We start from the raw sequence: 56,412 nt of genomic DNA, 5'->3' as shown, positions 1-56,412 counted from the left end.
GCCAGACCTACCCCGACCAGAGCCTCTACCCGGCCAACTCGGTGCCCGCGGTGGTCCGCCGCATCAACAACGCGCTGCTGCGCGCCGACGAGATCAGCACCCTGGAGGGCCGCTCGGCCGCCGAGGGCGGCGACGACCCGCACTGGCTGGTCCCGATCGTCGCCGACGCCGAGGCCGGCTTCGGCGGCCCGCTCAACGCGTTCGAGCTGATGAAGGCCATGATCGCCGCGGGCGCGGCCGGTGTGCACTGGGAGGACCAGCTCGCCTCGGAGAAGAAGTGCGGCCACCTCGGCGGCAAGGTGCTGGTCCCGACCTCCCAGCACGTCCGCACCCTCAACGCGGCGCGGCTCGCGGCCGACATCTCCGGCGTCCCGTCGGTGATCGTCGCCCGGACCGACGCCCAGGCCGCGAACCTGATCACCTCCGACGTCGACGAGCGGGACCGCCCGTATCTCACCGGTGAGCGCACCGCGGAGGGCTTCCACCGGGTCACCGGCGGCATCGAGCCCTGCATCACCCGCGGGCTCGCCTACGCGCCGTACTCCGACCTGCTGTGGATGGAGACCTCGGTGCCGGACCTGGAGCTGGCCCGCAAGTACGCCGAGGCGATCAAGGGCGAGTTCCCCGACCAGATGCTGGCCTACAACTGCTCGCCGTCGTTCAACTGGCGCAAGCACCTCGACGACGACACGATCGCCCGCTTCCAGCGCGAGCTCGGTGCGATGGGCTACGCCTTCCAGTTCATCACCCTCGCCGGCTTCCACGCCCTGAACCACTCCATGTTCGACCTGGCCAAGGGCTACGCGGCGAACGGCATGACCGCCTACGTCGCCCTGCAGGAGCGCGAGTTCGCCGCCGAGGCCGACGGCTACACCGCCATCAAGCACCAGCGCGAGGTCGGCACCGGCTGGTTCGACGCCGTCTCCACCGCGGTCAACCCGGAGTCGTCCACCACCGCGCTCGCCGGGTCGACCGAGGCCGAGCAGTTCCACGGCTGAGCGAGTTCCCGCGGTGGGTGGCCGGGTGCGTCCGCGCATCCGGCCACCCCTGCCGCACCCCGTCGTAGGAGGAGAACAGGTGAGCGGGATCGAGCGGGTCGGCGTCGTCGGCGCCGGACAGATGGGCGCGGGCATCGCCGAGGTGTGTGCGCGGGCGGGGAACGACGTCCACGTCGTCGAACAGCACCACGGAGCGCTGGACCGGGGCCGGGAACGGATCCTGGCCTCGATGGACCGGGCGGTGGACCGCGGGCGGCTCTCCGTGCCCGACCGGGACGCGGCAGCGAGCCGGCTGACGTTCTCGACCGACCTCGGCGACCTCGCCGACCGCCAGCTCGTCATCGAGGCGGTCGTCGAGAACGAGATGGTCAAGTGCGACCTCGCCGCGAGCCTGGACAAGGTGCTCGCCGACCCGGACGCGGTCATCGCCTCCAACACCAGCTCGATCCCGATCATGAAGCTGGCGCACGGCACCGGGCGACCGGGACAGGTCGTGGGGCTGCACTTCTTCAACCCCGTGCCGGTGCTGCCCCTGGTCGAGGTCGTCGGTTCGCTCACGACCTCGGCGCAGACCCTCGCCCGGGTCGAGGAATGGGTGACCGGGGCGCTGGGCAAGCAGACGATCCGAGCCGCCGACCGGGCCGGGTTCGTCGTCAACGCGCTGCTGGTGCCCTACCTGCTCGGCGCCGTCCGCATGGTGGAGACCGGTCGGGCCACACCGGCCGACGTCGACGCCGGGATGAGGCTCGGGTGCGCCCACCCGATGGGGCCGCTGGAGCTCGCCGACCTGATCGGGCTCGACACCGTCGCCGCGATCGCCGAGACGATGTACGCCGAGGAGCACGAACCCCTCTACGCACCGCCGCCGCTGCTGCGGCGGATGGTCCAGGCGGGCCTGCTGGGACGCAAGACCGGCCGCGGTTTCCACTCCTACCCGGCCACGACGGCAGGGGCGCGCTGATGCTGCAGACCGACGTCCCACCCACCCGCCGACGCGTCGTGCTCCGGGCCGCGCTCGACCGGCCCCGTGCGGGACGCCGCCCGCTGCGCTTCCACACCGTCACCACCGCCGCGTCCGCGCGCCAGATCGCGGCCATGGGGCTCGACGGCGTGCACGTGGCGGCGGCCGACACGGGCGGGCAGGACGCCGCGGAGCTGGTCGCCCGGATCGTCCGGGCCACCCCGCTGCCGGTCCTGGTCGACCTCGGCCCGACCGGCGACGTCGACACGGTGGCGCACATCGCGGCGGCGGGCGCGTCCGGCGTGCTCCTCGACGACACCTCGCCCGACGAGGGGGCGGCCGGGGACGTCGAGACCCGTGTCCGCACCGCTGTCCGCGCCCGTCACGACCCCGCGCTGCTGATAGGGGTCCGCACGACCACCGACCGGGCCCGCGGCCTGGTCGACACCATCGACCGGGCCCGCGCCCGTCTCGCCGCGGTCGCGGATCTCGTCGTCGTCGAGGCGCCTGCGTCGCGGGCCACCTACCCGGTCCTGCGCGAGGCCCTCACCGCGCCGCTGTTCGTGACCGCCACCCCGGTCACCGGCGGCGACCCGACCTCCGTCCTGCTGCCCACCGTCACGCAGCTCGCCGCCTTCGGCATGGACGCCGTGATCCACCCCGTCACCGGGCCGCGGTCCCCGGCAGCCACCGACCGTGGCAGCCGGATCCCGTGCGACACAGGAACACCACGAGGTCTCGCCGACGCGCTCCTGGCCGGAGCACGTCGCGACGCCGTCCGGTAGCGGGCCACCGGCCCGCCGCAGAAGGAGACACCCATGACCGACGACCAACGCGACACCCCCGTCCGACGCGGCCTGGTGGGAGTCGTCGCCGACACGACGTCGATCTCCGACGTCGACCCCTGTCACAACGTCCTGCTCTACCGGGGCTACCCGGCGCCGGCACTCGCCGAGCGGCACGGCTTCCTCGACGTCGCGCACCTGCTCTGGACCGGGGAGCTCCCGGACCCGGCCGAGCTCGCGGCGCTGGAGCGGCGCGAGCGGTCCCTGCGCCGGCTGGACCCCGCGTGTGAGGCGATGCTGCTGTCCCTGCCGACCGACTGCCATCCGATGGACGTGCTCCGCACCGCGGTGAGCTGGATCGGCGCCCACGACCCGGCGACCACCGACCACTCGGCCGGGGCCAGCGCGGAGAAGGCGGTGCAGCTGCTCGCGGTGCTGCCCACGATCGTGGCGCTCGACCAGCGGCGTCGCCGCGGGCAGCGTCCGATCGCGCCGCGGGATGACCTCGGGCACGCCGAGAACGTGTTCCACATGACCTTCGGTGAGATCCCCGAACCCGAGGTCGTGCGGGCCTTCGAGGTCGCGATGATCCTCTACGCCGAGCACAGCTTCAGTGCGTCCACGTTCGCCGCGCGCACCGTCACCTCGACCCGCTCGGACCTCTACAGCGCCGTCGTCGCCGCCCTCGGGGCGCTGAAGGGCGAGCTGCACGGCGGTGCGAACGAGGCCGTGATGAACCAGTTCGACGAGATCGGCGACCCCGACCTGGTCGACGAGTGGCTGGAGGCCCGGTTCGCCGCCGGCAAGAAGGTCATGGGGTTCGGTCACCGGGTCTACAAGCGTGGCGACTCCCGGGTCCCCGCCCTGCACTCCCGGATGCGACAGGTCGCCGACCTGCGAGGCGGCCGTGCACTGATGGCGCACTACGAGGTGCTCGCCGGCGCGATGCTGCGGGAGAAGGGGTTGCGGCCCAACCTCGACTACGCCGCGGGCCCGCTGTTCCACCTCATGGGGTTCGACACCCCGATGTTCACCGCGCTCTTCGCGATGTCGCGGATCAGCGGCTGGACCGCGCACGTGATCGAACAGGCTTCCCACGACGTCCTGATCCGCCCCGTCGCGCGTTACGACGGAAAGGCGCGCCGGGAGGTGAGTGCCGTTCGATGACATCCTGAATCCGCGTCGGAGAACCGGACGGGTCCGATGACCCGTCCGGTTCTCGGCATGTCCGGAACCGGGGGACCTCCCTGCCCGCGGTCATCGACCGTCGGGTGTCCGGAAGATCGTCTGCAACGTCGTCAGCACGTGTCTGGCCGGCCCGTTCTGGTCGACGGAGTAGAAGCGGTGCCGGCCGGACCGCCGTTCGTGGACGAGTCCGGCCGTGCGCAGGATGCGCAGGTGGGTGGAGACCGTGTTGCGCGCGACGGTGGTGGTGCGCAGCGCGATCTCGCCGGCGGTGCACTCCTCGCCGTCGGCGATCAGGATCAGGATGCTGCGCCGGGTGGGGTCGGCGAGTGCCTCGAATGCGGACCCCACGAGCCCGTCCTCCCTGACCACGGTCATCTCCGCCTCCGTCAGAGTCCGGCGGGGAGCCGGCCACCTGCCGCGGCGGAGGCGACGTCGATCTGTCCGGTGCCGAGCGGGTCGGGGAGCGCGTCCCAGCCGTCGGGCCCGAGCCCGATCTCGGCGTCGGTGAGCAGGCACGCGTCCAGGTCGGCGAACAGGCGGTCGCGGTCGATTCCCTGCCCGATGAACACCAGCTCCTGCCTGCAGTCGCCGACGGCGTCGTCCCAGTTGTCGGTGATCGCGTCGCGTCGGTAGTCCTGCGGCCAGATCTCCTGCGGGAGGAAGCGCCACCAGTGCCCGATGTAGCCGTGCCGGATGAGGTGTCCGGCCTGGGAGATGCTGCCGATCTCGGTGATCCTGGCGGCGTTCCAGAAGTAGCCCTTCGCCCGCAGGAGCCGGCCGTTGGTCCAGTCACGGGTGAGGAAGTGGTGCAGGCGCTCCGGGTGGAACGGTGCCCGCGCCCGGTACAGGCACGAGGCGACGCCGTACTCCTCGGTCTCCGGGATGTGCTCGCCGTTGATCTCCTGGAGCCAGCCGGGTGCCGTGGCGGCGCGTGCGAGGGAGAACAGACCGGTGTCCAGGATGCGGTCGAGCGGTGCCCGTCCCTCGGACACGGGGAGGATCTCGGCGACGGCGTTGAGCCGGCGCAGGATCTCCGTGAGCTCGGCGACCTGGGTGTCGTGCATCAGGTCGGTCTTGCTGATGAGGATGACATCGGCGAACTCGACCTGGTCGACCAGCAGGTCGGAGAGGTCGCGGCGGTCGTCGGGAGCATCGGCGTCCACCGGGCGCCCTGCCCGGAAGTCCCGGAGGAAGTTCACGCCGTCGACGACGGTGACCATGGTGTCGAGCCGGGCGATGTCGTCGAGCGCCCCACCTGCGGGGTCGACGAAGGTGAAGGTCTCGGCCACCGGGAGGGGCTCGGAGATGCCGGAGGACTCGATGAGCAGGTAGTCGAACCGGTCCTCGCGGGCGAGGCGGGTGATCTCGCCGAGCAGGTCGTCGCGCAGGGTGCAGCAGATGCAGCCGTTGGTCATCTCGACCAGGCGTTCCTCGGAGCGGCTGAGCTCGACCTCGCGGGCGATCTCCGAGCCGTCGATGTTGATCTCGCTCATGTCGTTGACGATGACCGCGACCCGGCGGCCGTCGCGGTTGTTCAGCACGTGGTTGAGCAGCGTGGTCTTGCCTGCTCCGAGGAAGCCCGACAGGACGGTGACGGGGAGGCGGGTGTCGGTCATCGTCGTTCCTCTCGTCGCCGGCGGAGGCGACCGTGGTGGGAGGTCGGGCGGACCGGGCGGGCCCGTCGGAACGGGCCCGCCCGGACGGTGCGGTGGGTCAGGCGGCGCGCTCGAGGTAGCCCTCGAACAGGTCGACGACGACGGCACCGGCGTCGGTGTCGTCGCCGAACAGCTCGGCGGCGTCGAACTCGACGTGGTAGCTCGGCTCCGAGCCGCCGTCGCTGCGGCCGTGGCCCGCGGCGTCGGGGAAGGGCCAGGTCATCCCGGTGCGATGCTGCACCGTGCCGACCTTGCCCCGGCAGAACGCGGGGTAGCGGACGTGCCCGGCGAAGTGGTCGTCGGTGACCCGGACCTTGTCGCCGACCTCGAACGTCTCGCGGTTCTCCCGCGCGGGACGCCCGGGGGAGGTGGCGGGGAGGGCCAGCGGGAAGGGCCCGCCGGCCGCGGCCTCCAGCTCGTCGTGGGTGAGCACGCCCTTCTCGACCATGAGCGTCGCGGCGCCGATGATGTAGCGCTCGTAGTACGGGGTGCTCAGGTAGTGCACCGGCTCGAGCCGTTCGACCGCGTGGCGCACCTCGTCGAGGGTGAAGTTGCCGTTGGTCACGCCGAGGAACAGCAGGCTGTAGCCCAGGTGCTCCCAGTCGTACTTGAAGGTGTCACCGATCGGGCCGTTGGCGGTGTGCGGGACCGGGCCGAAGCCCTGCCGGCCCGCGAGGTCGTGAACGCCGTCCATGGGGTGTGCTCCGTTCGCTCAGGTGTTGGGGTGCTCGACGACGACGTCGGCCGAGGGCAGGGCGACGCCGATGAGACAGTCCTTGGTGACGATGGACGCGAGTCGTTCGGCGTCCCAGCCCTCGGTCCCCGCCGGGCGCATGGGGAGAACCATGTAGCGGGTCTCGGCGGTGGTGTCGTAGACCTTGATCTCGACGCCCTCGGGGATCGTGGTCCCCAGCTCCGCCAGGACCTTGCGGGGCTCACGCACCACGCGGGCGCGATACTCGAAGCCCTTGTACCAGGTGGGCGGCAGACCCAGGATCGGCCAGGCGGTGCAGGAGCACAGCGAACAGACGATGACGTTCTTGACCGTCGGGGTGTCGGCGAGCGCTCGGATGTACTCGCCCTGGGCGCCGAGGTAGCCGTACTGGGCGACGGCCGCGGTCCCGTCGGAGAGCAGCAGCTCGCGGAACTCCGGGTCGGTCCAGGCCCGTGCGACGAGCTCGGCCCCGCGCCGCGGGCTGTACTCCTCCTCGAAGGTCGTCTTCCATCCTTCGTTGAAGCCGGTGGGGATGAGTCCCTTGGCGTCCAGGGCGTTCTTCAGTGCCCAGGCGCGGTCCTCGACGGGGGCCTGCTCGGGCAGGCCGGTGCGGTTCTGGTGGGCGGCGAGCGTCACGTGTGCTCCTTCGGGATGGTGGTGGTGCGTTCGGTTCGTGTGTGGCAGGTGCTGCGAGACCTGCGCGCGAGTGGCGGGGGCGGCGTCACCCCCGGACGCCGGAGACGAGCGGCGACGCTGCTCCGACCGAGCCGGCGAGGGCCGGTGGGGCGGGGAAGCCGCCGACGGCCTGCTCGAAGGTGTGCGCGACCCGAAGGACGGTCGCGTCGTCGAAACGCCGGCCGACGATCATCAGACCGACCGGGAGCCCGTCGACCAGCCCGGCCGGCACCGAGACAGCGGGGTGACCGGACACGTCGAACGGGGCACAGTTGCCGACCATCCCCAACGCGGTCGGCAGATAGGTGTCCAACCCGGCATCGAGCCCGATCAGCTCCGGCGCGGTGTAGGGCAGGGTCGGCATGACCAGCACGTCATAACCACTCAACGCCTGGTCGTAGGCCGCACGCAGCTCGAACGCGAGGTTGCGGGCCATGCCGTAGTAGACGCCGCCCCCGTGGCCGAAGGTGTAGCCACCCGAGAGCCCGACCAGCTTGACCGTCTTGGACAACTCCGCCCCCCGGGCGAGGCGCTGACGGTGGTAGTGCGCGATCAGCTCCGGATCGTAGAGACCCGGATAGTTCATGCCGTAGGCGTTACCGTCGACCATCTGGTAGGCCGCACCCTCGGTCGCGATGACGTTCCACACCGCCATCCCGTCCAGATGCCACGGGATCGACACCTCCTCCGCCACCAACCCGGCCCCGGCCAGAGCACCGACCGCGGCACGCACGGCCTCGTCGACGGCCGGGTCGCTCTCCGGGCGGCCGAAACCCTCGACCACGATCCCCACCCGCAACCCCGCCGCCGAGGTCTCCAGTGCGGTGAGGTAGTCGACCGGGTCCAGCTCGGTGGGCTGACGGGCGTCGAGCCCGTCGACACCCGCCAGGACCGTCAGCATCCGTGCGGCGTCGGACACCGTGCGGGTGATCGGACCCAGGTGATCGATCGTGGCCTCGATCGGGAACGCCCCGGTGTAGGGGACCAGCCCGTGAGTGGGCTTGTGCCCCACCGTCCCGCAGAACGCACTCGGGATCCGGATCGAACCACCCTGATCACCACCCACGGCCAGATCCACCGCACCCGATGCCACCAGTGCCGCGCTCCCACTCGACGAACCACCGGCATTACGGCCGGTGTCCCACGGATTGCGCACCGGCCACGGCCGCGAGGTGAAACTCGCACCCGAGAAACACAGGTCCTCACACACCGACTTCCCGGTGATCCTCGCCCCCGCCGCCAACAGCCGGGTCGCCACCGTCGCATCCCGCGACGGGACGAAACCCTCGACCGTCGCCGACCCATTGGTCATCGGCACCCCGGCCAGACAGATGTTGTCCTTCAACGCCACCGTGCGCCCGACCAACGGACCCTCGGCGGCACCCGGCACCGACGCCGTCACATACCAACCACCGAGCGGGTTGTCCGCGGGTTCCGACCACGCCCGCTGGGGCGTCTGCGGCGCCGAAGCACGGTAGAGCTCCTCGACCCGGTCGGACGCAGCCAGCGTCGCCGTGACCGCCGGACCGAACTCCGCCAGCTCGGCCTCGGACAGGCCGAACGCGTAGTGCTCGTTCAACGCCGCCAGCCGGGCGGCGTCGGGAGGGGGTAGCGCCACGGGCACTCCTTCGATCCAGGTACCAAAGAGGCTGGCCCGTACACTCTCATGTCAACAGATTCTGACGCGTTGACATGATCGTAACGACGCCGAGTACGAGTCGGAGGCATGGCGATGTCGAGGAGGCCGAGCTCGGACGGGTGGTCCGCCGCGCGGGTCGAGTCCGGAGCGGGTCACTGCCGCTGTCGAGGTGGTGTCACCCGGTGGCCCGGGAAGTCGTCGATGAGGGAGCCGGCGTCAGTCGTGGCGGGGCCGTTGCCAGGCCAGCAACCGTGCGGTGGTGGTCTGCCGCACCGCGTCGTGCTGGTTGAGCGTCCGCTGCTCGACGACGACCCATGCCTGGTCCGGCCGCGACCGGGACCGGCGGATCTCGCGGATCACGATCTCCACCCGCAGGACGTCCCCGGCCCGGGCGGCGCTGGGCCAGGCCACGTCGGCGCCCCCGCCGACGATGCCCGTCGCGATGGGCGGCCCGCTGGTGACCACGAGTCGCATGGTGAGCGCCGCGGTGTGCCAGCCGCTGGCCACGAGACCGTCGAAGAACGTCCCCGCGGCCGCGTCGGCGTCGGTGTGGAAGGGCTGCGGGTCGAAGTCGCGGGCGAAGGCGACGATCTCCTCGGCGGTCAGCTCGTGGGTGTCGGTGGTGAAGGTGGCGCCCTCGACGAGGTCGTCGAGCCAGAGGCCGTCGCGGGTCGGGTTCGGTGTGGTCATGGTGAGCCTCCGCTCGGTCGGACGGGGATGGTCGGGGTCAGGTCGCCGGTGCCGACGCCGGCCGGCCGGCCGGTGTGTCCCGCCGCCGCTCGACGACCGTGAGGGCCGTGGCGAAGACCGCCGCGACCAGGGCGGAGGCCACCAGCAGGACCCACCCCCCTCGGAGCGCACCCAGCTCCTCGGGCAGCCCGGTCGTGTGGGTCCCGACGACCGACACCAGCAGCGCGACCCCGAGCACGGAGCCGCCCTGGCGGGCGGTGTTGATGAGGGACGAGCCGGAGCCCCACTGGTGGGCGGGCAGCGCCGATCCCACGAGCGCGGACAAGGTGGGCAGGATGAGCCCGACGCCGAGCCCGGTGAACACCTGACCGGGCAGGACCCCGGCCCAGTAGCCCTGCTCGGTCCCCAGCCGGAGTAGCCACCAGGTCGGACCCGCGGCGAACGCGACGGTCCCGGCGAGCGCCACCGGGCCGGACCCGAACCGTGTGGCGAGTCGGCCGCTGAAGCGGGACACCACGACGACCACGAGCGGGCCGGGTGCCAGTCCGAAGCCGGCGAGCGCCGCGGACCAGCCCCAGGTGCCGGTCAGGAAGAGGACGTTGACGACCAGCATCCCGGCGAACGCCGTGGTGAACGCGGTCATCGTCAGCGCGGCGGTCGCCACGACCGGGACCCGGAGCACGTCGAGTTCGAGGGCCGGGACCGGGTGCCGCCGCGAGCGCAGGACCACCCAGGTGAGGCCGGCGACGGCCAGGGCGATCCCGGACAGGACCGGCACCGACACCCACCCGTCGTCCGGGGCGCGGACCAGCGCGTAGGCCAGCGCGCCGACGCCGACGACGAGTCCGGTCGCGCCGAGCAGGTCCGGGACCCCCACTCGTGCGGTACCGGGCTCGACCAGCACCCGCAGTCCCACGAGCAGCGCGACGACGCCGACGGGGACGTTGACCAGGAACACCCAGTGCCAGGAGAGCTCGACCAGCAGGCCGCCCACCGGCGGTCCCAGCGCGGCGGCCACGGCGCCGATCGAGGCCCAGGCGCCGACCGCGTGCGGCCGCCGTTCCGGCGGGTAGGCGGCGAGCAGCAGCGACAGCGAGGTCGGCATGACCATCGCCGCCCCGACGGCCTGGACGGCCCGTGCGGCGACCAGCGCCCACACCGTCGGGGCGACCGCGCACAGCGCCGAGGCCACGGTGAACACCGCCAGCCCCACCAGGAACAGCCTGCGGTGGCCGAACCGGTCGGCCAGGCGCCCGGCGAGCGCCAGGAAGGCGGCGAAGACGACGGTGTAGCCGTTCAGCACCCACGACAGCTGGCCCAGGTCCGATCCGGGGAAGTCCGCCCGGATCGCCGGGAACGCGATGTTGACGATGAACAGGTCGAGGCTCGACAGGAACGCCGCCGCCGAGGTGACCAGCAGCACCGTGGTGGGAGCGGGGCTCGCCGAGGTTGCGGGCATGGGCCGTCCTTCCGGACCGGGGGCAGGAGAACCGGATGCCGGCGAGCCGGCCTCCACGGGCGACGAGCCGTCCGGTGACGTTCGTGCGCCCGGTGCGGTGTCATCCGGCCGGACCGATCGGTCCGAGACAACGCGATGTCGACACCGTTCGTCAAGTACTGAATGCGAAGGAGCTGCTCACAACGGCTGAGCGGTAGGCAGGCAGCCGGACTGAGCGGTCTGTAGGATGGGGTGGATCGGAAGGAGTGCCCGTGGTCGGCACAGCGAAGCCGGACGTCACAGCGAAGCCGGACGTCCGGGAACGGATCCTGGACGCGGCGGGGCGTCTGTTCTACGCCCGTGGCGTGCGTGCCGTCGGCATGCAGGAGATCATCGACGAGGCGGGCACCGGCAAGAGCGGGCTCTACGGTCACTTCGCCACCAAGGACGACCTCGTCGAGGCCTACCTGGAGCGCTGGTCGACGGCGTTGGCCGCGTCAGCCGACCGCGCCCTGCGGGAGGCCGGCGGGGACCCCGGGGATCGCATCGTCGCGGCGGTGACACACGTCGGCCAACGGGTCCTGCGGGAGGGCGGACGGGGGTGTCCCCTCCGCAACTATCTGGTGGAGTTCCCCGGCTCGGGCGACGGGGCCGGAGCCGGGAGCGGGCCGAGCGCCCTCGCCCGGCGCCGGTTGCGCGAGTCCCGCGCAGAGGTGGACCGGGCGGCGCGGGAGCTCGCCGGTCCGGTGGGCGGCCCGGTCCTGGCCGAGCAGGTTCGGCTCGTCGTCGACGGTCTCTTCGCGCGCGCCGCGCGCCGGTCGCCCGGTGACGACGCGCCACCGGTGGACGCCGTGCTCGCCGCGGTGGAGATGGTCCGCACCATGGTCGCGCACCATCGGGACCGCAGCTGACGGTGTGACGCCCTTGCCGGTGGCGCGGCCCGCGGATCGTTCATCTCCCCGGCGACCGTCCGGCACAGGGGTCCTCGTCGGCGCTCATCGCACGCGCGGCATCTCGGCGGTCTGCTCGGCGTCACGCCAGCCGTGACGGCCTCCCGGTAGCTGCGCGGTGGCGGCCGGCGCCGCCGTCGCGGCGTGGATCGCCTCCTGAGCGGCCGGGCCGAGGGTGTGCATCATGTCCGCGACCCGCCGACGGCGACGGGCGACGGCCTTGCGCTCCGGTACGCCGGGTGAGGTGGTCAGCTGCGGCTTCAGCGGAGGGAGCCCCTGGAGCTCGCCGGCCTCCTCCAGCTCGCGGGCGGCCTGGGCCGCGTCCTTCTCCTCGGACATGCCGATCGGTCCCTGACGACGGCCGTTCAGGAACTGCGCGACCACCGGCTCCTCGGAGGTCAGCAGCTGCTCGCGCGGCCCGAACATCGCCAGGTGCTTGCGGTACAGCAGGCCGATGTTGTCCGGCACGGTCTGGGCGGTGTTGATGTCGTGCGTGACGATCAGGAAGGTCGAGTCGGTCTGCGCGTTGAGGTCGATGATCAGCTGGTTCAGGTAGGCGGTCCGGACCGGGTCGAGACCGGAGTCCGGCTCGTCGAACAGGATGATCTCCGGGTCGAGGACGAGCGCACGGGCGAGCCCGGCGCGCTTGCGCATGCCCCCGGAGATCTCGCCGGGCAGCTTGCCCTCGTCGCCGCGGAGACCGACCAGCTCCATCTTGTCGAGGACGATGTCGCGGATCTGCGCCTCGGACTTCCTGGTGTGCTCGCGCAGCGGGAAGGCGATGTTGTCGAACAGGTTCATCGACCCGAACAACGCGCCGTCCTGGAACAGGACGCCGAAGAGCTTGCGGATGTCGTAGAGCCGGTTCTCCGAGCAGCGGACGAGGTCCGTGTCGTGGATGACGATCGAACCGCGTTCCGGCTTGAGCAGGCCGATCAGCGACTTGAGGAACACCGACTTACCGGTTCCGGACGGCCCCAGCAGTACCGAGACCTCACCCGCCGGCAGCGTGAGTGTCACGTCGGACCAGATGTTCGCCCGGCCGAACGACTTCGTCAGACCCTCGACCTTGACCTCGACGCCCTTCACGGCGCACCTCCTCGTGTCGCCCCCCGCGGGTGCGGCGGTTCCGATACTGGGACAACGACACAAGTTCTGTCAAGTGTCTCACCAGAAGTGTCTCGTTCGGGTGACGAAGTCGCCTCAAGCTACTCCGTTCAGGTGATAGATGAGACAGAGAACGAAACTTGTATCAGTGACGCTCGTTTCACCCGCTGACCCGGTTCCGTGCTCCCCGCACTGCTGTGGACCGATCGCTTCCCACCACCGTCGTCTCAGAGCAGAGGCCCCCGATGCAGCCCGACGTCGTGACCTGCGCCGCCTCCCCGTCCGGGGAGGCGTGATGCCCACACCGCCACTCGTCGCCCGCAGCGTGGCGCCGCTCGGCACGTTCTTCGCCTTCACGGCCGACACGTTCGTCGCCATGTTCAAGCGGCCGTTCCAATGGCGGGAGTTCGTCCAGCAGACCTGGTTCGTCGCCAGCGTGTCCCTCGGCCCGGCGATCCTGCTGGGCATCCCGTTCGTCGCCCTGGTGACGTTCCAGTTCAACCTCGTGCTGGTCGAGATCGGCGCGATCGACCTGAGCGGCTCGGGCTCGGCCTTCGCCACCGTCACGCAGATCGGGCCGGTCGCGACGACCTTCATCATCGCCGGCGCCAGCTCGACCGCGATCTGCGCCGACATCGGTGCCCGCCGGATCCGCGAGGAGCTGGACGCGATGGAGGTGCTCGGCATCGACGTCGTCCAGCGACTGGTGGTGCCCCGGGTCCTGGCGACCGCGGTCAACGCCTTCCTGCTGAACGGGGTCATGATCCTCATCGGCCTGGCCGGCGGCTACTTCTTCGCGGTCTACCTGCAGGACGCGAGCCCCGGCCAGTACATCGACTCGCTGACCCTGCTGGTCGGTTTCGACGACCTGGTGCACGGCGAGCTCCGCGCGGTCGTGTTCGGCGTCGTCGGCGCGCTCATCGGCTGCTACCGGGGGATGACCTGCAAGGCGGGTCCGCGCGGCGTGGGCAACGCCGTGAACGAGACCGTCGTCTACACGTTCCTCGCGTTGTTCCCGATCAACATCCTGCTGACGCAGATCCCCTACTCGCTCGGACTGGTGTGAGGACGTTGGCCATGCTCTCCTCCGTACGCAACGCCCTCGGGGCCCCGCTGCGGCTGCTCGACGACCTGGGACGGCAGGCCGAGTTCTACGGCAAGGGCGTCATCTGGATCCCCAAGGCGGTGAAGAGCTACAAGACCGAGCAGGTACGGCTCATCGCCGAGGTGGGGATGAGCACCGGTGCCCTCGCGGTCATCGGTGGCTCCTCGGTGATCACCTTCTTCATCACCCTGTTCGCCGGGGTCACCGGCGGCCTGCAGAGCTACGACGCGCTCGCGAACCTCCAGCTCGAGGCCCTCGGCGGCTTCGCATCGGCGATCATCAACCCCCGCCTCCTGGTGCCGATCATCGCCGGGGCCGCACTGGCGGCCACGGTCGGCAGCGGCTTCACCGCCCAGCTCGGTGCCATGCGCGTCTCCGAGGAGATCGACGCGCTGGAGGTGATGGGCGTGCGGTCGCTGCCCTACCTGGTCACCACCCGGCTGGTCGCCGGCATGATCACGATCATCCCGATCTTCGCGATGGCGATGGTCGGCGCCTGGGTGGGCTGGAAGACGACACAGGTCGGCTTCTTCGGGCTCTCCGAGGGGACCTTCGACCACTACATGCAGACGTTCATGCAGTGGCAGGACGTCCTCTACTCCTTCGCCCAGGCGATCGGAATCGCCGTCGTCGTGATCTCGATCCACACCTACTACGGCTACACGGCCTCGGGCGGCCCGGCCGGTGTCGGCCTGGCCGTCGGCAAGGCGGTCCGGACGTCGTTGATCGCGGTCCTGGCGGCCGAGCTGGCGATCTCCATGGCGCTCTACGCCGACTCCGACGCCTTCCGCATCACGGGATGACCAGGTGAACGACTCCTTCTTCACGCGGTTCAAGTACCGCGTCTACGCGCTGATCCTCATCGGTGTGGTGCTCGGCTTCCTGAGCCTGTGCACCGCCATGTACCTCAACGCCTTCGCCGACACGGTGCCGGTCACCCTGAAGGCCGACCGCTCGGGCCTGCAGATGTACCCGGGCAACCGCGTCCAGCTCAAGGGCGTCGACGTCGGGAAGGTCGGCTCGGTCTCGCTGGCCGACGGCGACCGCGGCGCGGTCGACATCGTCCTGGACATGGACGCCGACCGCATCGGCCAGGTGCCGGCCGACGCCCGGGTCTCCCTCGACCAGCTGACGGCCTTCGGTGCGAAGACCGTCCAGCTCACGATGCCCGCGACGCCGTCCGGCCGGATGCTGGCCGCCGGCGACCAGATCGCCACCGACTCGGTGACCGTCGAGGTCAACACCCTGTTCGACTCCCTCGACAGGATCCTCGACACCCTCGGGCCGCGCGAGGTCAGCGAGGTCATCGGGAACCTGGCGACCGCCCTCGACGGCCGCGGCGAGCAGGTCGGTGAGACCGCCTCGCAGCTGGCCGCGTACCTCAAGCGGTTCAACGCGAACCTCCCGCAGCTGCAGACCGACTTCCGCAAGGGCGCCGACCTGGCGAACCTCTACGGCGACGTCGCCGGTGATCTGGTGACGGTCCTCGACAACGGCGCGGTGACGAGTCGGACCATCGTCGAGCAGCAGGCCGACCTGGAGAGCTTCCTGTTCCAGATCTCCAGGGTGTCCCGGACCGGTGAGGCGTTCTTCCTCCAGAACCGGGACGGCATCCGGAACGTCACGCAGACCGCCCTGCCGACCACCGAGCTGCTGCGCGACTACTCCCCGATGTTCGCCTGCTGGCTCAAGGGCCTCGACAAGTCCCGGCAGCAGCTGGAACAGCAGCAGGGCAACACGGTGCCCGGCTTCGTGGGTCTGGTGACCCTCGAACCCGGCGACACCCCCTACACGAGCCCACCCGTCGTCGGTGCCGACAACGGCCCGGACTGCCACGGCATGCCGGACCTCGACGGGAGCGTGTTCCCGGAGTCCCTCATGAAGAACGTCGACAAGGGCGGCGAGCCCAACCCCGACGGCGACAACACCCTGCGCATCGGTGACCCGCCCCTGGTCACCCAGCTGTTCGGCCCGTTCGCCGGCGCCGGCCAGGAGCTCGGGCTCCCGGGCGAGCAGGTCCGTTCCGTCCCGGGTGGGCAGCCCGCGCCCGCCCCGGTCGATCCCGCGGCGCCCGTGCCGGCCGCGCCCGGCACGGAGTCCGCACCGCCGGCGGCGCCCCGCGAGAGCGGCGGCTTCCTCGGTGGCCTGTTCGGCGGGGAGGGCGGCCGATGAGCGAGATCTCCAAGGCCCAGAACATCACCGGGCCGCTGATCAAGACGACGGCGTTCGTCGTCGTGACGATGTTCGTGCTCGTCATCGTCAGCATCCAGATGGGTGCCGGCGGTACGGGCTTCGGTGCCCAGCGCTCCTACTCCGGGATCTTCACCGACACCTCCGGGGTCAAGGCGGGGGACTCGGTGCGGATCGCCGGGGTCGAGGTCGGCGCGGTCTCCGACGTGTCCGTCGTCGACTCCACCCTCGGGAAGGTCACCTTCACCGTCGACGCGACCCGCGAGCTGCCGGCCGACACGCAGCTGGCGGTCCGGTACCTGAACCTGACCGGCGACCGCTACCTCGAGGTCGCGCGGGGCCCGGCCGGGAACGGCGTCCTCGCCGAGGACGCGGTCATCCCGGTCGCCCAGACCCGGCCGGCGCTCAACCTGGACGTACTCCTCGCGGGTTTCTCCCCGCTGTTCGAGGGGCTGGCCCCGGACCAGATCAACCAGCTCAGCTCCGACCTCATCTCGGTGTTCCAGGGGCAGGGCGGCACGATCGAGTCCCTGCTGAGCAGGGTCGGGTCGCTGACCAACACCCTCGCCGACAAGGACGCGGTGATCGGGTCGGTCGTCGACAACCTCAACACCGTGCTCGGCACCCTCGACAAGCGCGCCCCCGAGCTCGAGTCGACGATCACCGAGCTCCAGCAGCTGACCTCCGGCCTGGCCGGCGACCGGCAGCGGATCGGTGACTCGCTCGACGGCGTGAACCGCCTGACCAGCAGCGTCGACCAGCTCCTGGGCAAGGTCCGCGGGCCGCTGAAGGGCACGGTTGACCAGCTCGACCGCGTGGCGAAGCAGGCGAAGGCCGGCGAGGCCGCCATCGACGAGAACCTGTCCCTGCTGCCGGGTGCCTACCTGCGGGTCAGCCGCCTCGGCTCCCGTGGCGCGACCTACAACCTGTTCATCTGCTCGCTCCGGGTGAAGACGACCGGACCGACCGGTGACCCGGTCTACTCGCCCTGGCTCGGCCCGGCCGACAACGTCGACCGCTGCAAGTTCGGCAACTCCCCGCTGGAGACGCCGGAACAGCGCGAGGCGAACCCGATCCCGCAGCAGGACGCCGCGGACCAGGGCCAGGTCCCCGACCAGATCATCCGCACCGACGACACGTCCGGAGGCGGGCGATGAAGCTGAGATTCCGGGAGAAGAACCCGGTGACCATCGCGCTCGCGGGCCTCGCGATCCTGGGGGTCCTGATGGTCGCCTCGTTCCAGCTGGCCGAGCTGGAGGTGTTCGCGGGCAAGCGCTACGAGGCACGGTTCACCGAGGCGGGCGGGCTGCAGGCCGGCAACACCGTGCGGATCGCCGGCACCGAGGTCGGCCAGGTCCGGAGCGTGACGCTGGACGGCGCCGACGTCGTCGTCGACTTCACGGTCAAGGACGTTCGCCTGAACGACCTGACCTCGGCCTCCATCGGCACCCAGACCCTCCTGGGCGAGCGCAACCTCGAGATCCGTCCCGACGGCCGCGCACCGCTGCCCGACGACGTGATCCCGCTGGCCCGGACCACGGCTCCCTACAGCATCACCCAGGGGATCGAGGACCTCACCCGGCGCACGGGCGAGATCGACATGAAGCAGGTCAGCGCGGCGCTGGACACCTTCACCGACGCCTTCGCGAACACCCCGGACGACATCGGGCCCGCCTTCGAGGGCATCACCCGGCTGTCCCGCACGATCGCCAGCCGCGACGCGGCCATCGGCGACCTGCTCCAGCGCGCCGAGTCCGTGACCGGGGTGCTGAACCGGCAGACGGCCAAGCTCAGCACCCTGCTCATCGACGGCAACAAGCTGCTCGGCGAGCTGGAGGCGCGCCGGGAGGTCATCGGCGAGCTCCTGGTGACGACGCGACGCGCCACGGACCAGATCAACGGTCTCGTCGACGACCAGCGCAACCGGCTGGCCCCGGCCCTGAACGAGCTGAACGGTGTCCTGGCGATCCTGAAGCGCAACGAGGGCAACATCGTCTCGTCGATCCAGCGGGTCTCCAGCTTCATCACCGGTCTCGGTGAGGGCCTCGCCGGCGGTCCGTACTTCGCCGGCCACGGCGACCTCGGCAACGCCGGGCCCACGCTGTTCCCGGCGGCGGACTTCGTCCCCGGCCTCGCCGTCCCCACGACGCCCCTCGAGGGTGCCGCCCCCACACTGCCGTCCGTCGGCGGTCTCATCGGCGCGGGAGGCAACTGATGTCGCGCATCCGAGCCGGATCGCTGGTCCAGCGGGTCCTCGTCGTCGGGCTGGTCGCGGCGGTCGCCGTCGCCGGGCTGATCGTCCTGATCAACGGCCAGTCCCGCACCGGGGTCGCCTACTTCACCTCGGTCAAGAACGTCTACCCGAACGACCGCGTCCGGATCCAGGGCGTCGACGTCGGGAAGATCGTCTCGATCGAGCCGGCGGGCGACAAGGTCCGCATGGAGTTCACCTACGACTCGCAGTACGAGCTGCCCGCGGACGTCAAGGCCGCCGTCGTCTCCCCGACGCTGGTCTCGACCCGCTTCCTGCAGCTCGCCCCGGCCTACACCGGTGGGCCGACGCTGCCCGACGGCGGAGAGATCCCGGTGGAGCGCACCGCATCGCCGCTGGAGTTCGACGACCTGAAGAAGCAGCTCAACGAGCTCAGCACGGCGTTGGGGCCCGACAAGGCGAACCAGAACGGCTCGCTCTCCCGGTTCCTGGACATGGCGGCGGCCAACGCCGCCGGCCACCAGGGCGCCGCGTTCAACGAGATGGTCCGGCAGGCCTCGGCCGCGGTCGAGACCCTGTCCGAGGGGCGCGGCGACCTGTTCGGCACGATCCGCAACCTCCAGGCGTTCGTGACCGCCCTCAAGCAGGTCGACGGCCAGATCGTCGAGTTCAACCAGCGCCTGGACACCGTGTCCGGGGTCCTGACCGACAACGAGGACGAGCTGTCCGCCGCCCTGGACGGGATCTCCCGCGCCGCGAAGTCGGTGGACGAGTTCGTCGCCACCAACGGCCCGGTGCTGAACGACTCGGTCGAGCAGATCGGGGACCTGACCCGGACCCTCGCCAACTCGCGCGACGACCTGGCGACGATCCTGCACGTCGGTCCCAGCACCCTGATGAACCTGTTCAACATCGTGTCCCCCCGGACGCACGCGCTGTCCGGCAAGCTCGTCGTGGACAACCTGAACACCCCGGCCGACTTCGTCTGCTCGACGTTCACCGCGGCCACCCAGGACCCGGTCAAGGGCATCGACTACTGCAAGAGCAACCTCGGCCCGCTGTTGAACCTCCTGCGCATCCAGCAGCCGCCGATCGGCATCAGCCCGATCGGTGTGCCCGGCGGCGGCGGACCGACCGACAACCGCCCGGCCCGCGACGAGCCGTACCGGCAGCCGACCCCGGGACCCGAGGCCCCGCCGGACCTCGACGCGCCCGGCCTCGGTGGCCTGCTCGTTCCCCAGGGAGGCAACTGATGCGACGGACGAGACGCGCCGGCGCGATCGCCGCGCTGCTGTGCTGCACGCTGTCGCTGACCGCGTGTGACTACCGTGGACTCAACGACTTCACGCTCCCGGGCGTGCCGGGCGTGGGCGACGGGGCCTACACGGTCGAGATCGAGATGCGCAACGTCGCCGACCTCGTCCCCAACAACCCCGTGCGGGTCGGGGACCAGCCGGTCGGCAACATCTCCGACGTCCGGCTCGACGGGTGGAACGCCGTCGTCACCGTCACCCTGGACGGCGACGTCCAGCTCCCCGCGAACGTCACGGCGAAGGTCGGTCAGACCTCGCTGCTCGGTGCGAAGTACGTCGAGCTGGACGAGCCGACCGACGCACCCGTCGGACGGCTCACCGACGGCGCCCGGATCGGCCTGGAGCGCGCGGGCAAGTACCCCGAGACCGAGGAGGTCCTCGCCTCGGTCGCGACGCTGCTCAACGGCGGCAACCTGCAGAACATCAAGACGATCACCCGCGAGCTGAACAAGGCCCTGGGTGGGCGCACGGACGACTTCCGCAGCCTGCTGACCGAGCTGGAGACCTTCAGCCGCGGTCTCGACGACCAGAAGCAGGACATCACCCGGGCCATCGACGGGCTCGACCGGCTCGCGGCACGGTTCGCCGAGGGCGACCAGAAGATCGACGGAGCCCTGCAGTCGATCCCGCCCGCCCTGGCCGTGCTCAACCGCGAGCGGGCCCACCTCACCGACAGCCTCGTGGCGCTCGGTGAGTTCGGGAAGGCGACCGACGCGGTCGTCGCCGAGAGCTCGGACAACCTGGCCCGCAACCTCGACAACCTGACGCCGGCGCTGCAGGGCCTGGCCGACGCGGACAGGTCGCTGACCGACTCGCTCGGACTGCTCGGGACGATCATCTTCCCGCTGCGCAACTTCGGCGAGACCTTCCAGGGCGACTACATCAACTTCTGGCTGACCCTCGACCTGACGCTCGGGACGCTGGACCAGAACTTCCTCACCGGCACGCCGGCGCAGGGCCAGCTGATCCGGCTGCAGGAGATCATGAAGGCGGGCGGCAACGCCCTGGAGGCGGCGAACCCGCTGACCGCACCCGTGCTGCCACCGGAACCGGGCGCGCCGATCGGCGAGCCGGGCCTGGACCTGCTCGGCGGAGCCGTGCCCAACCAGCCGCCCCCGGGCCCGCCGTCGGGAACCCTCGAACGACCGGCCCCGCCGGAGCAGACCGAACGCGAGCAGCAGCAGGAACAGCAGCAGCCCGAGGCCCCCTCCGGCGGCCTGCTCGGCGGCCTGACGGGAGGCAACTGACGTGATCACCCGCTACGTCAAGATCCAGATCGCGATCTTCACCGTGCTGACCCTGGTCGCCACCCTGCTGATCGTCTTCTACTACGTCCGGGTTCCCCAGGTCCTCGGCATCGGCCGGATCGCGGTGACCGCGACCCTGCCCGCGGCCGGTGGCCTCTACCCGAACGCGAACGTCACCTACCGGGGTGTCACGGTCGGGACGGTCACCGACGTCGACCTGGACCCCGAGGGCGTCCGCATCCGGATGACGATCGACGAGGACCGGGTCCCGCCGAGCGGGAGCCGCGCCGAGGTGCACAGCGTCTCCGCGATCGGTGAGCAGTTCGTCGACTTCGTCCCCCAGGACCCGGCGGCGGCCCCGATGGCCGACGGCGACCACGTCCCGCTGGCGCTGACCTCGGTCCCGGTGCCGACGGCCGGCGTGCTGCAGGGGACCGACAACCTGTTGACCTCGGTCGACCAGCAGAACTTCACGACCGTGCTGACCGAGTTCGCCGACGCCTTCCGCGGCATCGGGCCCGACCTGGGCCGGCTGATCGACAACACCGGCCTCCTGGTCGAGGAGGCCGGCACCGAGCAGAACTTCGCCGCCACCGAGAACCTCATCGACGACTTCGAGGGGTTCGCCGATCCGCAGCTCGCGACGAGCGACTCCATCCGGAACTGGGGACGCAACCTGGCGTCCTTCACCGGGCAGCTGCGCGAGAGCGACGCGGCGCTGCGGTCGGTCCTGACCGACGGCAACCGGGCCGCCCAGCAGGCCGACTCCCTGCTCACCGACCTCAGTCGCAGCACCCCGCGGCTGCTGAGCACGACCGAGGTGCTGACCCGCCTCGCCGAGGCCTACCACGCGCCGATCGAGCAGATCCTCGTCGTGTACCCGATGTTCACGGCGTCGTCGCTGGTCATCGCGCCGGAGAGCGAGCCCGGGATCTTCCGGTTCAACCTCGAGACCAACGTGAACCAGCCCAACTGCGTCGAGGGCTGGATACCCGCGGGTCAGCCGGGCGGCCCGCGCAACGCGATGGAGACCGGGGACGTCCCGCTGCCGGCGAACAGCTACTGCAAGCTGCCCCAGGACGACCCGACGCTGGCTCGCAGCGCGCGCAACCTGCCGTGCTTCGAGCCCGGATCGCCCCCCGGGCGGCGCGCCGCGACCATCTTCGAGTGCCGTGGTTCCGGGTTCAGCCCCACCTCGGCCGGCCGTCTGACCCTGCGTCCGGAGACCGGACTGAACAACGAGCCCGCCTTCGAGCCGCTCGGAGCCATCGGAGCGGTGAGCTCACCGGCCACCCCGCAGGACCGGATGACCCTGGAAGGCCTGATGACGCCGGCACCGGCCCCGGTGCCGTCATGACCTGCGGCGACCCGGGGGAGGACCCCGGGAGTGAGACAGAATACGTGAGATGTCACGATCGACACGGTTGTGACGGCCGTCTCCCGAGCCGTCCCGCTGTCGGCGTCCGCCCCCGGGTGGGCGCCCCCGACCGGCACCGGCCCCCCTCCGTCCCACCCACCCCCGGGGTGGGGCGGTCCGGTACCGCTGACCTGAGGAGCTGACGTGGTGAGAAGCACTTCCCTCGACCGGAGGGAGTCCGCGGCCCCGGCCGACGACGACCCGGTGGCCGAGGCCGCCGGGGCCCCGGCCCGGACCGTCGACGAGGCCGCGCTCCCGGAGGCCCCGCCGGTCGCGGTGGGCGAGGAGCAGGACGACGCCCCCGAGACCGACCCGCAGGCGGGGTCCGCCGAGGACGGACCCCGGCCCCTCGTCCGACGGCTGGTCCTCGCCGGCTTCGTCGTGGCGCTGGTCCTGGCGGTGATCGCGGGTGTGCTCTGGAACGGCACCCGGGCGGCGCAGGCCGATCGGGTCGCCGCGCTGGAGAAGGCCCAGGCGGCGGCCGTCGAGCTGACCTCGATCAACTACGAGACCGCCGAGCAGGACGTCCGGCGCGTGCTGGACGGCGCCACCGGAGACTTCGGCGGGCTGTTCGCCCAGAACCTGGACTCCTACATCACCCTGGTGAAGGAGTCGAAGGTCGCCACCACGGGCGAGGTGACGGGCGCGGGGCTGGAGAGCCTCGACGGTGACACCGCCCGCGCCATCGTCGCGGTCAAGGCGACGGTGCACAACCGGACCGTCCCGAACGGTGAGTCGCGGTTCTACCGGATGGTGACCGAGCTCCAGAAGAAGGACGGCGACTGGCTGGTGGCACGAGTGGAGTTCGTGCCGTGAGGCGCGTGCTGCGTCCGATCGGACGCGCGGCGACCGCCGCCGCCGCTCTGCCGCTCCGCGGCGCCCGTGCCCTCGCGAGCTGGTGGCGGGACCGTCCCCGGATCGCGACCCGGGTCCTCGCCGGCGCGGCGGTCGCGCTCCTGGGCCTGGCCGTCGTGTTCGCCGTGCTGCAGGTCCGCGCCACGCAGGCCGCGGACGCCGGGGACACCGCACTGGCGGTGGCGAAGGAGTCGGTCCCGAACCTGCTCTCCTACGACCACCGCAGTATCAAGACCGACCTGGACGCCCGCCTGAACGAGGTCGGCGGCCGCTTCAAGGACGACTACCGGAGCCTGGTCCGGGACATCGTCATCCCGGCGTCGGACCGCGACCAGCTGGTCACGCAGACCTCGGTCGCCGCGGCGGGCGTCGCCGAGCCGGCCTCGCCGGACCGGGTCCGGCTGACGATGTTCCTGAACCAGACCTCCACCCGGGCGGGGCAGCAGCAGCCCACGCTGTCCGGGTCGCGGGTCCTGGTGACGATGGAGCGCGACGGTGACCGCTGGCTGGTGACCGAGCTCAACCCGGTCTGAACCGGTTCCCGACGACGGCGCCGGGCCGCGGCGCGACCACGGCCCGGCGCCGTCGTGCTCGTCGCGAGGTCGGACGTTCGTCGCCGACAAACTAAAACAATTAGGCTATTGTCTTTAGGGAGTGGCGCCCGGCAGTCGGTCGCCGTCCTCCACAGGGGTGTGCATGGAACGGATCGGATCCTTCGTCGACGGTGCCTGGACCGACCGGGGCGCCGACCCGCTGCCGGTTCTCGAGGCCGCGACCGGGGAGGCGCTCGGTGAGGTCGTCCCGGCCGGCCCGGACGAGGTGAGCCGCGCGGTGGCGGCGGCCGGACGCGCCCGCGCCGGATGGGCGGCCACACCGCCCGCCGAGCGGGCCGACGTGCTGGACCGGTTCGCCGCGGCGCTGACCGCCCGCGCCCGGGTGACGGCGACCGAGGTGTCCCGGGAGAACGGGATGCCCATCCGGCAGTCCGTGGCGGCGAACGGGCACGGCGCCGCGGTGATCCTCGGCTACTACGCCGGACTGATCCGCGACGGCCTGCCGGACGACCACCGCTCGGGGCCGCTCGCCCGGTCGATCGTCCGGAGGCTGCCGATCGGCACGGTCGCGGCGATCACCCCGTGGAACTACCCGCAGGCGCTGGCCGCCATGAAGCTCGGCCCGGCGCTGGCCGCGGGATGCCCGGTCGTGCTCAAGCCCGCCCCGGAGACGACGCTGGACGCCGTCGCGTTCGCGGAAGCGTCGCTCGCGGCCGGTCTGCCGCCCGGGGTGCTCGGGATCGTGGCCGGCGGCCGGGAGACGGGCGCCGCGCTGATCGCCGAGCCGGACGTCGCGAAGGTCGCGTTCACCGGCTCCACCGGCGCCGGGCGCGCCATCGGCGCCGAGTGCGGCAGCCGGCTGCGGCCGGTGACGCTGGAGCTCGGGGGCAAGTCCGCCTCGATCGTGTGCGACGACGCCGACCTGGACCTGTTCGCCCGCTCGCTCCCGGCCGTCTCGCTCGCCAACAACGGTCAGACCTGTCACGCGTGCACCCGGATCCTCGTCCCCCGGTCCCGCTACGACGAGCTGCTGGAGCTGGTGACCGAGACCGTCCGCGCGCTGCCGGTCGGCGATCCGCTGGACCGGGGCACCGCGATCGGGCCCCTGGTCAGCGAGGCCCAGCAGCGCCGGGTGCTCGGCATGGTGGAGGCCGGCCGCACCGCGGGCGCCCGGATCACCACCGGCGGGGGAGTGCCGGCCGGTCTGGAGCGCGGGTGGTTCGTCGAGCCCACCGTCGTCGCCGGTGTCGACAACTCCGCCGCGATCGCCCGGGAGGAGATCTTCGGCCCGGTGCTGTGCGTGATCCCCTACGCCGACACCGACGACGCGGTCCGGATCGCGAACGACTCGCCCTACGGCCTCGGCGGCACGGTGTGGACCACCGACACCGAGCGGGGCGTCGCGCTGGCCGCCCGCGTGGAGAGCGGGACCGTCGGCGTCAACCACTACGCGCTCGACCCGAACGCCCCGTTCGGCGGCGTCAAGGACAGCGGCCTCGGCCGCGAGCTCGGCCCCGAGGGGCTGGCGCCCTACCTGTCGGTGCGCTCGGTCTACCTGCCGCCGGCAGCCTGAGAGGAACCCCGCCATGACCCAGCCCGCGCCGTCCACCAGCAGGACCGACGGTCCTGCGGTCCGGTACGAGACCCGCGGCGCCGTCGCCGTGGTCACGCTGAACCGCCCGCACGCCATGAACGCCGTGAACGCGGCCCTGTCCGAGGCCGCCGGTGAGGCACTCGAGGCCGCGAACGCCAATCCGGCGGTCCGCGCGATCGTCCTCACCGGCGAGGGCCGCGCGTTCTGCGCGGGCGCCGACCTGAAGGAGGTGGCGCGCGGCCACCGCATCGACGCGCAGGGGCACCCCGAGTGGGGCTTCGCCGGGATCGTCCAGCACTGGGTGGACACGCCGGTGATCGCCGCCGTCAACGGGTTCGCACTCGGTGGTGGGACGGAGATCGTCCTGGCCTGCGACCTCGCCGTCATCGACGAGACCGCGACGCTCGGCCTGCCCGAGGTGCGCCGCGGCCTGTTCGCCGCCGCAGGCGGGGTGATCCGCCTCCAGCGGCAGGTGCCGCTGAAGATCGCCCTGGAGATGACGCTGACCGGCGAGCCCGTCGACGCCGCCACCGCCAGGGAGTGGGGACTGGTCAACCGGGTCGCTCCGGCCGGGACGGCCCTCGACGTCGCGCTGGAGCTCGCCGGGACGATCGCGGCGAACGCGCCGCTCGCCGTCCGGCAGAGCAAGCACGTGGTGCACGCGACCCACGCCGGGGGATCGGTCTGGGAGCCCGAGGTGTGGGCGGTCAACCGGGAGGCGGTACGGGTGGTCTTCGGCAGCCGGGACGCCCGCGAGGGGGCCACGGCGTTCGCCGAGAAGCGCGAGCCGCGCTGGGAGGGCCGATGACCGGCGCCGCGATCGCCGGTCCGCAGACCACCGGGCTCGGCGAGTGTCTGCCCGTCGTCGCCCCCGCCGGAACCACAGTCGAGGAGACCCGCCCATGACCCGCCCCCTCGCCGCGCTGCGCGTGATCGACCTGTGCGACGGCCCGGCCGGGCTCTGCGCCACCCTGCTGGCCGACCTCGGTGCGGCCGTGGTCCGGGTCGAGCCGCCCGCGGGGGCACGGTCGCGGTCGGAGGAGCCCGTCCTGCACGGCGTCGGCCTGCCGTATGTCCTGCGTGGCCGCGGTGTGACCCCGTGGAGCCTGGACCTGGCTGAGGAGGGGGACCGGGAGCGTCTGCTCGCCGCGGCCGCGGAGGTCGACATCGTGGTGCTCGACGGGCCGGCCGCGGCGCTCCTGGACCCGGACGAGCTGCGCCGCCGGCTCCCCGGACTCGTCGTCGTCGCGCTGACGCCGTACGGCCTGACCGGTCCCCACCGGGACCGGGTCGTCACCGACGCGGTCCTCACCGCCGTGGGCGGGGTGCTGTCGCGCTCCGGGCTCCCGGGCGAGCCGCCGCTGCTGCCCCCGCCCGGCCTGGCCGACGGGACCGCCGCGGTCCAGGCGGCATGGGCGGCCCTCGTCGCCCACGTCCACGCGTCGCGGACCGGGCGGGGCGAGCTGGTCGACGTGTCGGCCCACGAGGCGGTCGTGCACGGGTTCGACCCGGGGTTCGGCACCCAGGGATCGGCGGCCGCCGGCCGGTCGGAGGACTTCCCCCGGGACCGGCCGGACGCCCGGGCCTTCTACCCGGTCTTCCGCTGCGACGACGGCCACGTCCGCATCTGCCTGCTGGCCACGCGTCAGTGGCGTGCGATGTTCGCGTGGCTGGGGTCGCCGGAGGAGTTCGCCGACCCGCGGTACGACACCATCCCGGCCCGCTTCGCGGCGGCCGACCGGCTGCACCCGCTGATCGCCGAGCTGTTCGCGGGCCGCAAGCGCGCCGAGCTCGTCGACGAGGGCGCCGAGCGGGGGATCCCGGTCGGCGGTGTCCTCGCCCCGTCCGAGGCCATCGAGGAGGCCCACTTCCGGATCACCGGCGCGCTCCGGCCCGTCGCGGTCGCCCCGGACCTGGAGGCGGTCGTCCCCCAGGGCTTCGCCACCGTGGACGGGGTCCGGGCCGCGGCCGAGGACCCGGTCGCCACGATCGTCGACGGCCACCCGTCGTTCCCGGAGCGGGCGCCCGTCACCCGGGACCCCTCGTCGTCCGAGCGTCCCCTCGCGGGCCTGCGGGTGCTGGACCTCGGGGTCATCGTGGCCGGCGCCGAGGCCGGACGGCTCTGGGCCGACCAGGGCGCCGAGGTGATCAAGGTCGAGAACGCGGGGTTCCCGGACGGGCTCCGGCAGTCCCGCCGCTGCGCGGGGATGAGCGCCTCGTTCGCCTGGGGGCAGCGCAACAAGCGCAGCATCGGGCTCGACCTGCGCACAGCTCGGGGGCGTGAGCTACTCCGCGCACTGGCTGCCGACGCCGACGTGCTGCTCGCCAACTTCAGGCCGGGCACGCTCGCGAAGCTCGGACTCGGTGCCGAGGACCTGCGCGCGGTCGCCCCGCGGCTGGTCGTCTGCGACAGCAGCGCCTTCGGCGCCTCCGGGCCGTGGAGCGGGCGGATGGGGTACGGGCCGCTGGTCCGGGCCGCCACCGGGCTCTCCTCGCTGTGGGCGGTCCCGGGGCGCGACGACGCGTTCTGCGACGGCGCGACCGTGTTCCCCGACCACGTCGCCGGAGCGGTGTCCGCGCTCTGCTCGCTGGCCGCGGTGATCGGCCGCGACCGTACCGGGCGGGGCGCGGCGATCGAGATCTCGCAGGCCGACGTCGCCCTGACCCTGCTCGGCCCGGTGCTCGCCGCCGAGTCCGTCGAGCGCGGTGCCGGTGCCACGGCGGGCCGCGCCGATCTCACGGGCGTGTTCGCCTGCGCCGGCGACGACGAGTGGGTGGTCGTCCAGGCCCGCGACGGGCGGGACTGGGACCGCCTGCGCACCCTGGTCGGCGGAGACGCGTCGGGGGCGTCCACCCCGGCGCAGCGTCGCGACCCGGACGGTCCGGCGCACCGGGCCGTCGCGTCCTGGGTGGCGACCCGGTCACCGGCGGAGGCCGTGCGGGACCTGCAGGCCGCGGGCGTCCCGGCGGGGGCGATGGTGCGCCTGCCCGAGGAGCCCGACGACGAGCACCTCGTCGCGCGGGGCGCCTTCTCGACGATGGAGCACCCGGACCTGCCGGTGGCGCTGCCGGCGAACACCGGCCCGGCGCGGTTCTCCTCGTTCCCGGTGCCGGCGCTCGCTCCTGCGCCCCGGCAGGGGGAGCACACCCGGGAGATCGCCCGGGAGCTGCTGGGGCTGTCCGACGCCGAGATCGAGGAGCTGCTCGAGGCGGGTGTGCTGCAGGAACCCACTCAGTAGGTCCGCCGGCACCGGCGGTCGAGGAGGTCGAGCAGGTCGCGGCGGAACACGTCGTCGTCGCCCGCGACCATGTGGCCGGTGCCCGTCAGTGCCCGCTCATCCCGCCGTCGACGGCGAGCGTGGCCCCGGTGACGTAGCCGGATGCCGGCGTCGCGAGGAACAGCATCGCCGCGTCCAGCTCGCGCTGGGTGCCGAGCCGGGCCAGCGGGAGCCCGGACAGGAACCCGTCGAGCACGTCGTCGGGCATCTCCCCGGTCATCTCGGTCCGGACGAAGCCCGGCGCCAGGGCGTTGACGCGGATGCCGCGGCGGCCGGCCCACTGCTGGGACAGGTCGCGGGTCAGCCCGAGCAGGCCCGCCTTGCTCGCCGAGTACGCGGCCTGGGGGAGCCGGGAGGCGACCAGGCCGAGGGCGCTCGCGACGTTGACGATCGCCGAGCCGGGGGGCATGTGCCGGGCGCACGCTCTGGCCATCCAGTAGGCGCCGTTCAGGTTGGTCTCGAGGACTCGGCGGAACCCGGCCGGCTCCTCCCGCAGCGCGGGGACGACGGTCGAGACCCCCGCGTTGTTGACGAGGACGTCGACCCGGCCGAACTCCGCGACCGCGGCCTCGACCGCCCGTTCGCAGGCGTCCTCGTCCGACACGTCGGCAGGCACCGCGAGGTGTCTGCGGCCCCGCGCGGTGACCGAGGCGCCGACCTCACCGAGCCGGTCGGCGCGGCGGGCGACCAGGACCACGTCCGCGCCGGCCTCCGCCAGAGCACCGGCGAACCCGGCGCCGAGACCGGAGCTGGCGCCGGTGACGACCGCGACGCGACCGTCCAGCCGGAAGAGGTCGTACAGGCCGGTGGCTCCCGCGGCGTCCTCGCCGCGTCCCGAACGAGACATGCGACGTACTATGTCACATGTCTCATCGAGTCCCGGCGTCAGCGCCGGTGCCGGTGTCAGTGACGGTGTGCCACGCCGTCGAGGAATGCCCGGATCGTGGCGACGAAGAGCTCCGCGCGGTTCAGGGAGTGGGCATCGACGGCCCGTGCGAGCTGTGGGGTCAGCGCCGGGTCCTCCATCGGGAACGGGTTGTCGCCGCTCTGGGACCGGTCGCCCACCGCCTCGGTCAGTGCGCTGCCCAGCGTCAGCTTCTCCAGCCCGTCGAGGAGCAGCACGTGGTCCTCCAGCGGGATGGGGCAGGACCGGAGCCGCTCGGCCGCCGCCTCGTGGCTGCGGACCAGCACCTCGCGCGGGAGGAACTGCAGGAGCAGGGGGGCCGCCGACGGGTGGGCCAGGATCGTCGCGCGGAAGTTGAGGGCGAGCAGGACGAAGAACTCCGTCCACGGGGCGTCGACGGCGACGTCGGGGACCGGCGTGTCGCGCACGACGGTGCGGGCGATCTCCGCCATCAGCCCGGCGCGGTCGTCGAAGTGGTGGTAGAGCGACGGCGTGCGCACACCCAGGCGTTCGGCGAGCCGGGGCATGCTGAATGCCTCGTAGCCGTCCTCGTCCACGAGGGCGAGGGCGGCGCGCGCGATCGAGCGTCGGGTCAGCGGAGCTGCCTTGAATACGGGCACCCGTCAAGTATGCAGCACCTTTGCGTCATCGTTTGACCCCCGACGCCTAAAGCCTTAAGGTTTTTCGTGTTGCCCGCCGAGTGACGGGTGGACGGAAAAGGCGGTGGTTGCTCATGAGCGAGCGCACCCCGGGGGAGACACTCGACCTGGAAGTCCGGTCGAGGACCGAGGTCGCCGATGACGTGGTCGCCCTGGAGCTGGCGGACCCGGCGGGTGGCGAGCTGCCCGCGTGGGAGCCCGGGGCGCATGTCGACCTGGTCCTGTCGCCGGGGCTCGTGCGTCAGTACTCGCTCTGCGGCTCCCGCGAGGACCGCGGTACCTGGACGGTCGCGGTGCTCCGCGAGGAGGACGGGCGCGGCGGGTCCCGGGAGGTCCACGACCGGATCGCCGTCGGGGACAAGGTCGCGATCCGCGGTCCCCGCAACCACTTCCCGCTGGTCGACGCCGAGTCCTACGTGTTCGTCGCCGGCGGCATCGGGATCACCCCGATCCTGCCGATGGTCGCCGAGGTCGACCGCCGCGGTCTGCCGTGGCGACTCGTCTACGGCGGGCGTTCCCGGTCCCGGATGGCGTTCGCCTCCGAGCTCACCGACCGCTACGGCGAGCGGGTCACGCTGCACCCGCAGGACCGGTCCGGGCTGCTCGACCTCGACGGGATCCTCGCCTCGGCCCCCGCCGGAGCCGCGATCTACTGCTGCGGCCCCGGGGCGTTGCTCGACGCGATCGAGGAGCGGCACGCCGAGCGGCCCGGGGCCGGTCCGCTGCACGTGGAGCGCTTCGCCCCGCGGACCCGGCAGGAACCGGCGGGCGGCGTCGGGGGTGACGAGGGCTTCGAGGTCGAACTCGCGTCGTCGGGCCGGGTGGTGCCGGTCCCGGCCGGCGTGAGCGTCGTCGAGGCGCTCGAGGAGGCCGGCGTCCCCGTCGAGACCTCCTGCCGGGAGGGCACCTGCGGCACCTGCGAGACCGCGGTGCTCGGCGGTACCCCCGACCACCGGGACTCGATCCTCGACGACGACGAGCGCGCCGCGGGTGACGTCGTCTTCCCCTGCGTCTCCCGGGCCACGAGCGCCCGTCTGATCCTCGACCTCTGAACGTATCGGCCGGTCCGCGACATCCGGCGGACGAGCACGGCACGCATGCCACGAAGGGAACAACGATGACCCGCTCCATCGCGCCCCGCGAGGACCGCATCCGGCGGACGCTCCAGCACCTCCGTGACGACAGCACGGACCGGTTCGACGAGGTCGCCTCGTTCGAGCCGCACGAGTTCACCGACCCGGAGGTCGCCCGGACCGAGCGGGACCGCGTGTTCGGCGAGGTGCCGTCGATCATCGCCCACGGTTCCGAGCTCCCGCGGCCGAACGACTTCATCACCCGGCAGATGCCCCGCAACAAGGTCATCGTCGTGCGTCAGAAGGACGGCGGCGTCAAGGCCTTCGTCAACCTCTGCCGCCACCGGGGCGCGTTGCTGGAGGAGCAGGAGTCCGGCCGCTGCCGCCTGTTCTCCTGCGGCTACCACCGCTGGTCCTACGACACCGACGGCAGCCTCCGCGCCGTCACCCGCGACAACACCTTCGGCGACATCGACCGGTCGCAGTTCGGTCTCGTCGAGCTCCCCTGCGAGGAGCGGCACGGGTTCGTCTGGATCGTCGACCGGGCGGGCGCCGAGATCGACGTCGCCTCCTGGCTGGGCGAGGACATGGACGGGATCATGTCCGGCTACGGCATCGAGAAACTCGTCGCCGTCCGGTCCGAGGGCTTCGACGAGCCGGTCAACTGGAAGGTCATGCAGGACGCCTTCCTCGACGGCTACCACATCCAGTACGCGCACCCCAACACCGCGGCCAAGCACATCCACACCAACGTCCTGACCATCGAGGACTTCGGCCGTCACTGCCGATTCATCGCGCCGCGCAAGACGATCGACAAGTACCTCGACGAGGACCCGGGGGACACGAGCCTGGACAAGCACATCACCGAGACCCACTTCCTGCTCCCGAACAGCACCCTGCTGCGCCAGCCCGACCACTTCCAGCTGCTGACCTTCCGTCCGCACCCCACCGACCCGGGCCGGTGCCGGATGGAGATGCGCCTGATGGTCCCGCCGGTCGAGGAGTCCGGGATGAACCGCGACAAGTGGGAGCGGTTGTGGGACAAGAACTGGAACATCCTCATCGCCGTCCTGCACGAGGAGGACTTCCCGCTGCTGCGCAGCTCCCAGGAGGGGATGGCCAGCGCGGACGGCGGCTCGATGCTGCTCGGCCGCAACGAGGTCGCCAACCAGGTGTTCCGGCGGGAGCTCCGGAAGCTGACGTCGTGATCCTCCACGAGTGGTACCGCTCGGTGCCCGAGGACCTGCGCACCGGGCTCCGGGCGCTGCTGGACGACGCGGCCGGGCACGACGCCGAGGCGGGCTTCCCCAGGGTGCGGCCGGACGACGGCCCGGACGTGCACCATCTCGTCGTCCACCTGCTGCCCGACGAGCGGGAGGTCGTGGAGGACCGCGGGGTGCCGGTCCTCGCGGCCTACCTGCAGCTCCGGGTCGCGTCCGACGGCACCGCGGTCGCGCGGTACGTCGTGCGGCCGGATCTGCGGTCCCGCGGTGTCACCACCCTGCTGTTCGAGAAGATCGGGCTGGACGTGCACGCCCCGGACGGCTGGGCCGGGACCGGTGCCCGGGAGGTACGGATCTGGGCGCGCGGGGACCACCCGGCCGCCCGTCGGCTCACCCGGCGGTTCGGGTCCCACGACATCTCCCGCACCCGGCACCAGTGGAACCTGCTGGCCCCGGTGCGCGGGCTGCGCCGCGACGACCTGCTCGCCGAGGTGCCCGCGGCCGCGGAGGTCGACGTGCGGGACGTGACCGGGCCCGACGAGCCCGCGGCGGTCCGCGGGATGCTCGGGACCCTCGCCGGTGACCCGCCCGCCGACGGGGCACTGGTCCGTGTGGCCGGCCGGTCCGGTGTGGACGGCGCCGTGTGGGTCGACGTCGCGGCGGACGAGGCGACCGAGTACGGCACCGCCGGCCGGATCCACGGCCCGGCGGTGTGGCCCGACGGGCGCGCCGACGCCACCCGCGCCGCGCTCCTGGTCGCGGCCATGGAGGAGATCGCCGGTGCCGGCCTGCCGGTCGCCGCGCTCGTCGTCGACGGCGACGACGACCGGCTCGTCCACCTGACCCGAGCGCTCGGCTTCGTGCACGAGCGGACCGACGCGGAGTACCTGCTGCGATGAGTGACACGACGACGGACCCGGCCACGGGGCGCACGGCGCCCGTTCTCGGCGACGGGGTCCCGGACGACCTGCCCGCGGTCGTCGCACGGCACGGCCAGGTGGTCGCCGCCGGCGACCTGGAGGCCACCCTGGCCGACTTCCGGCCCGACCGGGTCGGCCAGCTCGTCGCCTCGGCGCGGCTGCCCCGGACGATGGTCGGCAGCGAGGTGCTGAGCATCGAACGTCAGGCCGACGGGCTCATGGCGGCCCACATCCGCTACCGGCACGCCGACGGCGACACGACCGTGCTGCGGTCCCGCTGGGTGCGGCTGCCACAGGGCTGGCGGGTGTCGGAGGTGCGCAACGTGCCCGACACCCCGCCGGTCCTCGAGCCCCTGCCGGCCTACGACGACGACCTCCACGCCCCGCACCGGGCCGGGCTGGCCGCCGGTGAGCTGCGCATCCAGCGTTGCGGCCGGTGCGGCGAGTGGATATGGGCGCCCCGGGCGCTGTGCCCGGCCTGCCACGGGACCGACCTGGACTGGCCGGTCGTCGAGCCGTCGGGGTCGGTCTACTCGTGGACGCGGACCTGGCAGCCGTTCGCCCGGGAGGTGAGCGGGCACGTCCCTTACGTCGTCGTCCTGGTGGAGCTCGACGGCGCCGGTCGCCGGCGGGTGCTCGGCGTGCTGCGCGACGGGGACGCGACGACCCCGGCCGTCGGCGACCGGGTGCGGGGCGAGTTCGACCGGACCGGCGACGGCGCGGCCCTGCTGCGCTGGCGGATCGTGGAGGGGACCCGATGAGCGGGATGCGCGGGGCGGCGGCGGTCGTCGGGATCGGGCACACCCCGTTCCACAAGCGGGGCGAGGGCCCGGCGTCGGCGCTGCGCCTGACGCTGGAGGCCGTCCTGGCCGCCTGCGCCGACGCCGGGATCGACGCCCGGGAGCTCGACGGGTTCGTCTCCTACGCCAACGACCAGAACGAGGGCGTCGCCCTCGCCGCGGACCTCGGGGTCCGCGAGGTCCGCTGGTCGACGATGGTGTGGGGCGGTGGCGGCGGCGGGGTCGCGGCCGCCGTCAACGCCGCCGCGGCGGCCATCGCGGCGGGCCAGGCCGAGACGGTCGTCGTCTACCGGGGGATCACCGAGGCCGACGACGGCCGCGGCAGCTACGGCAAGGGCCACTTCCCGCCGCTGCTGCACGACCACGGCGTCCTCACCCCGGTCCAGATCTGCGCGCTGCGGACGCAGCGGATGATCGAGGTGGACGGGGTGCCCCCGTCGGCACTGGAGGCCCTCGTCGCGGCCGACTACCGGCACGCGTCGACGAACCCGGTCGCGGCCGGCCGCGACCGGGCGCTCGACCACGAGACCTACGCCGACGCGCGCTGGATCTCCGAGCCGCTGCGGCTCTTCGACTGCTCGCGGGAGAACGACGCGGCCGGTGCGGTCGTGCTGACCACCGCCGAACGGGCCCGCGGTCTCGCGACCACGCCCGCGTACGTCCTCAGCGGGGTCCAGGGGGCCGCGCGCGGCTGGTGCGAGTCCGCCGAGAACGACGAGCCCTACACCAGCGCCGGCTTCCACCCGGCGATGGTGGACCGGCTCTGGTCCGACGCCGGGGTGAAGCCGGGCGAGGTCGACGTCGTCCAGGTCTACGAGAACTTCAGCGGCCCCGCCGTCGCCGCGCTCATCGACCTCGGTCTCTGCCCGCCCGGCCCGGCCGCGGGGGAGTTCATGACGGTCGAGAACCTGTCCGCGCCGGACGGGCGGCTGCCGATCAACACCGCGGGCGGCAACATCGCGGAGGGGTTCGTGCACGGGATCGGCCTGGTGCTCGAGGCGGTGCGGCAGATCCGGGGCACCTCGGCCAACCAGGTCCCCGGGGCGCGGTCGTCGCTGCTGCTGGGGGGACCGATGGCGCCCCTGGTCAGCGCGACCCTGTTCGGTTCGGAGGAGATGCTCGGGAAGCGGTGAGGGCGCGGGCTCAGGGGAGGAACGCCGGCAGCACGAAGGTCCGGAGCTCCTCGCGCAGCGCGTCCTCGGTGACGACCGACCGGTCCCGTTCGAGCAGCAGCAGGTTGACCCCGGCGATCCAGCGGGCGGCCGCGCGCAGGTCGAGGTCCGAGCGCATCTCACCGCGGGTGATGGCGTCGAGGAAGATCGGCTCCCACATCAGCAGGGTGATGCCCTCGGCCAGGGTGTGCCCGCCGAGGGTGCGCCCGACCAGGCCGTGCTGTTCGGAGACGATCAGGAGCTGGACGACCGGGTCCCGGCTGCCCTTGTCGATGTTGTAGATCAGTCCCTCGACCAGCCGGTCGGCGAACGTCGGCCACCGCTGGATGTGGGCCTGCATCCGCGGCACGTTGATCAGGGCGCGTCGCTCCACGGCGGCGACGACGAGCGCTTCGCGGTCGGCGAAATGGCGGTAGAGGGTCGCGCGGGAGACCGACGCGGCCTTCGCGACGTCCTCCATGGTCGTCTTCGCGACCCCGAAGCGGCCGAAGCACTCCTCCGCCGCGCGGAGCAGCCGTTCCCGGACTCCGCCCCCCGCCCGTCTCAACGACTCCGACGGACCTGCTGTCATGGCCGGAGTGTAGCTGTGGTCCGGGCCGACCCGATCCGACACGGAACCGCGCGTCGCACCCTGTGCACCGCCATGACTCCGCTGCGTGACGCCCGGTCCGTCCGATCGTTCTCCTGTGTGGACCGGCACGCAGGCGTGCCGGCGGGTCCCGCCGTCGCCGGGAATGGTGTTCACCCTGTCCGCCGTTCGTCGAAAGGTTTTCGGTAAAGCGTCTTGACGGCTTTGCCTAGAGTCTTTAGGCTACGACTCGTTCCGACGGATCCTGGCAATGTGGGCCGAACCTCTTGACCGTCTGACCAGCGGAGATGCAATGAAGCAGTTCGAGAACTACGTCAACGGTCGCTGGGCTGCGGCGAGCGGTCCATTTATCGAGGTGGACGATCCGTCCACCGGTGAGATCATCGGATCGGTCCCCGACAGCGGCGCGGACGTGGTGGACCAGGCGGTCGGTGCCGCGCGGGCCGCCTTCGAGGGCCCGTGGGCCCGGATGCGCCCCCAGGACCGCGCCCAGGTCCTCCGGGACCTCGCCTCCGCGCTGGACTCCCGCTTCGACGAGCTGTCCGACGAGCTGGTGCGCGACACCGGCTGCACCGCGCGCCTGTGCGGGATGCTGTAGGTCGGCGGTCCGCTCGGGCACCTGCGCGACTTCGCCGAGATGTCGGCGTCGCTGGCACCGACGGCCTTCCCGATGCAGACGACCCCCGGCTTCGGGCAGTGGGAGCTGCACCGCGAGCCGGTCGGCGTCGTCGCCGGGTTCACCCCGTACAACTTCCCGCTGTTCATCGCCGTCTGGAAGGCGGCCCCCGCGCTGCTGACCGGCAACACGGTGGTCCTGAAGTCCTCGCCGCTCACCCCGTTCGGCCTGGAGGCGCTGGCCAGGGCCGCGGACGAGGTCGGCCTCCCGCCGGGCGTGCTGAACCTGGTGCACGGCGACCGCACGGCCGGCGAGGCCCTGGTCGCGCACCCCGGAGTGGATCTCGTCAGCTTCACCGGCAGCACCGCCGTCGGCACGCGGATCATGGCCTCGGCCGCGGCCACCGCGAAGGAGGTCCTGCTGGAGCTGGGCGGGAAGTCCCCCGCCGTCGTGCTGCCGGACGCGCCTGCCGAGCTCGCGGTCCGCGGCACGCTGTTCAGCAGCATGATGCACAGCGGGCAGGCGTGCGTGGCCACGAGCCGCATGCTGGTGCCGGACTCGCGGTACGACGAGTTCCTGGACCTGCTGGCCACCCGCGCCGGCCAGCTGACCGTGGGAGCCGCGACCGAGCTGACCTCCGACGTCGGCCCGGTCATCTCCGCGGCCCAGCGGGACAAGATCGAGAAGTTCGTCGCGGGCTCCGTCGAGCAGGGCGGACGCGTCGTCGCGGGGGGCGAGCGACCCACCGGTGTGCCGGAGGGTGGGCACTACGTCGCCCCGACGGTGCTCGCGGTGGACACCGACAACGTCGCCGCCCGTGAGGAGATCTTCGGACCGGTCCTGGCGGTCGTGCGCTACTCCGGTGTCGACGACGCCGTCCGGATCGCCAACGACAGCGAGTACGGGCTCGCCGCCTCGGTATGGGGCACCGACCTCCAGGCCGCGCGCGCCGTCGCCGCGCGGCTCGAGAGCGGTCTGACGTGGATCAACGACGTGGCCGCGGCGGACGTCGCGCGCACGCCGTTGTCCGGCCGCAAGCGCAGCGGGGTCGGCTCCGAGCTCGGCGTCGACGGCCTGCACGCCTACACCAAGGTGAAGAGCCTCTACACGGCTCTCGACACCGACATCGACGGCCGTTCCTACGGCGCCGTCGGTCTCGACTGGGACTGAGAGGACGACCGTGTCAACCGAACTGACCGTGGACGTCGACCGGAACACCTGCGCCGGTCACGGCCGCTGCTACTCCCTCGCTCCCGAGGTGTTCGACGCCGACGACGAGGGCTTCCCGGTCCTGCTGGCCGCGAACGTCTCCGGTGCCGCCGCCGACGAGGCGCGTACGGCGGCACGCAACTGTCCCGAGCGGGCGGTCCTGCTCGATCACCCCACGAGCTGAGCACTCCCGACACCGCCGAGGAGCCACCACATGACCACCAGCACCCCCAGCACGGCCGAGACCGCCGACATCCAGGTCGACTTCGACATCCACGACCCGAAGCAGGTCGAGACCGTCTACGAGCGCTACGCCGAGCTCCGCAACACGTGCCCGGTCGCCCATTCGGACAAGTACGGCGGCCACTGGATCCTGACCCGCTACGACGACATCCACGACGTCTGCCGCAACCCCGAGGTCTTCTCCAGCGAGAGCGTCAACATCCCCGGGACCATCGGCCAGGACGGTCCGATGATCCCGCTGGAGGTCGACCCACCGGACCACGGCGCCTACCGCGCCATCCTGCAGAAGCTCTTCTCCCCGAAGCGGATGAGCGCGCTCGAGCCGGAGATCACCGCGATCGTCACCGAGCTGCTCGACGCGATGGAGGGCAAGGAGAAGGTCGACTTCGTCGAGGCGTTCGCCCAGCCGCTGCCCACCAGGGTGTTCCTGGCGATGATGGGCTGGCCGCACGAGGACGCCCCCCGGTTCCAGAAGTGGACCGACGACATCGTCCTCGGCAAGCCGGGTGCCTCCGAGGAGGAGGCCACCGAGTTCCGGATGGCCGCGGCGATGGAGGTCTACGCCTACTTCGCCGAGATGCTCGACGAGCGGATGGAGAACCCTGCCGTCGACGACGTCACCGGCGTGCTCGTCAACGGCAAGTTCCAGGACCGGGACCTGACCCAGTTCGAGATGCTGAACATGCTGTTCCTGCTGATGATCGCGGGACTGCACACGGTGCTCGGTCAGCTCGCCCACAGCGTGATCCTCTTCGCCGAGCAGCCGGAGGTCCGCCGGCAGCTGGTCGAGGACCCCTCGCTCGTTCCGACCGCGGTCGAGGAGATGGTGCGCTGGGAGTCCGCGGTCGCCGCGGCCCGCGTGATCACGTCCGACGTCGTCGTGGGTGGCGTGCAGTTCTCCGCGGGGGACAAGGTGCTGATCCCCTACGGCGCCGCCAACCGCGACCCGGAGAAGTTCGACTCCCCGGACACCGTCGACCTCTCCCGCTCGCCCAACCCGCACCTCGGCTTCGGCGCCGGGCACCACCGCTGCCTCGGGTCGCACCTGGCCCGCAACGAGCTGCGGATCGCGTTCACCGAGCTCCACCGCCGGTTCCCGGACTACAAGCTCGACCCGGAGGACCCGCCGGTCCGCCACCTCAGCCAGGTCAAGGGCGTCGAGCGGCTCCCGCTCATCCTCGGCCGGTCCGCCTGATCCGACCTCTCCCACCCACCACCGTTCCCCGGAGGAGCACAGATGACCGTCAAGCTCGGAACCGTCGACTTCTACCAGGCCATGGCCGATGAGCTGAACAACGACCCCGTGTGGCACCAGAAGGGTGCCGGGATCTCGATGACCATGGTCTACAAGTACGAGGCCCCGATCGAGGGCCAGTTCTACTGCGTCTTCGACGACGGCAAGGTCACCGAGGTCCGTGACGCGACCGCGGAGGACCTCGAGAACGCGCAGTTCGTGATCAGCGGCTCGAGCGACGTCTGGCGCGGCCTGTTCGAGGACAAGATCAACCCGACGGTCGCGATGACCCGCGGCCAGCTCCGGGTGCGCGGCAAGATGTCGCAGCTGCTCAAGAACATGTCCGCCTTCCAGCACGTGATCGTCGCGATGAAGCGCGTCGACTTCGAGTGACCCGACCCCACACCGCGAGGAGCAGCAGACGATGAAGTCGAGAGCAGCGGTCCTGTTCGAGGCACCGGGCAAGTGGGAGATCGTCGAGGTCGACGTCGACGAGCCCAAGGAGTACGAGGTCCTGGTCAAGTACACGGCCGCCGGTCTGTGTCACTCCGACGACCACGTCGCCAAGGGCGACGTCCCGTCGGCGCACTACCCCTACTGCGGGGGTCACGAGGGCGCCGGAGTGGTCCAGGCCGTCGGGTCGAAGGTGCGCGACCTGGAGCCCGGTGACCACGTCGTCGCCAGCTTCATCCCCGGCTGCGGCCGCTGCCGCTGGTGCGGCGAGGGCAAGCAGAACCTCTGCGACAACGGCGCGTTCATGATGCTGGGCACGCAGCTGGACGGCACGTTCCGGCTGCACCACGGCGGTCAGGACGTCGCCCAGTGCTCGCTCGTCTCCACCTTCTCCGAGTACAGCATCATGCCGGAGTGGGGCGCCGTGAAGATCGACAAGAGCATCCCGCTCGAGTCGGCCGCGCTGGTCGGCTGCGGCGTCCCGACGGGCTGGGGCTCGGCCGTCAACGCCGGGCAGGTCCGGCCGGGTCAGGTCGTGATCGTCATGGGCGTCGGTGGGATCGGCATCAACGCGGTCCAGGGTGCCAAGCACGCGGGCGCGGTGCGCGTCATCGCCGTCGACCCGGCCCCGTTCAAGCGCGAGAGCGCGCTGAAGCTGGGCGCCACCGACGTGGCCTCGAACATGACCGAGGCGACCGACCTCGCCCAGTCGCTGACCAACGGGCAGGGCGCGGACTGCGTCATCGTCACCGTCGGTGTAGCGACCGGTGAGCACGTCGGCCAGGCCTTCGCCGCCACCCGCAAGGACGGCACCATCGTCCTGACCGCGGTCGCGAACATCGACGAGAACGTCATCCCGGTGAACCTCTTCGAGTTCGCGATGTACCAGAAGCGGATCCAGGGCGCCCTGTTCGGGATGTCCTCGCCCAGCCGCGACATCCCCTACTTCCTGAACATGTACCAGCAGGGCCAGCTGAAGCTCGACGAGCTCGTGACCCGCAGGTACAAGCTCGAGGACATCAACCAGGGCTACGAGGACATGCACGCGGGGAGCAACCTCCGCGGCGTGATCGACTACTCCTGACCCGGTACCGGGGCCGTCCTCCCACGACGGCCCCGGTATCCCGACCGAAGGGCTCCCACGTGGGTCTGCACGTCCGGCGGAGCGGCACCGTGGCCACCGTCGAGCTCTCCAACCCGGGTCGGCGCAACGCCCTGTCGGCGGACATGTTCGCCGACCTCGCCCGGACGCTCCCCGAGCTCGACGACGACCCCGGGGTGCGGGTCGTCGTGCTCACCGGTGCGGGCGAGGACTTCTGCTCCGGCGCCGACCTGTCCGCGGTCTCGGACGACGCGCACCCCCTGGGGCACATGAACCGGATCAACCGCGCGGCCGCCGCCGTCCACCGGATGAGTGTGCCGACCGTGGCCCGGGTCGACGGTGTCGCGGTCGGGGCCGGTCTGAACCTCGCGCTGGCCTGCGACCTCGTCGTCGCGTCCGACCGGGCCCGGTTCTCCGAGATCTTCGTCCGGCGGGGCCTGACCGTCGACTTCGGCGGCTCCTGGATCCTGCCGCGGCTGGTCGGCCTGCACCGGGCGAAGGAGCTGTGCCTGCTCGGCGACGTCGTGCCCGCCGCCGACGCGGCGGCGATGGGCCTGGTCAACCGGGTCGTACCGGTCGCCGAGCTCGACGCCACGGTCGACGGGATCACCACCCGCCTGGCGGCCGGACCCGCCGTCGCCATGGCGCTGACGAAGCGGCTGCTGAACGAGGGCGGCCGCTCCGGCGTCGACGAGGCCCTCGCCGCCGAGGGGGTCGCCCAGTCGATCGCGTTGCGCGGCGCGGACGCCGCCGAGGCGTTCGAGGCCTTCCGTGACAAGCGGGCCGCCCGCTTCACCGAGACCCTCTGAGAGGACCCGATGTCCCTGCGCACGAGCTTCACCGAGACCTTCGGGGTCGAGCACCCGGTCGTCCAGGGCGGCATGCAGTGGGTCGGCCGGGCCGAGCTGGTCGCCGCCGTCGCCGAGGCGGGCGGCCTGGGCTTCCTCACCGCGCTGACCCAGCCGACCCCCGAGGCGCTCGCCGCGGAGATCGCACGGACCCGCGAGCTGACCGACCGGCCCTTCGGCGTCAACCTGACGATCCTGCCGTCGATCGACCCGCCGCCCTACGACGAGTACCGCCGGGTCATCGTCGAGTCCGGTGTCCCCGTGGTGGAGACCGCGGGCTCCAACCCCGAGCCGCACCTGCCCCTGTTCCACGAGCACGGCGTGAAGGTCCTGCACAAGTGCACCAGCGTCCGGCATGCGGTCAAGGCCGAGCGGATCGGCGTCGACGGCGTCAGCATCGACGGCTTCGAGTGCGCCGGCCACCCCGGTGAGGACGACGTGCCGGGTCTGGTGCTGATCCCCGCCGCCACCGCGCGTCTGCGCATCCCCGTGGTCGCCTCCGGCGGGTTCGCCGACGGCCGTGGGCTGGCCGCGGCCCTCGCACTGGGTGCTGGCGGGGTGAACATGGGGACGCGGTTCCTCTGCACCCGTGAGGCCCCGATCCACGACCGCATCAAGCAGGCCATCGTGGACGGCGACGAGCGCGGCACCGAGCTGGTCTTCCGGACACTGCGCAACACTGCCCGTGTCGCCCGGAACGCCGTCAGCACCGAGGTGGTCCGGATCCTCGACGACGGCGGGTCCTTCGACGACGTCCGGGACCTGGTCGCGGGCACCCGTGGGCGCCGCGTGTTCGAGGAGGGCGACCCGGACGCCGGGATCTGGACGGTCGGGCAGTGCCAGGGCCTCATCCACGACATCCCCGCGGTGGGCGAGCTGATCCCGCGCATCGTGGCCGAAGCCGAGGCCGTTCTCGGACGGCTGTCGGGACTACTCCCGATTTCGGCCTGAAAGCCTCCGTCGGGCCGTTGACAGGGCAGTCGCCCACAGTGGTCTAAAATCTGTAGGGAAGAGGGTTGTCCTTCTTTCTCCATCTCTTGATCTGTACGATCCGGGACCGTCTCGGGATGCGCATCGTGGCGCACGAAGGAGATCACCACATGTCGACATCCATTGCCTCCGCGCTCCACTGGTGGGCGCTTCGCAAGGGTGAGGAGAAGGCTCTCGTCGTCGAGGACGACGTGCTCACCTACCGCGAGCTGCAGGACTGGTCCGGCCGTGTCGCGCGGCGCCTGGTGGACTCGGGAGTCAGCCCGGGGGACCGGGTCGGGCTGCTGTCGGCCAACAGCCCCGAGTGGGTCGCCGCCGCCTGGGGAGTGGTCAAGTCCGGTGCGGTGCTGGTGCCGCTGAACCCGCGCCTGGTCGCCGCCGAGCTCCACAAGCTCCTCGCCGACGCCGGGTGCGGGGTCGTCGTCACGGCGCCGGCGCTGCTGGCGGGGCTGGAGGGCGTCGTCGAGCGCGGCCACCAGCTGGACGTCATCGGGCTGGACGAGCTCGCCGCGCTGCGGGAGGGCGGCCGGGAGGACTTCCGGGTCGACATCGCGCCCGAGGACCCCGCGGCGCTGCTCTACACCAGCGGGTCGACCGGCCTGTCCAAGGGCGTGATCTGCACCAACCGCACCCTGCTCGACATCGTCTTCGAGAACTCGCTGACCGAGCCGGGCATGCGTCCGGGGGCGCGGACCCTGCTGCTGCTCCCGCTCGCCTTCACTCCCGGCCTGGTCTACGGGCTGGTGATGACCGGGGTGCTCGGGGGCACGCTCGTCGTCGAGAAGGAGCTGAACCCGTCGCGGGCGGTCCGGCTGATCGAGGAGCACCGGATCACCGTCATGTTCGGTGTTCCGCTCATCTACCAGGCGCTCACCTCGGCCCCCGAGTTCGCCGGGGCGGACCTGGCGAGCCTGGAGACGGCCGTCGTCGGTGGCGCCGCGGTGCCGCTGCCGCTGCTGCGCACCTACCGGGAGAAAGGGGTGATCCTGCGCCAGATCTACGGCATGACCGAGGTCGGCGGGATCGCCACCGCGACCTGGGCGGAGGAGGCCGAGGAGCACGCCGGCTCCTGCGGGCGGGGGAGCATCTTCACCGACGTCACCGTCATCGGGCAGGACGGCTCGGTCTGCGCGCCGGGTGAGCCCGGCGAGATCGTGATGCGCGGGCCGGGGGTCACCCCGGGCTACTGGAACGACGACGAGAACACGGCCAGGGCGCTGCGGGACGGGTGGCTGCACAGCGGTGACCTCGGCACCCGCGACGCCGAGGGGCGGCTGACCTTCGTCGACCGCCTCAAGGACCTGATCATCACCGGTGGCATCAACGTGTCGCCGTTCGAGCTCGAGGCCGTCATCTCCGCGGTCCCGGGCGTGCGCGAGGTGGCCGTCATCGCCGCCAAGGACGAGCGGTTCGGCGAGACCCCCGCGGCGATCGTCAGCGGCGACGTCGACGCCGCGGCCATCGTGGCCGCGTGCAACGAACAGGTCGCCGACTACAAGGTGCCCCGCTACGTGGTCGTCCGGGACGAGCCGCTTCCCCGGCTGCCCAGCGGCAAGATCGCGAAGCCCGCCATCCGCACCGAGTACGCGGACCTGGCCGTCACCCACGAGAAGGTGCGCTGAGCGCCGTCGCGCCGACCCCCGGTCGCGCACCGACCACCGGGTCACGACACCACGAGGACATGCGATGACCCACGTGATCACACAGCCGTGCTGCAACGATGCCTCCTGTGTGCCGGTCTGCCCGGTCGACTGCATCCATCCGACCCCGGACGAGCCGGGGTACGCGCGGGCCGAGATGCTCTACATCGACCCGGAGACCTGCATCGACTGCGGGGCCTGCCTGGACGTGTGTCCGGTCGAGGCGATCGTGTCCGACGACGACCTCGAGGGCGACGACGACCCGTACCTGCTGCTGAACGCGGCCTGGTACGAGGGACGTCGGCCCGTGCCGGTCGCCGGCACCGAGCGCACGACCGTCGCTCCGCCGGCCGGCGGGGGGCCGCTCCGCGTCGCCGTCGTGGGGTCGGGCCCCGCCGCCTGCTACGCGGTGGAGAGCCTGTTCGCCCGCCGGGAGCTCGACGTCCGGGTGTCGATGTTCGAGCGGCTCCCGGTGCCCGGCGGTCTGCTCCGCTACGGCGTCGCCCCCGACCATCCCGGTACCCGTGGCGTGGGCACCTCGCTGTCGCGCTCGTGGACCCGTCCCGGTTTCACGCTGCACCTGAACGTGGAGATCGGCTCGGACCTGAGTCACGCCGACCTGCTGGAGCACCACCACGCCGTCGTCTACGCGGTGGGCGCCCCCGGCGACCGCCGGCTCGACGTCCCCGGTGAGGACCTGCGGGGCAGCCTGTCCGCACGCGAGTTCGTCGCCTGGTACAACGGCCACCCCGAGGCCGCCGGGCTGGAGGTCGACCTGTCGGCCGAGCGCGCCGTGGTGATCGGCAACGGCAACGTGGCGCTCGACGTCGCCCGTGTGCTCGTGACGGATCCGGACCGGCTGCGCGGGACGGACATCGCGGAGCACGCGCTCACCGCCCTGGCCGACAGCGCCGTACGCGAGGTCGTGGTGGTCGGGCGACGGGGCGCCGAGCAGGCCGCGTTCACCACCCCGGAGCTGCTCGAGATCGCCGAGCTGCCCGGGGTCGACCTGGTGATCGACCCCGCCGAGGTCGCACCGGCCGGCCCGGTCGACGACCCGGTCGTGCGGTGGAAGGCGAACCTCCTGCGCGAGCTCGCGGAGCGGCCCGCCACCGGCGCGGGTCGCCGGATCGTCCTGCGGTTCCGGGCGGCGCCGGAGGCGGTTCTCGGCGAGGCCGCCGTGACCGGTGTCCGGCTCGCCCACAACGACCTCGTCGACGACGGAGGCCGGACGGTCGCCCGCCCGAACGGGCGGACCGAGGACGTGCCGGCGGGCCTCGTGCTGCGTGCCGTCGGCTACCGGGGGACCGCCGTCCCCGGGCTGCCGTTCGACGAGGGCCGGGGAGTGCTCCCGCACCGGGACGGCCGCGTGGTCGACCCCGCCACGGGAGCGGCGGTCGCCGGGACCTACGCCGCGGGATGGATCAAACGGGGACCGAGCGGGGTCATCGGGACGAACCGGTGGTGTGCGGAGGCGACCGTGGAGACGCTGCTGGCCGACTACGCGGCCGATCGCCTCGCGGCGCCGGTCCACGGGGACGACGGACTCGCCGACCTGCTCGCCGACCGTTGTCCGAACGTCGTGGGCCTCGACGGGTGGAAGGCCATCGACGCCCACGAGCGCGAGTCCGGCCGGTCGGCCGGTCGGCCGCGCCGCAAGCTGGTGGACGTCCGCGACATGCTCGACGTCGCGGGCGGGGCGCGTACGACGTGACGCCGATGCCGGCGCCGCGGGTCGGGTCAGCCCGGGGCGTCGGCCACCGCGCCGCGCAGGAAGCTGCGCACCGTCTCGGCGAAGAGCTGCTCGGACGTCCGGGCGTCACCGGCGACCGCGCGGGCGAGCAGCGGGGTGTCGTCGGCGACGACGTCCCGGAGTCGTCGCTCCCGTCGCTCGCGCGGACGGATGGCCTCCATGACCGACGAACCGAGTACCAGCTGGTCCAGCCCGTCGAGAACGAGGAGGTGCGTGCTGCGGGGCACCCCCGCCTCCTCCAGCAGCTCGGCGCCGATCTCGTAGGTCGGGGTCAGGACCTCCCGCGGCGTGAACTCGAGGAGGAGCGGTGCCGCGTGGGCGTGCCGCAGGATGGTCCGCCGGACCCCCAGGCTCACCTCGACGAACCACTCCGTCCACACCGCGTTCGAGCGACGAGGCGGGAACGGGGCCTCCAGCAGGACGGCCCGTGCGACGGCTCCGAGGATCTCGGCCTTGTCGGCGACGTGGTGGTAGAGCGACGGGGCGCGTACCCCGAGTTCCCTGGCCAGGCGAGGCAGGCTGAACGCGGGCAGGCCCTCGGCATCGATGACCGCCAGCGCGGTCACGACGATCCGCTCCCGGGTGAGCAGCGGGCTGGACGGTCGGGGCACCAACGGATTGAGGTGTTCTCAGTAGCGGGTTGATCATGTCGTGCGGTCGTACTCGGTGTGGAGTAGTACGAGCGCAGCTGCGGTGATCGCGCCGGTGCGCCAGGGACATAGCGTGACTCGCCGCAACGCGGCGAAGGTGGTCTTGAGCAGGGCGTTTCCGCGTTCGGCCAGAGCACGAAGGGCTGAGTGCAGGGTGTTGACGGTGCGCTGGTTGACCGTCTGCCCGCGGCCGGGGACGGGTTTGATGGGCACGGTGAGCCGGTCGGCTTCGCCTTCGTAGCCGAGGTCGCCCAGCGCGGCGTGGGTGTCGTCGGTGAACGCGGCCAGGCCCTCGAGCAGCCCGGGGTGGGTACGGGCGCAGCGGGTGTCGTGCTCGCGGCCCGGCCGCACGTCGCTGGTCCATAGCGGCCATCCATCAGGTGCGGTGAGGACCTGGATGTTCCCGCCGTGGCGGCGGTGCTTGCCCGACCACCACAGGTCGACCCCGGGGGTGAGGCCGAGCGCGCGGCACCGGTCGGTGGCGATCAGGGTGCCGTCGAGATTCACGTGGGTGTGCCCGGCTGTGCGGGCGGCGAGCAGGGCTCCGTGCAGGCCGGGTGCGGCCGCGGCGAGGACGTCGATGCCTTCGTGCAGGTAACGGTAGGCCGTTGCAGTGCTGATCGCGTTGTCACCGGCCAAACATCGGACCCGGGTAGCATCACAGAACCAGCGGATCACCAGCACTGCCTGGGCGAACGGGGTCAACGCCCGCCGCCGGGTGCCACGTCGACGGCGTTGAAGGACCAGGAGCCGCGCCAGATAGGCCACGGTGCGCTCCCCGATCGGGAGGACAGCGGTGTAGGTGACAGGATCAGACATGCAGGACCTCGGTGACGGTGTCGATCTGTGCTGGACCGAACCGATCTACCGGGGTCCTGCCCCGTTCCCGCTCACCTCACCACCCTCGGCGTGTCGCCACGACCTGCCACCCCGCTACTGAGAACACCTCATTGTCCGCCACCGCCGGCGTGGCACGTCCGGAGCCTCGCCCGGCGCGTCGCGGGGCGGGCGCCCGCAGTCCGGCGAATCGTTCCGTCACGACTGTCTAATGGATTAAGGTGAATTCATGGAGACCGATCTCTTCGACGCCGACCACGAGGCGTACCGCGAGACCGCCCGAGTATTCGTGCAGCGCGAGGTGGTGCCGAATCTTGACCGGTGGGACGAGGCCCGCGAGGTCGATCGGGACACCTGGAAGAAGGCCGGCGCCGCGGGGCTGGTGGGTCTCGCCGTACCCGAGGAGCTGGGCGGTGCCGGGGTGTCGGACTATCGGTTCCGCTACGTGCTCTCGGAGGAGATCACGAAGGTGGGCGCGTCGGCACTGCAGTCGGCGTTCGGGACGAACGACGACATCGTGCTGGGATACCTGCTCGAGTCGGCGAACGACGCACAACGTGCACGGTGGCTCCCCGGGTTCGCGACCGGGGCGACCGTCGCCGCGATCGCGATGTCGGAGCCCGGCGCCGGCAGCGACCTGCGGGGGATCACCACCTCGGCCCGGCGGGACGGCGACAGCTGGGTGCTCGACGGGTCGAAGACCTTCATCAGCAACGGCGTCACCGCCGATCTGGTGATCGTCGTGGCGAGGACGGATCCGGGCGCGGGGTCGTCCGGCTTCTCACTGTTCGTCGTCGAGCGGGGGATGCCCGGCTTCCGGCGCGGACGGAAGCTCGACAAGGTCGGTCTGACCGCGCAGGACACCGCCGAGCTGTTCTTCGACGGCGTCCGGGTCCCGGCCGACAACCTGCTCGGCGAGGAGGGGGGCGGGCTGCGTGCGCTGATGCGCAATCTCCCGCGGGAGCGCCTCGGCATCGCCGTCGCCGCCCAGTGCTCCGCCGAGGCCGCGTTCGGTTGGACCGTGGACCACGTGAAGCAGCGTGTCGCGTTCGGGCGTCCGCTGGCCCAGCAGCAGAGCGTCGGCTTCACCCTCGCCGACCTGCGGACCCGTGTCGAGGTGACCCGGGCCTACGTCGACCGGTGTGTGCGGGAGCTGAACGCGGGGACGCTGACCGCCGTGGACGCGGCCAAGGCCAAGCTGTGGGCGACCGAGATGCAGTGGCAGGTCATCGACTCCGGAGTGCAGCTGCACGGCGGATACGGCTACATGAACGAGTACCCCATCGCCCGCGCGTTCCGGGACGCACGCGTCCAGCGCATCTACGGCGGCGCGAACGAGGTCATGAAGGAGATCATCGGTCGGGACCTGACCCGGCAGTGACATTCGCTCGGACGTGCTCGACAGCTGTCAGAAGATACCTGTCAGATGACAGTTGATGGTGGTACGGTCGTCGCGTGGACGACGACCAGGAGACCCGGCTGTTCGAGCTGGCCGACCGCATCCTCGCGGTCGGTCGGCTGATCCATGCGTCGAAGGAGCCCGCGTTCTCCGGGCAGAGCTGGACCCCGCTGGAGAGCGCGGTCATGCGGGTCGTCGACCGGGAGCCGGGGATCACGGCCGGTGCCGTCGCGCAGGCGACGCGGCTGATCTCCAGCAACACCAGCCGCGCACTGCGCGGCCTCGAGGCCAAGGGGCTCGTGCGCCGCGAGCCCGACCCGGCCGACGCCCGCCGCGTCCGTCTGTACCCGACCGACCTGGCCGCGGAGAACCTGCGTGTGCTGCGCCGGATCTGGAGCGGACTGCTCGACGGGGTCGGCGACGACCCCGCCGCGATCGACACCACCGTCGCGCTGCTGCGGCGGATCGAGACCGAGCTCGGCGGGAGCAGCCGGGCCACACCACCGGAGGCGACATGACCGACCGCACCGCACTCGTCGTGGGGGCCTCGCGCTCCCTCGGGCTCGCCCTGGCGGGGGAGTTCGCCGATCGGGGGTGGGACGTCGTCGCGACCGTGCGCGGCGACACCTCCGAGGGCCTCGCCGAGCTCGCCGCCCGGACCGGGCGGGTGACCGTCGAGCGACTGGACATCACCGACACCGCCGGGATCGCCGCGCTGCGCGAGCGCCTCGGCGACCGCCGGATCGACCTGCTGTTCGTCAACGCCGGCATCACCGACGCCGACGTGCCGGCCGCACAGGTGCCGACCGAGGTGTTCGCCGAGGTCATGGTGACCAACGCGCTGAGCCCGATGCGGGTCGTGGAGGGTCTGTCCCCGCTGGTCCCGCCCACCGGCACGATCGGGGTCATGTCCTCGCGGCAGGGCAGCGTCGGGTTCAACACCCGGGGCGGGCACGAGGTGTACCGGGCGAGCAAGGCGGCGCTCAACCAGCTGATGCGCAGCTACGCCGCCCGGACGGCGCAGGACCCGCGCACCCTGCTGCTCCTGCACCCGGGGTGGGTGCAGACCGACCTCGGCGGCCCCGGGGCCCGGCTGACCGTCGCCGAGAGCGCGCGCGGGGTGGCCGACGTGCTGGAGGGCCACGCCCACGACGGTGGGCTGCAGTTCCTCGACCACACCGGCGCGGTCGTGCCGTGGTGACCCGCTCGGGTCCCGCGGTCAGGACAGGTGCGACACCTCCGGCCGGGACTTGTGGCCGTCGTCGTCGCCGACCTGGCCCTGCGCGCCCCGCGGGTTGCAGTCGGTGCCCCCGGCGACGCCGAGCCTGACCACGACCGACTTCGACGCCGGCTGGTTGCTCCCGGCCGCCGTGGCGTCGAGCGGGACGAGCGGGTTCGTCTCCGGGTAGTACGCCGCCGCGGTGCCCCGCGGGACGTCGTAGGCGACCAGCCGGAAGTCCGACGCGCAGCGCACGTGCTCGTCGCCGTCCCAGCGCGTGATCAGGTCGACGTGGTCGCCCTCGGCGTAGCCGAGCGCGGCGATGTCCTCGCGGTGGCAGAACACGACCCGGCGCCCGCCCTCGATGCCGCGGTAGCGGTCCGAGAGGCCGTAGATCGTGGTGTTGAACTGGTCGTGGCTGCGCAGGGTCTGGAGCAGCAGGTGCCCGTCGGGCACCTCGAGCACCTCGACCGGCGACACCACGAACTCGCCGCGGCCGGACGGGGTCTCGAAGGTCCGCGAGTCCCGGGGCGGGTGCGGCAGGACGAACCCGCCGGGCCGGCGGACGTTCACCTCGTAGCTCTCGCAGCCGGTCACGACGCGCGAGATGTGGTCGCGGATGCGGCGGTAGTCCCCGCGCATCGCGGCCCAGTCGATGCCGTGCCGGTCGCCGAGGGTGGCCTCGGCGATGCCGGTGAGGATCGCGATCTCGGAGCGCAGGTGCGGGCTCGCCGGCGGCAGCGGGCCGCGGGAGGAGTGCACCGAACAGGTGGAGTCCTCGACCGAGACGAACTGCGGGCCGGACTCCTGGACGTCGCGCTCGGTGCGCCCCAGGGTGGGCAGGATCAGCGCGGTGCGACCGCCGTGCAGGTGCGAGCGGTTGATCTTCGTCGAGATCTGCACGGTCAGCCGGGTGCCGGTCAGCGCCGCGGTCGTGATGTCGGTGTCCGGCGCGGCCTGCAGGAAGTTGCCGCCGAGGCCGACGAACACCTTCACCCGCCGGTCGCGCATGGCCCGGATGCTGTCGACGGTGTCGAGGCCGTGCTCGCGGGGCGGGTCGAACGCGAACTCGCGCTCCAGGGCGTCGAGGAAGGAGTCCGGGACGCGTTCCCAGATGCCCATGGTGCGGTCGCCCTGGACGTTGGAGTGGCCGCGGACCGGGAACAGCCCGGAACCGGGGCGTCCGATGTTGCCCTGGGCCAGCGCGACGTTGACGACCTCCTTGATCGTCGCGACGCCGTTGCGGTGCTGGGTCAGCCCCATCGCCCAGCAGAAGACCGTCTTGCGCGAGTCCCGCAGCAGGGCCGCTGCCCGGGTGATCTCGGCCCAGGACAGGCCGGTGGACCGGGTGACGGCGTCGCGGTCGATCCCGGAGACGTGCTCGCGCCAGGCGTCGAACCCGGTGGTGTACCGGTCGAGGAACTCGTGGTCCAGGGCGTCCCACTCGACCAGCAGCGAACCGATGGCCTGGAACAGCGCCAGGTCGCCGTTGACCCGGACCGGCAGGTGCAGGTCGGAGATGTCGGTGCCGCGTCCGAGGACGCCCTTCGGGGTCTGCGGGTTCTTGAACCGCATCAGCCCGGCCTCGCGCAGCGGGTTGATCGTGAGGATGGTGGCGCCGTTGCGCTTGGCGTGTTCGAGCTGGGTCAGCATCCGCGGGTGGTTGGTGCCCGGGTTCTGCCCGGCGATGACGATCACGTCCGCCTCGAGCAGGTCGGGCAGCGTGACGCTGGCCTTGCCGATGCCGATCGACTCCTGCAGCGCGATGGAGGTCGACTCGTGGCACATGTTCGAGCAGTCGGGCAGGTTGTTCGTCCCGAACGCCCTGGCGAACAGCTGGTAGACGAACGCGGCCTCGTTGGACGCCCGGCCGGAGGTGTAGAAGGTCGCCTCACCGGGGTCGTCCAGGGCGTTCAGCTCGTCGCCGATCAGCCGGAACGCCTCGTCCCAGCCGAGGGGCTCGTAGTGGGTGCCGTCCGGGCGCCGGACCATCGGGTGGGTGATGCGGCCCTGTTGGCCCAGCCAGAGCTCGGAGTGGGCGTCCAGGTCGGCGACGCTGTGCCGGGCGAAGAACTCCGGGGTCGCGCGGCGGGTGGTGGCCTCCTCGGCCACGGCCTTCGCGCCGTTCTCGCAGAACTCGGCGACCGAGCGGTGCCCGGGGTCGGGATCCGGCCAGGCGCAGCTCATGCAGTCGAAGCCCTCGGCCTGGTTCAGCTTCAGCAGCGTGCGGGCGGTCCGGGCCGGCCCCATGTGCTCCAGCGACCGCTTCATCGACACCGCGACGGCGGTCGCCCCGACGGCGTGGTCCTCGGGGGAGCCGACGTCGAGGTCGGTCTCGGAGTACTCCTCGTCGTGCCTGCTCACCGGTCCACCTCCGTGCTCGACGGCTGCCGGGCGGCGCCGTGCCGGCGTCGTGCCCGCTCCGGAGCTCTACCCGGCGGGAGCGATCCCAATCCCCCGCGGACCCGATCGGACCCTGCCGGCATCCCGTGCCCTGGTCGTGCGGCGGAGTTCATCACACAGGGTGGTCGACCGACCACCGGTCGTCCCGGATGCCGCGCCGGGCGTACCGGGTCGCCCGGTCGCCGTGGCGGGCGGGCGCGTCCGCCTCGTCCCCGGCGACGGGTCGTTGTCCGGGTGTGGCGTCGTCGATCGGGAGCCCGGCGTGCGCCACCGGTCGGTCCGAGGCGTGTCGCCCCCGCCAGGGCGGTCCGTCCCGGGCCGGCCGTCCCCCCCGGCCCGGACGCCGTCCGCCGGTTCCGGGGGCCCGAGCCGGCACCGGCGGAGCACGCCGGTCGGATCCGAAGGAGCTGCAGGTGGACACCCCCGACGTCCGGGACGAGCTGTTCCGGCACCGCCCCGCGCGAGCCGACATCGGTCGTGCGGAGGTGGCGACGACACTCCGGTTCGCCTGCGCCGGGACGCTCGGCCAGACCGTCGGGGCGGCATCGGTACCGGTGCTGGAGGTCCCCACCGGGTGCGCACGCTCCGCCGAGCGCCTGGCCCGGCAGATCACCGACCTGTTCGAGATCCCCGTCGTCCGGCCGTCGTCCGAGTCGCTCCGCATCGTCGCGCGCGTCCCGGAGCTGGCCCGCCGCACCCGGCTGTGCGACGGCACCGGCCGCTGGGTGCGCGGGCTGCCGCCGTCGGTCGTCGCGGGCGACGACGCGGTCCTGGCCGGGGCCTGGCGCGCCGCGTTCCTGGCCGCCGGGGCGCTCGGCGGCCGGGGCCGGGCCGGGCTGGAGCTGATCTGCCCGTCCCCGGAGACGGCGATGGCGCTCACCGGCGCGGCCCGGCGCCTCGGCGTCGCCGCGCTGACCCGCCCCGGCACCCAGGGCGACCGGGTGGTCGTCCGCGACCACGCCGACGTGCGGGCGGTGCTCGGCCTGATCGGCGCGCCGCGCGCGGCGCAGGCGTGGACCCCCGACCTCCGACGCGGGACCGGCGAGGCGCCGGTGAGCGGCGCGCTGCACGACGCCAACCGGGAGCGTGCCTCCCAGGCCGCGGCGACGACGACCCGGCGTGTCCAGGCACTGCTGGCGGACCCGCCCGCCGGGGTGCCCGACCGTCTGCTGGCCACCGGCCTGCTGCGGGCCCGGAACCCGGAGCTGTCGTTGCAGGAGCTGGGCCGTCTCGCCGACCCGCCGATGACCAAGGACGCGATCGCCGGACGGCTGCGCCGGCTGCTCGAGTACGCCGACCGCGCGCACCCCGGCGGCTGAGGGCGGACCCGCTGACGGCCGCGCGCCGGGCCGCGGTGCCCGGCGCCCCCCGGCCGGTCAGGCGTGGACGGCGACCACCCCGGCCGCGGCCAGCGGTGCGGTCGCCTCGCCGACCGTCGCGAACCCCTCCCCGCGGGTGTCCCCGCGCAGGTGCCGGGCGTGGATGCCCTCGGCGATGACCGCGGCCTTGAGGTAGGCCAGCCCCCGGTGGAACGCCCAGTGGCGCACCGTCCGCCCGGACGCGACGGTGTAGCGCTCCACCAGCTCCGCGGTCGACGGCATGCGGGAGCTGGTCGAGGCCGCGGACCCGGCCAGCACCGGTGCGAACGTCGGGTCGCCGTAGACGGTGTGCAGCGCCAGGTCCGCCAGGGGGTCGCCGAGCGTGGCCATCTCCCAGTCGACGAGCGCGCGGATCGTGGCCGGGTGCCCGGCGTCGAGGATGGCGTTGTCGATGCGGAAGTCCCCGTGCACGACGGCGTGGTCGCTCTCGGCCGGGCAGGTGTCGTCGAGCAGGCGGTACAGGGTGTCGACGTCGGGGATCTCGCGGGTGGCGACGCGCTGCCACTGGCCGTACCAGCGCTCGACCTGGCGGCGCAGGTACCCGGCGGGGCGGCCCAGCTCGGCGAGCGGACCGGTGGTGACGTCCACGGCGTGCAGTGCGGCGAGGGTGTCGACCAGGGAGAACGCCACCGCGTGCACGGTGGGGTCGTCGAGGGCGGCGAGGTCGTCCTCGCTGCGTACGACGATCCCGTCGACGAACCCGGTGAGCGCGAACGGCACCCCGAGCACGCTGTCGTCGGCCAGCGCGACGGCCGGGGCGACCGGTACGCCGGTGCCCGCCAGGGCGGCGGTGACCCGGAACTCGCGGCCCATGTCGTGCGCCGACGGGGTCAGCGTGCCCAGCGGGGGGCGCCGCAGGATCCACACGTGGGTGCCGTCGGTGACCCGGTAGGTGAGGTTCGAGCGGCCGCCGGAGACCAGCTCGGCGGTGACCCCGCCGCGGTACCCGTCGACGTTCGCCCTCAGGAAGGTGTCGAGGGCGGCCAGGTCCAGGCCGTCGGGACCGCTCATCGGGCCTGTTCCCTGCGGTAGCGGCCCACGGTGCGCTTGGCGATCGACCAGCGGTGGGTCTCCGACGGGCCGTCGTAGATCCGGAACGGGCGCACCTCGCGCAGGAAGCGGCCCAGCAGCACGTCGCCGGACACCCCGCGTCCGCCGTTGAGCTGAAGTGACCGGTCCACGACGCGCCAGACGGCCTCGGCGGTGAAGGTCTTGGCGATCGACACCTGGCTGCCCGCCGGATTGCCGCGGTCGAGCTCCCAGCAGGCCTGCAGGATCAGCCCGCGCGAGGCGGCGATGTCGATCTCGTTGTCGGCGATCATGGCCTGGGCCATGCCGAGGTCGGCCAGCCGGGACCCGAACACCTCGCGCTCCGAGGCCCACGCCACCGCGATGTCCTGCGCACGCCGGGCGATCCCCAGCCAGCGCATGCAGTGGGTGAGCCGCGCCGGGCCGAGCCGCACCTGGGCGTAGCGGTAGCCCTGGTCGACCTCGCCGAGCACCGCGTCGTCCGGGACACGGCAGTCGGAGAACTCGACCTCCAGGTGTCCGCCGAACAGCGACTCGTCGAGCGTCGGGATGTGCCGGCCGACCTTCATCCCGGGGTTGTCGGCGTCGACCAGGAACATCGTCGCGCCGCCGCGGTCACCGGGCTCGCCGGTGGTGCGGGCCATGACGATGGCGAACGCGGCGCCGTCCGCGCCGGTGGTGAACCACTTGCGGCCGTCGATGCGCCAGCCGCCGTCGACCCGGGTGGCCGTGGTGGACAGGGCGTCGGGGTCCGAGCCCGCGCCGGGGGCGGGCTCGGTCATCGCGAAGCAGGACCGGACGTCGCCGGCGGCCAGCGGGGCGAGGTAGCGCTCCTTCTGCTCCTCGCTCGCGATCCGCTCCAGCATGTGCACGTTGCCCTCGTCGGGGGCGGCGATGTTGAGCGCGATCGGTCCGAGCAGCGAGTACCCGGCCTCCTCGAACACCGCGGCGCGGGCGCGCATGTCCAGGCCGTGCCCGCCGAGCTCCGGCGACGCGTGCGGGGCGAACACCCCCGCGGCGCGGGCGGCGTCCTGCAGCTGCACCCGGGCCTCCTCGGAGGGCAGGACACCGCCGTGGGTCTCCTCGACCGGGATCACCACCTCCCGGATGAAGCGTGCGGTGCGCTCCGCGAGGTCGCGGACGTCCGCGTCCTGGGCGAGGTCGACGGCCATGTCTCCTCCATCGGCTAATGAGTGTTAGCCACCTTCTAGCAGGTTCGAGGCAGGTGAGTACAGCGCAGGGAGCCTCATGTCGCAGGTCGGCTATAGACTGCTAGCCGTGCGGGGCGACGAGATCCGGTCGGCGGCGCTGGCGGAGTTCGCCCGTCGCGGCTACGAGGCGACGACGATGGCCGACATCGGCGCGGCGGTCGGCATCCGCGGCCCGAGTCTCTACAAGCACGTCCGCTCCAAGCAGGAGCTGCTCGCCTCGGTCATCGACGCGACCATGCGCGCCCTGCTGGCCGAGCACGACGCCGCGGTCGCCGGGGTCGCCGACCCGGC

At 72.3% G+C, this 56,412-nt stretch carries 52 protein-coding genes and 1 pseudogene (2 of these 53 cut by a window edge); 37 read left to right on the top strand and 16 right to left on the bottom strand.

The annotated features are described in order from the left end of the window. The 4 genes from aceA to Ae331Ps2_RS02950 form a co-directional block, all read left to right on the top strand. A protein-coding gene (gene aceA, locus Ae331Ps2_RS02965; protein ID WP_020621525.1) for an isocitrate lyase crosses the window boundary here: on the top strand, window positions 1–998 show its 3' portion. The gene continues 307 nt to the left of window position 1, outside the view; only the last 998 of its 1,305 coding nucleotides appear in the window; its start codon lies beyond the left edge, outside the window; the stop codon is at window positions 996–998. Window positions 999–1,077: 79 nt separating this feature from the next. Beyond that, window positions 1,078–1,959, top strand: coding sequence for a 3-hydroxybutyryl-CoA dehydrogenase (locus Ae331Ps2_RS02960; protein WP_020621524.1), 882 nt, complete (start codon window positions 1,078–1,080; stop codon window positions 1,957–1,959). Further along, the gene (locus Ae331Ps2_RS02955) at window positions 1,959–2,744 is read left to right on the top strand and encodes an isocitrate lyase/phosphoenolpyruvate mutase family protein (RefSeq protein WP_075310872.1); all 786 of its coding nucleotides are present in this window, start codon (window positions 1,959–1,961) and stop codon (window positions 2,742–2,744) included. The genes Ae331Ps2_RS02960 and Ae331Ps2_RS02955 overlap by 1 nt, the downstream gene beginning before the upstream one ends. Window positions 2,745–2,777: 33 nt before the next feature. Next, complete coding sequence (locus Ae331Ps2_RS02950; RefSeq protein WP_075310874.1) at window positions 2,778–3,911, top strand: bifunctional 2-methylcitrate synthase/citrate synthase; 1,134 nt, start codon at window positions 2,778–2,780, stop codon at window positions 3,909–3,911. Between the two features lie 90 nt (window positions 3,912–4,001). Here Ae331Ps2_RS02950 and Ae331Ps2_RS02945 read toward each other — a convergent pair whose 3' ends face one another. The 7 genes from Ae331Ps2_RS02945 to Ae331Ps2_RS02915 form a co-directional block, all read right to left on the bottom strand. After that, window positions 4,002–4,307 carry a helix-turn-helix transcriptional regulator gene (locus Ae331Ps2_RS02945; RefSeq protein ID WP_020621521.1) on the bottom strand — a complete coding sequence of 102 codons (306 nt, stop codon included), beginning with the start codon at window positions 4,305–4,307 and terminating at the stop codon, window positions 4,002–4,004. An 11-nt stretch (window positions 4,308–4,318) separates the two neighbouring features. Next, complete coding sequence (locus tag Ae331Ps2_RS02940; protein ID WP_020621520.1) at window positions 4,319–5,548, bottom strand: GTP-binding protein; 1,230 nt, start codon at window positions 5,546–5,548, stop codon at window positions 4,319–4,321. Window positions 5,549–5,645: 97 nt separating this feature from the next. Then, window positions 5,646–6,281 carry a nitrile hydratase subunit beta gene (gene nthB, locus Ae331Ps2_RS02935; RefSeq protein WP_020621519.1) on the bottom strand — a complete coding sequence of 212 codons (636 nt, stop codon included), beginning with the start codon at window positions 6,279–6,281 and terminating at the stop codon, window positions 5,646–5,648. Between the two features lie 18 nt (window positions 6,282–6,299). Then, window positions 6,300–6,938, bottom strand: a complete 639-nt coding sequence (gene nthA / locus Ae331Ps2_RS02930) for a nitrile hydratase subunit alpha (protein WP_075310876.1) — start codon at window positions 6,936–6,938, stop codon at window positions 6,300–6,302. A gap of 85 nt (window positions 6,939–7,023) precedes the next feature. Further along, window positions 7,024–8,595 carry an amidase gene (locus tag Ae331Ps2_RS02925; RefSeq protein ID WP_075310878.1) on the bottom strand — a complete coding sequence of 524 codons (1,572 nt, stop codon included), beginning with the start codon at window positions 8,593–8,595 and terminating at the stop codon, window positions 7,024–7,026. Between the two features lie 237 nt (window positions 8,596–8,832). Continuing rightward, complete coding sequence (locus Ae331Ps2_RS02920; RefSeq protein WP_020621836.1) at window positions 8,833–9,306, bottom strand: MaoC/PaaZ C-terminal domain-containing protein; 474 nt, start codon at window positions 9,304–9,306, stop codon at window positions 8,833–8,835. Window positions 9,307–9,343: 37 nt separating this feature from the next. Beyond that, entirely contained in the window at window positions 9,344–10,765 is a 1,422-nt protein-coding gene (locus Ae331Ps2_RS02915) for a DHA2 family efflux MFS transporter permease subunit (RefSeq protein ID WP_020621835.1), read from the bottom strand. 251 nt (window positions 10,766–11,016) lie between these two features. Here Ae331Ps2_RS02915 and Ae331Ps2_RS02910 point away from each other — a divergent pair, with 251 nt between their 5' ends. Next, window positions 11,017–11,655: a TetR/AcrR family transcriptional regulator gene (locus Ae331Ps2_RS02910; RefSeq protein WP_075310880.1), complete on the top strand. Its 639-nt coding sequence runs from the start codon at window positions 11,017–11,019 to the stop codon at window positions 11,653–11,655. 84 nt (window positions 11,656–11,739) lie between these two features. Here Ae331Ps2_RS02910 and Ae331Ps2_RS02905 read toward each other — a convergent pair whose 3' ends face one another. Continuing rightward, window positions 11,740–12,783: an ABC transporter ATP-binding protein gene (locus Ae331Ps2_RS02905; protein ID WP_083695163.1), complete on the bottom strand. Its 1,044-nt coding sequence runs from the start codon at window positions 12,781–12,783 to the stop codon at window positions 11,740–11,742. Between the two features lie 313 nt (window positions 12,784–13,096). Here Ae331Ps2_RS02905 and Ae331Ps2_RS02900 point away from each other — a divergent pair, with 313 nt between their 5' ends. The 13 genes from Ae331Ps2_RS02900 to Ae331Ps2_RS02840 all read left to right on the top strand — a co-directional run bounded on the left by Ae331Ps2_RS02900 (window position 13,097) and on the right by Ae331Ps2_RS02840 (window position 28,527). Then, window positions 13,097–13,867, top strand: a complete 771-nt coding sequence (locus Ae331Ps2_RS02900; protein WP_020621831.1) for an ABC transporter permease — start codon at window positions 13,097–13,099, stop codon at window positions 13,865–13,867. An 11-nt stretch (window positions 13,868–13,878) separates the two neighbouring features. Beyond that, window positions 13,879–14,709, top strand: coding sequence for an ABC transporter permease (locus Ae331Ps2_RS02895; protein WP_020621830.1), 831 nt, complete (start codon window positions 13,879–13,881; stop codon window positions 14,707–14,709). Window positions 14,710–14,713: 4 nt separating this feature from the next. Further along, complete coding sequence (locus Ae331Ps2_RS02890) at window positions 14,714–16,078, top strand: MCE family protein (protein WP_020621829.1); 1,365 nt, start codon at window positions 14,714–14,716, stop codon at window positions 16,076–16,078. Further along, the gene (locus Ae331Ps2_RS02885) at window positions 16,075–17,253 is read left to right on the top strand and encodes an MCE family protein (protein WP_020621828.1); all 1,179 of its coding nucleotides are present in this window, start codon (window positions 16,075–16,077) and stop codon (window positions 17,251–17,253) included. Before Ae331Ps2_RS02890 ends, Ae331Ps2_RS02885 begins: the two co-directional genes overlap by 4 nt. Next, on the top strand, window positions 17,250–18,311 hold the full coding sequence (locus tag Ae331Ps2_RS02880; protein ID WP_020621827.1) for an MCE family protein: 1,062 nt from the start codon (window positions 17,250–17,252) through the stop codon (window positions 18,309–18,311). Before Ae331Ps2_RS02885 ends, Ae331Ps2_RS02880 begins: the two co-directional genes overlap by 4 nt. Next, entirely contained in the window at window positions 18,311–19,561 is a 1,251-nt protein-coding gene (locus Ae331Ps2_RS02875) for an MCE family protein (protein ID WP_020621826.1), read from the top strand. Before Ae331Ps2_RS02880 ends, Ae331Ps2_RS02875 begins: the two co-directional genes overlap by 1 nt. Then, the gene (locus Ae331Ps2_RS02870) at window positions 19,561–20,868 is read left to right on the top strand and encodes an MCE family protein (protein ID WP_075310882.1); all 1,308 of its coding nucleotides are present in this window, start codon (window positions 19,561–19,563) and stop codon (window positions 20,866–20,868) included. The genes Ae331Ps2_RS02875 and Ae331Ps2_RS02870 overlap by 1 nt, the downstream gene beginning before the upstream one ends. Window position 20,869: 1 nt before the next feature. Further along, window positions 20,870–22,225, top strand: a complete 1,356-nt coding sequence (locus Ae331Ps2_RS02865) for an MCE family protein (RefSeq protein WP_075310884.1) — start codon at window positions 20,870–20,872, stop codon at window positions 22,223–22,225. A 207-nt stretch (window positions 22,226–22,432) separates the two neighbouring features. Then, window positions 22,433–23,101, top strand: coding sequence for a hypothetical protein (locus Ae331Ps2_RS02860; protein WP_139318961.1), 669 nt, complete (start codon window positions 22,433–22,435; stop codon window positions 23,099–23,101). A gap of 5 nt (window positions 23,102–23,106) precedes the next feature. Beyond that, complete coding sequence (locus Ae331Ps2_RS02855; RefSeq protein WP_075310886.1) at window positions 23,107–23,673, top strand: hypothetical protein; 567 nt, start codon at window positions 23,107–23,109, stop codon at window positions 23,671–23,673. Between the two features lie 163 nt (window positions 23,674–23,836). Continuing rightward, entirely contained in the window at window positions 23,837–25,267 is a 1,431-nt protein-coding gene (locus Ae331Ps2_RS02850) for an aldehyde dehydrogenase (protein WP_020621821.1), read from the top strand. A gap of 13 nt (window positions 25,268–25,280) precedes the next feature. Further along, complete coding sequence (locus Ae331Ps2_RS02845) at window positions 25,281–26,096, top strand: crotonase/enoyl-CoA hydratase family protein (protein ID WP_075310888.1); 816 nt, start codon at window positions 25,281–25,283, stop codon at window positions 26,094–26,096. A 94-nt stretch (window positions 26,097–26,190) separates the two neighbouring features. Beyond that, window positions 26,191–28,527 (top strand): CoA transferase, encoded by a 2,337-nt coding sequence (locus Ae331Ps2_RS02840; RefSeq protein ID WP_075310890.1) that lies wholly within the window; start codon window positions 26,191–26,193, stop codon window positions 28,525–28,527. 85 nt (window positions 28,528–28,612) lie between these two features. Here Ae331Ps2_RS02840 and Ae331Ps2_RS02835 read toward each other — a convergent pair whose 3' ends face one another. Both Ae331Ps2_RS02835 and Ae331Ps2_RS02830 read right to left on the bottom strand, forming a co-directional pair. Continuing rightward, a complete protein-coding gene (locus Ae331Ps2_RS02835) occupies window positions 28,613–29,413 on the bottom strand; it encodes an SDR family NAD(P)-dependent oxidoreductase (RefSeq protein ID WP_075310892.1) in 801 nt (266 codons plus the stop codon). Window positions 29,414–29,469: 56 nt separating this feature from the next. Then, window positions 29,470–30,090 (bottom strand): TetR/AcrR family transcriptional regulator, encoded by a 621-nt coding sequence (locus Ae331Ps2_RS02830; RefSeq protein WP_075310894.1) that lies wholly within the window; start codon window positions 30,088–30,090, stop codon window positions 29,470–29,472. Window positions 30,091–30,203: 113 nt separating this feature from the next. Between Ae331Ps2_RS02830 and Ae331Ps2_RS02825 the strand changes: the two genes are divergently transcribed. From Ae331Ps2_RS02825 to Ae331Ps2_RS02805, 5 genes are all read left to right on the top strand, one after another. Then, window positions 30,204–31,181 carry a PDR/VanB family oxidoreductase gene (locus tag Ae331Ps2_RS02825; RefSeq protein WP_075310896.1) on the top strand — a complete coding sequence of 326 codons (978 nt, stop codon included), beginning with the start codon at window positions 30,204–30,206 and terminating at the stop codon, window positions 31,179–31,181. Window positions 31,182–31,246: 65 nt separating this feature from the next. Further along, complete coding sequence (locus tag Ae331Ps2_RS02820; RefSeq protein WP_020627481.1) at window positions 31,247–32,410, top strand: aromatic ring-hydroxylating dioxygenase subunit alpha; 1,164 nt, start codon at window positions 31,247–31,249, stop codon at window positions 32,408–32,410. Continuing rightward, window positions 32,407–33,324 carry a hypothetical protein gene (locus Ae331Ps2_RS02815; RefSeq protein WP_075310898.1) on the top strand — a complete coding sequence of 306 codons (918 nt, stop codon included), beginning with the start codon at window positions 32,407–32,409 and terminating at the stop codon, window positions 33,322–33,324. The genes Ae331Ps2_RS02820 and Ae331Ps2_RS02815 overlap by 4 nt, the downstream gene beginning before the upstream one ends. Then, a complete protein-coding gene (locus Ae331Ps2_RS02810; protein ID WP_020627479.1) occupies window positions 33,321–34,106 on the top strand; it encodes a Zn-ribbon domain-containing OB-fold protein in 786 nt (261 codons plus the stop codon). Before Ae331Ps2_RS02815 ends, Ae331Ps2_RS02810 begins: the two co-directional genes overlap by 4 nt. Continuing rightward, entirely contained in the window at window positions 34,103–35,278 is a 1,176-nt protein-coding gene (locus Ae331Ps2_RS02805) for a transporter (protein ID WP_043281721.1), read from the top strand. The genes Ae331Ps2_RS02810 and Ae331Ps2_RS02805 overlap by 4 nt, the downstream gene beginning before the upstream one ends. A 10-nt stretch (window positions 35,279–35,288) precedes the next feature. Here Ae331Ps2_RS02805 and Ae331Ps2_RS32975 read toward each other — a convergent pair whose 3' ends face one another. Continuing rightward, window positions 35,289–35,888 carry a TetR/AcrR family transcriptional regulator gene (locus tag Ae331Ps2_RS32975; RefSeq protein WP_075310900.1) on the bottom strand — a complete coding sequence of 200 codons (600 nt, stop codon included), beginning with the start codon at window positions 35,886–35,888 and terminating at the stop codon, window positions 35,289–35,291. A 268-nt stretch (window positions 35,889–36,156) separates the two neighbouring features. On the opposite strand from Ae331Ps2_RS32975, the pseudogene Ae331Ps2_RS02795 reads away from it, so the two are divergent. From Ae331Ps2_RS02795 to Ae331Ps2_RS02755, 9 genes and pseudogenes are all read left to right on the top strand, one after another. After that, window positions 36,157–37,692, top strand: a pseudogene (locus Ae331Ps2_RS02795) (aldehyde dehydrogenase). Window positions 37,693–37,702: 10 nt separating this feature from the next. After that, window positions 37,703–37,915, top strand: coding sequence for a ferredoxin (locus tag Ae331Ps2_RS02790; RefSeq protein ID WP_063718807.1), 213 nt, complete (start codon window positions 37,703–37,705; stop codon window positions 37,913–37,915). Window positions 37,916–37,945: 30 nt separating this feature from the next. After that, on the top strand, window positions 37,946–39,169 hold the full coding sequence (locus Ae331Ps2_RS02785; protein ID WP_075310902.1) for a cytochrome P450: 1,224 nt from the start codon (window positions 37,946–37,948) through the stop codon (window positions 39,167–39,169). A 42-nt stretch (window positions 39,170–39,211) separates the two neighbouring features. Then, window positions 39,212–39,601, top strand: a complete 390-nt coding sequence (locus Ae331Ps2_RS02780) for an SCP2 sterol-binding domain-containing protein (protein ID WP_020627473.1) — start codon at window positions 39,212–39,214, stop codon at window positions 39,599–39,601. A 31-nt stretch (window positions 39,602–39,632) separates the two neighbouring features. Continuing rightward, window positions 39,633–40,745: an NDMA-dependent alcohol dehydrogenase gene (locus Ae331Ps2_RS02775; RefSeq protein ID WP_020627472.1), complete on the top strand. Its 1,113-nt coding sequence runs from the start codon at window positions 39,633–39,635 to the stop codon at window positions 40,743–40,745. A gap of 89 nt (window positions 40,746–40,834) precedes the next feature. After that, window positions 40,835–41,572, top strand: coding sequence for an enoyl-CoA hydratase/isomerase family protein (locus Ae331Ps2_RS02770; RefSeq protein WP_083696150.1), 738 nt, complete (start codon window positions 40,835–40,837; stop codon window positions 41,570–41,572). A gap of 9 nt (window positions 41,573–41,581) precedes the next feature. Beyond that, window positions 41,582–42,562 carry a nitronate monooxygenase family protein gene (locus Ae331Ps2_RS02765; RefSeq protein ID WP_020627470.1) on the top strand — a complete coding sequence of 327 codons (981 nt, stop codon included), beginning with the start codon at window positions 41,582–41,584 and terminating at the stop codon, window positions 42,560–42,562. A gap of 149 nt (window positions 42,563–42,711) precedes the next feature. Further along, window positions 42,712–44,223 (top strand): class I adenylate-forming enzyme family protein, encoded by a 1,512-nt coding sequence (locus tag Ae331Ps2_RS02760; protein ID WP_020627469.1) that lies wholly within the window; start codon window positions 42,712–42,714, stop codon window positions 44,221–44,223. 64 nt (window positions 44,224–44,287) lie between these two features. Next, a complete protein-coding gene (locus Ae331Ps2_RS02755) occupies window positions 44,288–45,955 on the top strand; it encodes an FAD-dependent oxidoreductase (protein WP_075310906.1) in 1,668 nt (555 codons plus the stop codon). Between the two features lie 26 nt (window positions 45,956–45,981). Here the strand turns inward: Ae331Ps2_RS02755 and Ae331Ps2_RS02750 are convergent, their stop codons facing one another. Beyond that, window positions 45,982–46,605: a TetR family transcriptional regulator gene (locus Ae331Ps2_RS02750; protein ID WP_075310907.1), complete on the bottom strand. Its 624-nt coding sequence runs from the start codon at window positions 46,603–46,605 to the stop codon at window positions 45,982–45,984. 33 nt (window positions 46,606–46,638) lie between these two features. Continuing rightward, window positions 46,639–47,463 carry a transposase family protein gene (locus Ae331Ps2_RS02745; RefSeq protein ID WP_075329683.1) on the bottom strand — a complete coding sequence of 275 codons (825 nt, stop codon included), beginning with the start codon at window positions 47,461–47,463 and terminating at the stop codon, window positions 46,639–46,641. A 247-nt stretch (window positions 47,464–47,710) separates the two neighbouring features. Here Ae331Ps2_RS02745 and Ae331Ps2_RS02740 point away from each other — a divergent pair, with 247 nt between their 5' ends. The 3 genes from Ae331Ps2_RS02740 to Ae331Ps2_RS02730 all read left to right on the top strand — a co-directional run bounded on the left by Ae331Ps2_RS02740 (window position 47,711) and on the right by Ae331Ps2_RS02730 (window position 50,081). Continuing rightward, on the top strand, window positions 47,711–48,862 hold the full coding sequence (locus tag Ae331Ps2_RS02740; RefSeq protein WP_075310909.1) for an acyl-CoA dehydrogenase family protein: 1,152 nt from the start codon (window positions 47,711–47,713) through the stop codon (window positions 48,860–48,862). 74 nt (window positions 48,863–48,936) lie between these two features. Next, on the top strand, window positions 48,937–49,398 hold the full coding sequence (locus Ae331Ps2_RS02735) for a MarR family winged helix-turn-helix transcriptional regulator (RefSeq protein ID WP_075310911.1): 462 nt from the start codon (window positions 48,937–48,939) through the stop codon (window positions 49,396–49,398). Then, on the top strand, window positions 49,395–50,081 hold the full coding sequence (locus Ae331Ps2_RS02730) for an SDR family oxidoreductase (protein ID WP_020627464.1): 687 nt from the start codon (window positions 49,395–49,397) through the stop codon (window positions 50,079–50,081). Before Ae331Ps2_RS02735 ends, Ae331Ps2_RS02730 begins: the two co-directional genes overlap by 4 nt. 18 nt (window positions 50,082–50,099) lie before the next feature. Here the strand turns inward: Ae331Ps2_RS02730 and Ae331Ps2_RS02725 are convergent, their stop codons facing one another. Continuing rightward, entirely contained in the window at window positions 50,100–52,463 is a 2,364-nt protein-coding gene (locus tag Ae331Ps2_RS02725; RefSeq protein WP_075310913.1) for an FdhF/YdeP family oxidoreductase, read from the bottom strand. A 452-nt stretch (window positions 52,464–52,915) separates the two neighbouring features. Here Ae331Ps2_RS02725 and whiA point away from each other — a divergent pair, with 452 nt between their 5' ends. Beyond that, on the top strand, window positions 52,916–53,821 hold the full coding sequence (gene whiA / locus Ae331Ps2_RS02720; protein WP_075310915.1) for a DNA-binding protein WhiA: 906 nt from the start codon (window positions 52,916–52,918) through the stop codon (window positions 53,819–53,821). Between the two features lie 57 nt (window positions 53,822–53,878). Here whiA and Ae331Ps2_RS02715 read toward each other — a convergent pair whose 3' ends face one another. Together Ae331Ps2_RS02715 and Ae331Ps2_RS02710 are read right to left on the bottom strand one after the other, a co-directional pair. After that, window positions 53,879–54,892 (bottom strand): phosphotransferase family protein, encoded by a 1,014-nt coding sequence (locus tag Ae331Ps2_RS02715; protein WP_075310917.1) that lies wholly within the window; start codon window positions 54,890–54,892, stop codon window positions 53,879–53,881. Further along, on the bottom strand, window positions 54,889–56,082 hold the full coding sequence (locus tag Ae331Ps2_RS02710) for an acyl-CoA dehydrogenase family protein (RefSeq protein ID WP_020622435.1): 1,194 nt from the start codon (window positions 56,080–56,082) through the stop codon (window positions 54,889–54,891). Before Ae331Ps2_RS02710 ends, Ae331Ps2_RS02715 begins: the two co-directional genes overlap by 4 nt. A gap of 106 nt (window positions 56,083–56,188) precedes the next feature. On the opposite strand from Ae331Ps2_RS02710, the gene Ae331Ps2_RS02705 reads away from it, so the two are divergent. Further along, on the top strand, window positions 56,189–56,412 hold the beginning of the coding sequence (locus Ae331Ps2_RS02705; RefSeq protein ID WP_249265366.1) for a TetR/AcrR family transcriptional regulator. Its footprint extends 361 nt past the window's final position; the window shows 224 of its 585 coding nt (coding positions 1–224); the start codon lies at window positions 56,189–56,191; its stop codon lies beyond the right edge, outside the window.

The sequence above is a fragment of the Pseudonocardia sp. Ae331_Ps2 genome, assembly GCF_001932405.1.
Taxonomy (GTDB): Bacteria; Actinomycetota; Actinomycetes; order Mycobacteriales; family Pseudonocardiaceae; genus Pseudonocardia.
This window is presented reverse-complemented; position numbering and strand designations above follow the sequence as displayed.

Excerpts from the sequence above, each read along its gene's own strand:
- Ae331Ps2_RS02820 (WP_020627481.1), top strand. The coding sequence starts at position 31,247 with ATGACCCGCTCCATCGCGCCCCGCGAGGACCGCATCCGGCGGACGCTC.
- Ae331Ps2_RS02900 (WP_020621831.1), top strand. The coding sequence starts at position 13,097 with ATGCCCACACCGCCACTCGTCGCCCGCAGCGTGGCGCCGCTCGGCACG.
- Ae331Ps2_RS02755 (WP_075310906.1), top strand. The coding sequence starts at position 44,288 with ATGACCCACGTGATCACACAGCCGTGCTGCAACGATGCCTCCTGTGTG.
- Ae331Ps2_RS02850 (WP_020621821.1), top strand. The coding sequence starts at position 23,837 with ATGGAACGGATCGGATCCTTCGTCGACGGTGCCTGGACCGACCGGGGC.
- Ae331Ps2_RS02810 (WP_020627479.1), top strand. The coding sequence starts at position 33,321 with ATGAGTGACACGACGACGGACCCGGCCACGGGGCGCACGGCGCCCGTT.
- Ae331Ps2_RS02785 (WP_075310902.1), top strand. The coding sequence starts at position 37,946 with ATGACCACCAGCACCCCCAGCACGGCCGAGACCGCCGACATCCAGGTC.
- Ae331Ps2_RS32975 (WP_075310900.1), bottom strand. The coding sequence starts at position 35,888 with ATGACAGCAGGTCCGTCGGAGTCGTTGAGACGGGCGGGGGGCGGAGTC.
- Ae331Ps2_RS02875 (WP_020621826.1), top strand. The coding sequence starts at position 18,311 with ATGTCGCGCATCCGAGCCGGATCGCTGGTCCAGCGGGTCCTCGTCGTC.
- Ae331Ps2_RS02775 (WP_020627472.1), top strand. The coding sequence starts at position 39,633 with ATGAAGTCGAGAGCAGCGGTCCTGTTCGAGGCACCGGGCAAGTGGGAG.
- Ae331Ps2_RS02845 (WP_075310888.1), top strand. The coding sequence starts at position 25,281 with ATGACCCAGCCCGCGCCGTCCACCAGCAGGACCGACGGTCCTGCGGTC.
- Ae331Ps2_RS02955 (WP_075310872.1), top strand. The coding sequence starts at position 1,959 with ATGCTGCAGACCGACGTCCCACCCACCCGCCGACGCGTCGTGCTCCGG.
- Ae331Ps2_RS02825 (WP_075310896.1), top strand. The coding sequence starts at position 30,204 with ATGAGCGAGCGCACCCCGGGGGAGACACTCGACCTGGAAGTCCGGTCG.
- Ae331Ps2_RS02730 (WP_020627464.1), top strand. The coding sequence starts at position 49,395 with ATGACCGACCGCACCGCACTCGTCGTGGGGGCCTCGCGCTCCCTCGGG.
- Ae331Ps2_RS02765 (WP_020627470.1), top strand. The coding sequence starts at position 41,582 with ATGTCCCTGCGCACGAGCTTCACCGAGACCTTCGGGGTCGAGCACCCG.
- Ae331Ps2_RS02880 (WP_020621827.1), top strand. The coding sequence starts at position 17,250 with ATGAAGCTGAGATTCCGGGAGAAGAACCCGGTGACCATCGCGCTCGCG.
- Ae331Ps2_RS02740 (WP_075310909.1), top strand. The coding sequence starts at position 47,711 with ATGGAGACCGATCTCTTCGACGCCGACCACGAGGCGTACCGCGAGACC.
- Ae331Ps2_RS02710 (WP_020622435.1), bottom strand. The coding sequence starts at position 56,082 with ATGGCCGTCGACCTCGCCCAGGACGCGGACGTCCGCGACCTCGCGGAG.
- Ae331Ps2_RS02760 (WP_020627469.1), top strand. The coding sequence starts at position 42,712 with ATGTCGACATCCATTGCCTCCGCGCTCCACTGGTGGGCGCTTCGCAAG.
- Ae331Ps2_RS02745 (WP_075329683.1), bottom strand. The coding sequence starts at position 47,463 with ATGTCTGATCCTGTCACCTACACCGCTGTCCTCCCGATCGGGGAGCGC.
- Ae331Ps2_RS02715 (WP_075310917.1), bottom strand. The coding sequence starts at position 54,892 with ATGAGCGGTCCCGACGGCCTGGACCTGGCCGCCCTCGACACCTTCCTG.
- Ae331Ps2_RS02780 (WP_020627473.1), top strand. The coding sequence starts at position 39,212 with ATGACCGTCAAGCTCGGAACCGTCGACTTCTACCAGGCCATGGCCGAT.
- Ae331Ps2_RS02945 (WP_020621521.1), bottom strand. The coding sequence starts at position 4,307 with ATGACCGTGGTCAGGGAGGACGGGCTCGTGGGGTCCGCATTCGAGGCA.
- Ae331Ps2_RS02915 (WP_020621835.1), bottom strand. The coding sequence starts at position 10,765 with ATGCCCGCAACCTCGGCGAGCCCCGCTCCCACCACGGTGCTGCTGGTC.
- Ae331Ps2_RS02805 (WP_043281721.1), top strand. The coding sequence starts at position 34,103 with ATGAGCGGGATGCGCGGGGCGGCGGCGGTCGTCGGGATCGGGCACACC.
- Ae331Ps2_RS02920 (WP_020621836.1), bottom strand. The coding sequence starts at position 9,306 with ATGACCACACCGAACCCGACCCGCGACGGCCTCTGGCTCGACGACCTC.
- Ae331Ps2_RS02895 (WP_020621830.1), top strand. The coding sequence starts at position 13,879 with ATGCTCTCCTCCGTACGCAACGCCCTCGGGGCCCCGCTGCGGCTGCTC.
- Ae331Ps2_RS02835 (WP_075310892.1), bottom strand. The coding sequence starts at position 29,413 with ATGTCTCGTTCGGGACGCGGCGAGGACGCCGCGGGAGCCACCGGCCTG.
- Ae331Ps2_RS02840 (WP_075310890.1), top strand. The coding sequence starts at position 26,191 with ATGACCCGCCCCCTCGCCGCGCTGCGCGTGATCGACCTGTGCGACGGC.
- Ae331Ps2_RS02940 (WP_020621520.1), bottom strand. The coding sequence starts at position 5,548 with ATGACCGACACCCGCCTCCCCGTCACCGTCCTGTCGGGCTTCCTCGGA.
- Ae331Ps2_RS02950 (WP_075310874.1), top strand. The coding sequence starts at position 2,778 with ATGACCGACGACCAACGCGACACCCCCGTCCGACGCGGCCTGGTGGGA.
- nthB (WP_020621519.1), bottom strand. The coding sequence starts at position 6,281 with ATGGACGGCGTTCACGACCTCGCGGGCCGGCAGGGCTTCGGCCCGGTC.
- Ae331Ps2_RS02885 (WP_020621828.1), top strand. The coding sequence starts at position 16,075 with ATGAGCGAGATCTCCAAGGCCCAGAACATCACCGGGCCGCTGATCAAG.
- Ae331Ps2_RS02870 (WP_075310882.1), top strand. The coding sequence starts at position 19,561 with ATGCGACGGACGAGACGCGCCGGCGCGATCGCCGCGCTGCTGTGCTGC.